The organism is Agromyces sp. NSFZ, assembly GCF_056156205.1.
In genome coordinates, this window is the sequence record NZ_CM149585.1 from 1,740,717 (window position 1) to 1,798,387 (window position 57,671).

General features: G+C 70.1%; 46 protein-coding genes and 3 rRNA genes (2 of these 49 cut by a window edge). 42 read left to right on the plus strand and 7 right to left on the minus strand.

Annotated elements, in window-relative coordinates:
* From ACVFI9_RS08230 to ACVFI9_RS08240, 3 genes are all read right to left on the minus strand, one after another.
* On the minus strand, nt 1–210 hold the 5' end (the start) of the coding sequence (locus ACVFI9_RS08230; protein ID WP_474765680.1) for an IniB N-terminal domain-containing protein. Its footprint begins 879 nt before the window's first position; 210 of the gene's 1,089 nt are visible here — the first part of the coding sequence; its start codon is at nt 208–210; its stop codon lies off the left edge, out of view.
* A gap of 186 nt (nt 211–396) precedes the next feature.
* A complete protein-coding gene (locus ACVFI9_RS08235) occupies nt 397–2,958 on the minus strand; it encodes a LuxR C-terminal-related transcriptional regulator (RefSeq protein ID WP_474765681.1) in 2,562 nt (853 codons plus the stop codon).
* Nucleotides 2,955–4,814, minus strand: a complete 1,860-nt coding sequence (locus ACVFI9_RS08240) for an Hsp70 family protein (RefSeq protein WP_474765682.1) — start codon at nt 4,812–4,814, stop codon at nt 2,955–2,957. The genes ACVFI9_RS08235 and ACVFI9_RS08240 overlap by 4 nt, the downstream gene beginning before the upstream one ends.
* Nucleotides 4,815–4,991: 177 nt before the next feature.
* On the opposite strand from ACVFI9_RS08240, the gene ACVFI9_RS08245 reads away from it, so the two are divergent.
* From ACVFI9_RS08245 to ACVFI9_RS08265, 5 genes are all read left to right on the plus strand, one after another.
* The gene (locus ACVFI9_RS08245; protein ID WP_474765683.1) at nt 4,992–6,521 is read left to right on the plus strand and encodes an alpha/beta hydrolase; all 1,530 of its coding nucleotides are present in this window, start codon (nt 4,992–4,994) and stop codon (nt 6,519–6,521) included.
* An 82-nt stretch (nt 6,522–6,603) separates the two neighbouring features.
* Nucleotides 6,604–8,007 carry a pyridoxal phosphate-dependent decarboxylase family protein gene (locus ACVFI9_RS08250; RefSeq protein ID WP_474765684.1) on the plus strand — a complete coding sequence of 468 codons (1,404 nt, stop codon included), beginning with the start codon at nt 6,604–6,606 and terminating at the stop codon, nt 8,005–8,007.
* Between the two features lie 46 nt (nt 8,008–8,053).
* Nucleotides 8,054–12,598 carry an ATP-dependent helicase gene (locus ACVFI9_RS08255; protein WP_474765685.1) on the plus strand — a complete coding sequence of 1,515 codons (4,545 nt, stop codon included), beginning with the start codon at nt 8,054–8,056 and terminating at the stop codon, nt 12,596–12,598.
* Nucleotides 12,585–13,361 carry a DNA-formamidopyrimidine glycosylase family protein gene (locus ACVFI9_RS08260; protein WP_474765687.1) on the plus strand — a complete coding sequence of 259 codons (777 nt, stop codon included), beginning with the start codon at nt 12,585–12,587 and terminating at the stop codon, nt 13,359–13,361. The genes ACVFI9_RS08255 and ACVFI9_RS08260 overlap by 14 nt, the downstream gene beginning before the upstream one ends.
* Before the next feature lie 42 nt (nt 13,362–13,403).
* A complete protein-coding gene (locus ACVFI9_RS08265) occupies nt 13,404–14,144 on the plus strand; it encodes a glycosyltransferase family 2 protein (RefSeq protein ID WP_474765688.1) in 741 nt (246 codons plus the stop codon).
* On the opposite strand, the gene ACVFI9_RS08270 is transcribed toward ACVFI9_RS08265, so the two are convergent.
* Nucleotides 14,137–14,487 carry a DUF1844 domain-containing protein gene (locus ACVFI9_RS08270; protein WP_474765690.1) on the minus strand — a complete coding sequence of 117 codons (351 nt, stop codon included), beginning with the start codon at nt 14,485–14,487 and terminating at the stop codon, nt 14,137–14,139. The two genes, ACVFI9_RS08265 and ACVFI9_RS08270, sit on opposite strands and share 8 nt — an antisense overlap.
* Nucleotides 14,488–14,760: 273 nt before the next feature.
* Here ACVFI9_RS08270 and infC point away from each other — a divergent pair, with 273 nt between their 5' ends.
* The 10 genes from infC (at nt 14,761) to pheT (ending at nt 24,004) form a co-directional block, all read left to right on the plus strand.
* Nucleotides 14,761–15,381 carry a translation initiation factor IF-3 gene (infC, locus tag ACVFI9_RS08275; RefSeq protein ID WP_474766209.1) on the plus strand — a complete coding sequence of 207 codons (621 nt, stop codon included), beginning with the start codon at nt 14,761–14,763 and terminating at the stop codon, nt 15,379–15,381.
* A 54-nt stretch (nt 15,382–15,435) separates the two neighbouring features.
* Nucleotides 15,436–15,630, plus strand: coding sequence for a 50S ribosomal protein L35 (rpmI, locus tag ACVFI9_RS08280; protein WP_360515429.1), 195 nt, complete (start codon nt 15,436–15,438; stop codon nt 15,628–15,630).
* Between the two features lie 32 nt (nt 15,631–15,662).
* Nucleotides 15,663–16,049, plus strand: a complete 387-nt coding sequence (gene rplT / locus ACVFI9_RS08285; RefSeq protein ID WP_136709855.1) for a 50S ribosomal protein L20 — start codon at nt 15,663–15,665, stop codon at nt 16,047–16,049.
* Between the two features lie 86 nt (nt 16,050–16,135).
* Nucleotides 16,136–16,948, plus strand: a complete 813-nt coding sequence (locus ACVFI9_RS08290) for a TrmH family RNA methyltransferase (protein WP_474765692.1) — start codon at nt 16,136–16,138, stop codon at nt 16,946–16,948.
* A gap of 56 nt (nt 16,949–17,004) precedes the next feature.
* A complete protein-coding gene (locus tag ACVFI9_RS08295) occupies nt 17,005–17,793 on the plus strand; it encodes an amino acid ABC transporter ATP-binding protein (RefSeq protein ID WP_474765694.1) in 789 nt (262 codons plus the stop codon).
* Between the two features lie 52 nt (nt 17,794–17,845).
* On the plus strand, nt 17,846–18,712 hold the full coding sequence (locus ACVFI9_RS08300; RefSeq protein ID WP_474765695.1) for a glutamate ABC transporter substrate-binding protein: 867 nt from the start codon (nt 17,846–17,848) through the stop codon (nt 18,710–18,712).
* Nucleotides 18,713–18,778: 66 nt separating this feature from the next.
* On the plus strand, nt 18,779–19,426 hold the full coding sequence (locus ACVFI9_RS08305) for an amino acid ABC transporter permease (protein ID WP_474765696.1): 648 nt from the start codon (nt 18,779–18,781) through the stop codon (nt 19,424–19,426).
* Nucleotides 19,423–20,355 (plus strand): amino acid ABC transporter permease, encoded by a 933-nt coding sequence (locus ACVFI9_RS08310; protein WP_474765697.1) that lies wholly within the window; start codon nt 19,423–19,425, stop codon nt 20,353–20,355. Before ACVFI9_RS08305 ends, ACVFI9_RS08310 begins: the two co-directional genes overlap by 4 nt.
* A gap of 57 nt (nt 20,356–20,412) precedes the next feature.
* Entirely contained in the window at nt 20,413–21,453 is a 1,041-nt protein-coding gene (gene pheS / locus ACVFI9_RS08315) for a phenylalanine--tRNA ligase subunit alpha (RefSeq protein ID WP_474765699.1), read from the plus strand.
* Between the two features lie 4 nt (nt 21,454–21,457).
* Nucleotides 21,458–24,004, plus strand: coding sequence for a phenylalanine--tRNA ligase subunit beta (gene pheT, locus ACVFI9_RS08320; protein ID WP_474765700.1), 2,547 nt, complete (start codon nt 21,458–21,460; stop codon nt 24,002–24,004).
* 90 nt (nt 24,005–24,094) lie between these two features.
* Here pheT and ACVFI9_RS08325 read toward each other — a convergent pair whose 3' ends face one another.
* Nucleotides 24,095–25,081: an NAD-dependent epimerase/dehydratase family protein gene (locus ACVFI9_RS08325; protein WP_474765702.1), complete on the minus strand. Its 987-nt coding sequence runs from the start codon at nt 25,079–25,081 to the stop codon at nt 24,095–24,097.
* Nucleotides 25,082–25,351: 270 nt separating this feature from the next.
* Between ACVFI9_RS08325 and argC the strand changes: the two genes are divergently transcribed.
* From argC to ACVFI9_RS08360, 7 genes are all read left to right on the plus strand, one after another.
* Nucleotides 25,352–26,395: an N-acetyl-gamma-glutamyl-phosphate reductase gene (gene argC, locus ACVFI9_RS08330; protein ID WP_474765704.1), complete on the plus strand. Its 1,044-nt coding sequence runs from the start codon at nt 25,352–25,354 to the stop codon at nt 26,393–26,395.
* Nucleotides 26,392–27,543, plus strand: coding sequence for a bifunctional glutamate N-acetyltransferase/amino-acid acetyltransferase ArgJ (argJ, locus tag ACVFI9_RS08335; RefSeq protein WP_474765705.1), 1,152 nt, complete (start codon nt 26,392–26,394; stop codon nt 27,541–27,543). The genes argC and argJ overlap by 4 nt, the downstream gene beginning before the upstream one ends.
* A gap of 1 nt (nt 27,544) precedes the next feature.
* Entirely contained in the window at nt 27,545–28,516 is a 972-nt protein-coding gene (gene argB / locus ACVFI9_RS08340) for an acetylglutamate kinase (protein WP_474765706.1), read from the plus strand.
* On the plus strand, nt 28,513–29,730 hold the full coding sequence (locus ACVFI9_RS08345) for an acetylornithine transaminase (protein WP_474765708.1): 1,218 nt from the start codon (nt 28,513–28,515) through the stop codon (nt 29,728–29,730). Before argB ends, ACVFI9_RS08345 begins: the two co-directional genes overlap by 4 nt.
* Nucleotides 29,731–29,760: 30 nt before the next feature.
* Nucleotides 29,761–30,690: an ornithine carbamoyltransferase gene (gene argF, locus ACVFI9_RS08350; protein WP_474765709.1), complete on the plus strand. Its 930-nt coding sequence runs from the start codon at nt 29,761–29,763 to the stop codon at nt 30,688–30,690.
* Nucleotides 30,690–32,123 carry an argininosuccinate lyase gene (argH, locus tag ACVFI9_RS08355; protein ID WP_474765711.1) on the plus strand — a complete coding sequence of 478 codons (1,434 nt, stop codon included), beginning with the start codon at nt 30,690–30,692 and terminating at the stop codon, nt 32,121–32,123. Before argF ends, argH begins: the two co-directional genes overlap by 1 nt.
* Before the next feature lie 101 nt (nt 32,124–32,224).
* A complete protein-coding gene (locus tag ACVFI9_RS08360) occupies nt 32,225–32,764 on the plus strand; it encodes a DNA-3-methyladenine glycosylase (RefSeq protein WP_474765712.1) in 540 nt (179 codons plus the stop codon).
* Nucleotides 32,765–32,895: 131 nt separating this feature from the next.
* Here ACVFI9_RS08360 and ACVFI9_RS08365 read toward each other — a convergent pair whose 3' ends face one another.
* Both ACVFI9_RS08365 and ACVFI9_RS08370 read right to left on the minus strand, forming a co-directional pair.
* On the minus strand, nt 32,896–33,495 hold the full coding sequence (locus tag ACVFI9_RS08365; protein ID WP_474765713.1) for a hypothetical protein: 600 nt from the start codon (nt 33,493–33,495) through the stop codon (nt 32,896–32,898).
* Between the two features lie 73 nt (nt 33,496–33,568).
* Nucleotides 33,569–34,192, minus strand: coding sequence for a DNA-binding protein (locus tag ACVFI9_RS08370; RefSeq protein ID WP_474765715.1), 624 nt, complete (start codon nt 34,190–34,192; stop codon nt 33,569–33,571).
* A gap of 142 nt (nt 34,193–34,334) precedes the next feature.
* Between ACVFI9_RS08370 and tyrS the strand changes: the two genes are divergently transcribed.
* From tyrS to der, 20 genes are all read left to right on the plus strand, one after another.
* Complete coding sequence (gene tyrS, locus ACVFI9_RS08375) at nt 34,335–35,636, plus strand: tyrosine--tRNA ligase (RefSeq protein WP_474765717.1); 1,302 nt, start codon at nt 34,335–34,337, stop codon at nt 35,634–35,636.
* 479 nt (nt 35,637–36,115) lie between these two features.
* Nucleotides 36,116–37,647: ribosomal RNA gene (locus ACVFI9_RS08380) — 16S ribosomal RNA — on the plus strand.
* Between the two features lie 481 nt (nt 37,648–38,128).
* Nucleotides 38,129–41,232 (plus strand): 23S ribosomal RNA (locus ACVFI9_RS08385).
* Nucleotides 41,233–41,434: 202 nt separating this feature from the next.
* A 5S ribosomal RNA gene (rrf, locus tag ACVFI9_RS08390) occupies nt 41,435–41,551 on the plus strand.
* The 16S, 23S and 5S rRNA genes sit together here, the layout of an rRNA operon.
* 135 nt (nt 41,552–41,686) lie before the next feature.
* Nucleotides 41,687–43,252 (plus strand): tetratricopeptide repeat protein, encoded by a 1,566-nt coding sequence (locus tag ACVFI9_RS08395; RefSeq protein WP_474765718.1) that lies wholly within the window; start codon nt 41,687–41,689, stop codon nt 43,250–43,252.
* Nucleotides 43,227–44,261 (plus strand): HAD-IIA family hydrolase, encoded by a 1,035-nt coding sequence (locus ACVFI9_RS08400; RefSeq protein WP_474765719.1) that lies wholly within the window; start codon nt 43,227–43,229, stop codon nt 44,259–44,261. Before ACVFI9_RS08395 ends, ACVFI9_RS08400 begins: the two co-directional genes overlap by 26 nt.
* Before the next feature lie 70 nt (nt 44,262–44,331).
* Nucleotides 44,332–44,496: a hypothetical protein gene (locus ACVFI9_RS08405; RefSeq protein ID WP_474765720.1), complete on the plus strand. Its 165-nt coding sequence runs from the start codon at nt 44,332–44,334 to the stop codon at nt 44,494–44,496.
* A 2-nt stretch (nt 44,497–44,498) separates the two neighbouring features.
* Entirely contained in the window at nt 44,499–45,308 is an 810-nt protein-coding gene (locus ACVFI9_RS08410; protein WP_474765722.1) for a TlyA family RNA methyltransferase, read from the plus strand.
* Nucleotides 45,305–46,219: an NAD kinase gene (locus ACVFI9_RS08415; protein WP_474765723.1), complete on the plus strand. Its 915-nt coding sequence runs from the start codon at nt 45,305–45,307 to the stop codon at nt 46,217–46,219. Before ACVFI9_RS08410 ends, ACVFI9_RS08415 begins: the two co-directional genes overlap by 4 nt.
* Nucleotides 46,220–46,258: 39 nt before the next feature.
* The gene (gene recN, locus ACVFI9_RS08420; RefSeq protein WP_474765725.1) at nt 46,259–47,959 is read left to right on the plus strand and encodes a DNA repair protein RecN; all 1,701 of its coding nucleotides are present in this window, start codon (nt 46,259–46,261) and stop codon (nt 47,957–47,959) included.
* Between the two features lie 199 nt (nt 47,960–48,158).
* Nucleotides 48,159–49,799, plus strand: coding sequence for a CTP synthase (locus ACVFI9_RS08425; protein ID WP_474765726.1), 1,641 nt, complete (start codon nt 48,159–48,161; stop codon nt 49,797–49,799).
* The gene (locus tag ACVFI9_RS08430) at nt 49,792–50,484 is read left to right on the plus strand and encodes an NUDIX domain-containing protein (protein WP_474765727.1); all 693 of its coding nucleotides are present in this window, start codon (nt 49,792–49,794) and stop codon (nt 50,482–50,484) included. Before ACVFI9_RS08425 ends, ACVFI9_RS08430 begins: the two co-directional genes overlap by 8 nt.
* Nucleotides 50,481–51,386, plus strand: coding sequence for a site-specific tyrosine recombinase XerD (gene xerD, locus ACVFI9_RS08435; RefSeq protein WP_474765728.1), 906 nt, complete (start codon nt 50,481–50,483; stop codon nt 51,384–51,386). The genes ACVFI9_RS08430 and xerD overlap by 4 nt, the downstream gene beginning before the upstream one ends.
* A 57-nt stretch (nt 51,387–51,443) precedes the next feature.
* The gene (locus ACVFI9_RS08440; protein ID WP_474765730.1) at nt 51,444–52,331 is read left to right on the plus strand and encodes a ParA family protein; all 888 of its coding nucleotides are present in this window, start codon (nt 51,444–51,446) and stop codon (nt 52,329–52,331) included.
* Between the two features lie 40 nt (nt 52,332–52,371).
* Nucleotides 52,372–53,199 carry a segregation and condensation protein A gene (locus ACVFI9_RS08445; RefSeq protein WP_474766210.1) on the plus strand — a complete coding sequence of 276 codons (828 nt, stop codon included), beginning with the start codon at nt 52,372–52,374 and terminating at the stop codon, nt 53,197–53,199.
* Entirely contained in the window at nt 53,189–53,932 is a 744-nt protein-coding gene (gene scpB, locus ACVFI9_RS08450; protein WP_474765732.1) for an SMC-Scp complex subunit ScpB, read from the plus strand. The genes ACVFI9_RS08445 and scpB overlap by 11 nt, the downstream gene beginning before the upstream one ends.
* Nucleotides 53,925–54,737 (plus strand): pseudouridine synthase, encoded by an 813-nt coding sequence (locus ACVFI9_RS08455; protein ID WP_474765734.1) that lies wholly within the window; start codon nt 53,925–53,927, stop codon nt 54,735–54,737. Before scpB ends, ACVFI9_RS08455 begins: the two co-directional genes overlap by 8 nt.
* Nucleotides 54,734–55,816, plus strand: coding sequence for a prephenate dehydrogenase (locus ACVFI9_RS08460; RefSeq protein WP_474765736.1), 1,083 nt, complete (start codon nt 54,734–54,736; stop codon nt 55,814–55,816). Before ACVFI9_RS08455 ends, ACVFI9_RS08460 begins: the two co-directional genes overlap by 4 nt.
* Before the next feature lie 4 nt (nt 55,817–55,820).
* Complete coding sequence (gene cmk, locus ACVFI9_RS08465) at nt 55,821–56,522, plus strand: (d)CMP kinase (RefSeq protein ID WP_474765738.1); 702 nt, start codon at nt 55,821–55,823, stop codon at nt 56,520–56,522.
* A gap of 49 nt (nt 56,523–56,571) precedes the next feature.
* A protein-coding gene (der, locus tag ACVFI9_RS08470) for a ribosome biogenesis GTPase Der (protein ID WP_474765740.1) crosses the window boundary here: on the plus strand, nt 56,572–57,671 show its 5' portion. It continues 418 nt past the right edge of the window; 1,100 of the gene's 1,518 nt are visible here — the first part of the coding sequence; the start codon lies at nt 56,572–56,574; its stop codon lies off the right edge, out of view.

Below are 57,671 nucleotides of genomic sequence, written 5' to 3' on the forward strand. Positions count from 1 at the left end.
GGTGTTCCCACCGGTGTCGTACTCGCGGTTTCCGACCGGCGAGAAGTCGAGCGCGACCGGCAGGACCGCGTCGACATCGGCCGCGCAGATGCCGTTGAGACCCGCGTTGTGCAGTGCGGTGTCAGGGTCGGCGGCGAATTCCGCGCCGGCTTCCGGGCTCTTCAACAGGCCCATCAGGAAGTCGAGCAGCGCCGTGGTGATGTTCGTCATGATCAGTCCCCCTCAGTGAGGTGTGCGTTCGTCGGCCGGCGTCTGTGCCGGCCCCCCACGAGGAAGCCTGTCCGTTCGCGCCCAGGCGGTCATCGGGGAGCATCCCCGTGCGTCCGGGCCGGGTGCGGGGTTCCCGCTCGGGGGGCGTATAGGGGGATAGGGGATCGGCCCGATCCGAGACGCCGATCAGCTCGCCGAGCGCCCCTCGTCCTCGTCGTCGAGCACGAGGCGGAGGCGGGCGAGCAGCTCCGATCGCGTCGTGACGCCCAGGCGGCGCCGGATTCGCGCGATGTGGTGCTCCGCGGTGCGCGGCGAGATGAAGATCGCGCTGCCGATCTCCGCGTACGTCTTGCCGTCGAGCACCAGCCTCGCGACCTCGCGCTCACGGGCCGTGAGACCGGCATCGTCCGACCGCTCGCCCGCCGCCGCCGCCTCGGCGTCACTGGAGGCGCCGCCCTGGTGAGGGTCGGTGTGGAGGCTCCGGGCCAGGGCGAGCAGCTGCAACGTGTCGGCGTGCTCGGGCGCGCGGCCGGCGGCGTGACCCGCGAGTCGGCCCGCATCCCAGCGGTACCCGGCCGCCGCGAGGTCGTGCACGGCACCCTCGACGGCCGGCACGTCGACCCGGCCCGCGAGGGCGGCGGCCCAGACGCGGCCCGCCTCGGCGAGCGTGCTCGCGACCCGGTTCGCGGATGCCGCGCTCACGAGGGCCTCCGAGTGATGCTCGAGTTGCGCACGGTCCTCGGAGAGGATCGCCGACTGGATGCCCGCCCAGTGCAGGTTCATCGACCACGACGCGGGTCGGCCGGCGCGCTCGAGCAGGTCCCACGCGGCGGCGAGCGGCTCCTCGACGAGGTGCGACTCGTGGAGGCGCGCCGCGGCGATGACGAGTTCGGCCAGTGCCGGCAGCCCGAGGAGATCGACGGGCATGCGCGCGATCGTCTGCCGCGCGGCTCCCCACGACCGCACGAGGTTCGGGAGGTCGTCGGTGCGTCGGGCGAGGCCGATGCGCACGGCGTGTGCGAGGACCTCGGAACGCAGTCCGAGGGGGTGCTGGGACTCCTCGACGCCGGCCAGCAGTGCCCGCGCGCGGGCCGGCCGATCGGCTCGCAGCTCGATCAGCGCCTCGGTGAGGCGCAGTCGGTGGCGGAAGGCCGGCCCGCCCTGCACGGCCTCGCCTGCGGCGCGGAGCACCTCGGCTGCGATCCCGAGTTCCCCGGCGTTCATGGCGACATGCGCGGCGATGACCGCCGGGACCGCCGGCAGCGGAATCGTCTCTCCGGACTCGTTCATGAGGCTCGAGGCCTGGAGCAGCGCCGACAGTCCGCCATCCGCCGTTCCCTCGAGCGCGGCGATGGTCCCCTCGGCCATCAGCGAGACGGCCACCTGCGACGAGCTGGGGTACTCGAGCTCGGGTGCGGCGGCGAGCGTCTCGCGAGCCCGGCCCAGCTCTCCGAGCGCCGCCAGGCAGACCGCCGCGAGGGGCGCTCCGTTCCAAGGTTCGCCGGAGACGCCGGAATAGGCGTCCGCGGCACGTCCGAGCATCCCCTTGCGCGCCCACGCTGCGGCCGCGACGCACACCGCCCGGGGAAGGTCGGGATGCTCGGGTCCGGCCAGGAGTCCGTCGACGAGTCGCTCCGCGGTACGGATGTCGCCGGCCGACCACGCGGCCTGAGCGCGACGTCCGGCGAGCGACGCGGCGTCCGCCCCGGCGTCGATGGCCGCTGCGTACTGGCGCCACGCACCCACGGGATCGGTGAGGAGGAGACCGTTCCCCCGCTCGACGAGTGCCTCCGCCACGCGTGGGTCGCGGAACCCGCCGCGGGCGAGTTCGAGGGCCGAGTCGCCGAGGGGGAGACTCGCGGCATCCAGCGCGTCGACGAGTTCGCGACGCACGGACCAGAGCTCGTGCGCCGGGGTGCTCTGCAGGATGCCCGACCGAACGAGCGGCAGCGGGCCGCCGTCGGGCCCGAGGAGTCCTGATGCCCGGCCCTCGGACATGAGCGCCCGCAGGTCCGATCCGCTGAACCGAGGAGCGGTGGCGAGGACCGGGCCGGACGCCGAGTACCCGACCGCGAGGGCCAGCAGGAGGTCGGCCAGCTCGGGGTCGACACGGTCCAGGCGGAGTCGGAGCCGCTCGAGGAGCGTACCGGGCAACGACGTCGATTCCCGCGGATCCCACCCCTCGTCACGCACTGCCGCGACGGCCATGTCCACCAAACGCGGATTGCCGCCGGCGAGTTCGGTGATCCGATCGACCTGCACCTGGGGCGGCGCCGCCCCCAGGAGTTCGGCGGCGCGTGCACGGACCTGGGCCGCGGACAACGGCCGGAGGATCAGGTGCGGCCGTTGCCGGCCGAGTCGATCGACGAGATCGGCGGCGGGCTCGGATCGCGGCCAGGCCCGGAACGCGGCGATGAGGTGCGGGCCATCGTCGGAGGCGAGGGCCGACACGAGTGCGACGTCGCCGTCGTGGAGGCCCTCGAGGTCGTCCACCAAGAGGGTGATGCGCCGGCCGTCGGAGTCGAGTCGCTCGAGTCCATCGAGACCCTCGACGACCCGCACCCCCTCGTCCCGGAGCGCGGTCGCGAGCTCGCCGAGCAGCGTGGACTTGCCGGATCCGCCGGGGCCGGTGATGCCGGCGTGCACCGGCGGGCCGTCGGAGAGGATGCTCCGCCTGATCTCGGCGGTCTCTTCCCATCCGACGAGTCCCGGGTTCCGCCGCACTGCCGACGCGCGCGGCTCGGTCATGGCGTCGGTGCGGGCGGCTCGGTTGCGTCGGGCGAGGGTGCGGGCTCCGTCGTCGGTTCGGGTGCCGGCTCCGTCGTCGGTTCGGGTGCCGGCTCAGGGGCGGGTTCCGGTGCCGGCTCAGGGGCGGGCTCGGTGGTCGGTTCGGGGGACGGCTCGGGCGCCGGCTCGGGGGTGGGTTCGGGCGATGGCTCCGGTGCCGGTGCCGGTTCGGGTGCGGGTTCCGGCGCAGGCGAGGGAGCGGGGTCGTCGGTCGGAGCCACCGAGGTGGCCGGATCGGTCGCGGAGGTGTCGGGTGCATCCGTGGTCCCGGACGAATCGCCCGGTGCCGCCGCCGTCGCACCGTCGGCCGTCGCGTCGCCCGCGGGCCCGTCGGCCGCCGTGTCGTCCCGCGTGAAGGGGTCGAGCGTGCCGTCGAACGGCGGCTCGAAGGGTGGTTCGAACGGCGGGGCGAGGCCATCGCCCTCCGTGAGGGGCGCGGTGCCGGCGGCGTACCGGCCGAGGAGGTCGCCGGCCGCCAGCGGGGTCCCCCCATCGCGGTCGCCGGGTTGCTCCTGCGTGCCGATGGCGAGCGGCGTGATCGGGATGAGGATGGCCAGCACGGCGGCCACGACCCCGGCCAGCACGGTCGCACGGAGTCCCACCGACATGCGATTCCACTCGAGGATCCGCGGCGGTGCGCCCGTCGGTGCGGTGTCCGCCGTGGGCGCCGGGGAATCCTCCGCGCGGACGTCGCCGGGCTCCGTCGCGGCCACGGCGGCGACGGGGAGCGGGTCGAGCCTCCGGGACGCGGCCACGGCCGCGCCGAGGCTGATCGACGCCTTCGGATCCGCGTCCACGGCGACCGGCAGCTCGAGCTCGGCAGAGACGAGCTGGGCGACCGCGGGGATGCGCGAGGACCCGCCGATGAGCAGTACCGTGGCGACGTCCGCCAGGTCCAGGCCGGCACGGTCGATCGCGCGGCGCAGCGTCTCGATGGTGCTCCGCAGCTCGCCATCGATCATCTGCTCGAACTCGGGACGCACGAGGCGGACGCGCGTGTGCCCGCTCGGGAGCAGGAGCGGCACGGCCGTCTCGGCGTCGAACGAGAGCGCCTCCTTCGCGTCGGTGCATTCGCGTCGCACCCTGGCCAGTGCGAGCGCCGACTCCGGCTCGGCCTCGTCGAGGCCGTCGAACGCGGCGGGCACCAGTGACTTCACGTGCTCGAAGATCCGCTGGTCGAAATCGGCGCCGCCGAGGCGCTCGATGCCGGCCGGTGCGCCGATCACGTGGAAGGCGTCGTCCTCCTGCTTCCGGAGCAGGGCGACGTCGAACGTTCCGCCGCCCAGGTCGTAGACCGCGATGGTGTCGCCGCATGCGGCCTTCTCGCGGTCCAGGTAGTGCAGGCCCGCGGCCTCCGGCTCGCTCACGAGCTCGACGTTCGCGAGCCCGACGCCGGCGAGGGCGGTGCGGATGCGTCCGAGCCGATGCTCGCCCCATGACGCGGGGTGCGAGACGGCGATGACGGCTGGGGCACGGCCCTCGTGCGCCTCGGCGCGTTCGACCACCCATTGGGCGACGACGGCGAACACGTCCTCCGCCGAAACGCCGAGGTCGCCGACGATGATCGGCGTCTCATCGCCGATCCGGCGCTTGAACTCGCGGACGACGCGGTCCGGTTCATCCATGACTCGTCGCTCGGCCATCTCGCCGACGACCACGCCGCCGTCCTTGGCGAGGTGCACGACACTGGGCACGGCGGCCCGGCGGGTGCCGAGCTCGAGCGGCTCGTGGGCCATGGATCCGTCGCCGCGCCGCCGTCCGATCGCGGCGGCGGTGAAGCTCGTGCCGATATCGATGCCCAGCACGTACGACGTCACAGCAATTCCCCCTCGTGATCGCACGCCGGCCCCATCGCCCCCCAGCGCGCACCGATCACGTGAGAGTATTCCCCGGCACCCCGGGCGCGGCAACCCCTTGTGTCACCCTCCTTCGGGGTACAAGTGCCCAGTTCGGGGTACAGCCCCGAGACATCCGCGCGCCATACTGGGTGCATCATGGAGCGCGCACCGAGGGGGGTGGTCGCGGCCGTGGTCGGCTCCGTGCTGACCACGCTCGCGCTGAGCGGCTGCGGCATGTCGCTGTTCTTCCCCGTCGTCGAGGAATCGACGCCCTTCCCGCAGGACGTCGACGCGTCCATCGCGCCCTACTACACGCAGGTGCTGAGATGGGACGCCTGCGGGGAGTTCCAGTGCGCCACTGCGGCGGCACCGCTCGACTGGGACGACCCGTCGGCGGGCGACATCGAGCTGGCACTCATCCGCCAGCCCGCCGAGGAGGATCGCATCGGCGCGCTCCTGGTGAATCCGGGCGGCCCCGGCGTCTCGGGCTACGACTTCGTGGCGGAGTCGCTCGACACCGCCGTCACGGAGTCACTGCAGGATCGCTACGACATCGTGGGGTTCGACCCCAGGGGGGTCGGCCGGTCGACGGCGGTGACCTGCCTCGAGGACGATGACCTCGACCGGCTGCTCTACGGCAGTCCGTCGGGCTCCCGCGGCAGCGATACGTGGCTCACCGCCCAGAACGAGCGCACCCACGCGTTCGGACAGGCCTGCCTGACGAACACCGGTGCCCTGCTCGCGAACGTCGACACGGTCAGCGCCGCGCGGGACCTCGACATGCTGCGCGCAGCCCTCGGCGAGGAGCACCTCGACTACCTCGGCTTCTCGTACGGGGCGTACCTCGGCACGGTGTACGCGGGCACCTTCCCAGATCGAGTGGGCCGCCTCGTGCTGGATGGCGCGATCGACCCCGCCCTCGGCGACGCGCAGCTCACGCTCGGGCAGGCCCAGGGCCTCGAGTCGGCACTCCGGGCGTACCTCTCCGCGTGCATCCCCGCGGCGACCTGTCCGTTCCAGGGGTCGGTCGACGACGCGATGACGACCATCCGGGGCATCATCGACGCCGTCTCCAAGAATCCCGTTCCGTCGACCGACGGACGACTGCTCAACGCCGACACGCTGCTCATCGCCATCGCGGCACCGCTCTACGACGCCGCGACCTGGCCGGCCCTCGACACGCTGTTCAGCACCGTGGTCGCGGGCCAGGCGGAGTTCGCGCTGACCATCGCCGACGGTTACTTCGGACGCACGCCGGATGGCGAGTACGAGGGCAACCTGATGGAGGCCCTGCGCGCCGTCAAGTGCCTCGACTACCCGGCCCAGAACAGCGTGGCGGTGATGAAGGAGCAGGGCAGGGCGCTCACCGAGGCGGCGCCCTACCTCGGACCGTACCTCGCCTACGGCGACCTCGCGTGCCTGTCGTGGCCGTTCCGTTCCGAGCGCGTGCCGGCGCCGGTGACCGCGCCGGGTGCCGCCCCGATCCTCGTGCTCGGCACGACGAACGACCCGGCGACGCCGTATGCATGGGCCGTGGCCGTGGCATCCCAGTTGGAGAGCGGAGTGCTCGTGACCCTGCAGGGCGAGGGACACACGGCATTCAACGCGGGCAACGACTGCGTCGATGCGACGGTCGAGCAGTACCTCGTCGACGGCGTCGTGCCGCCGGCGGATGTCGTCTGCTGACCCGCGTTCGGGTCGTTGACCGGTTCGGTCGCCCGGGCGCATGATCGGAGAGCGCATCCCTCGCGCAGGATCCAGGTGTGTCATGGTCGACCGGCAGCGGAACCCCCGACCCTACGACGACGTGCTCGCGACCGCGGAGCGGTACGCCATGGAGTGGCTCTCCGGCATCCGTGAGCGGCCGATCCCGCCCCGACTCGGCGCCGATGAGATCAAGGACCGGCTCGGCCGCGCGCTTCCCGAAGCGGGCGAGCCGCCCGTCGACGTGATCGAGCGGCTCGCCGAGGGCGCCGAGCCCGGCCTGATGGCGATGGGGTCGCCGCGCTTCTACGGCTGGGTCATCGGCGGCGCGCAGCCCGTCGCGCTCGCCACCGACTGGCTGGTCTCGGCATGGGACCAGAACACGAGCATGCGCACGGTCACCCCCGCCGTCGTCGCCGCCGAGGAACTCGCCGAGGAGTGGCTCGTCGACCTGCTCGGCCTCCCCGCCGGCAGCCAGGTCGGATTCGTGACCGGCGCCACCATGGCGCAGTTCACGTGCATGGCCGCTGCCCGCGACGAGGTGCTGTCCCGCGCCGGCTGGGACGTCGAGACGCAGGGCATGGCGGGCGGGCCCGCCGTGCGATTCATCGTGGGCGAGGAACGGCACGGCACCGTCGATCTCGCCGGGCGCTACCTCGGACTCGGCTCGCCCATCGTGGTGCCCGCCGATTCCGAGGGGCGCATCCGCGTCGACGCGCTGCGCGCCACGCTCGCGGCCGGCGATGGCCCCGCGATCGTGCTGTTGCAGGCCGGCAACATCCACTCCGGCGCATTCGACGACTTCGGCCCGGCGATCGAGGCCGCACACGAGGCCGGTGCGTGGGTGCACGTCGACGGGGCGTTCGGACTCTGGGCGGGCGCCGCGCCGGGCCTTCGGCACCTCGTGGACGGCATGGACGCCGCCGACTCCTGGTCGACCGACGCGCACAAGACGCTCAGCGTGCCGTACGACTGCGGGCTCGCGATCGTGCGCGATCCCAGGCCGATGCAGCGTGCCCTCAGCATGCACGCGAGCTACCTCCAGGCCACCGACGTCGGCGCCGATCCGCACGAGAAGGCACCCGAGCTGTCGCGAAGGGCCCGTGGCCTGCCCACCTGGGCGGTGCTGCGCTCGCTCGGCCGCGAGGGCGTCGCTGCGCTCGTGCAGGGTCTCGCGGATGCCGCTGGCGGCATCGCCACGGGTGTCGCCCGGTTGCCCGGGGTCGAGGTGCTCAACGAGGTCGTGTTCACGCAGGTGTGCATCGCGCTCGGCGACGATGCCGCCACCGAGGCCCTGAGCCGCCGGCTCTGGGACGAGGGGGAGGTGCTCGCCATGACGTCGCGGTGGCACGACCGCGCCGTCGTGCGCTTCTCGGTGAGCAACTGGCAGACGGATGCCGCGGAGGTGCGCCGCACCGTCGACGCGGTCGAGCGGGCGCTCGTCGAGGTGCGCGTGCGCACCCGCTGACGCCGCCCGCGGCACCGACGTCGGCGGCATCGGCTTGAATGGAGTGATGGCGGAGGCGTTGGACGCGTTCTCGCCCGCGACCCGGGCGTGGTTCACCGAGTCCTTCACCGCGCCCACCGCGGTGCAGCAGGAGGCATGGCAGGCGATCTCGCGGGGCGAGCACGCGCTCGTCGTGGCGCCGACCGGTTCGGGCAAGACGCTGGCGGCGTTCCTCTGGGCCATCGACCGCCTGCACGCGTCCGGGGCGGATGCCGCGACCACCGGCACGAAGGTCGTCTACCTCTCCCCGCTCAAGGCGCTCGGCGTCGACGTCGAGCGCAACCTGCGGGCGCCGCTCGTGGGCATCGGGCGCACCGCCGCGGCGCACGGTCTCGAGGTGCCCGAGGTCAGCGTCGGCGTGCGCTCGGGCGACACGCTGCCCGCCGAGCGCCGGTCGCTCGTGACGCATCCGCCCGAGATCCTCATCACGACGCCCGAGTCGCTGTTCCTCATGCTCACCTCGGCCGCGCGCGAGACGCTGCGCGGTGTCGAGACGGTCATCGTCGACGAGATCCACGCGCTCGCGGGCACCAAGCGGGGCGCGCACCTCGCGCTCTCGCTCGAGCGCCTCGACGCGCTGACCGCGGCGCCCGCGCAGCGCATCGGGCTGTCGGCGACCGTGCGCCCGCACGAGGAGGTCGCGCGCTTCCTCGCCGGCTCAAGGCCGGTGAGCGTCGTCGCGCCGCCCTCGGGCAAGCGCTTCGACATCCGCGTCACGGTGCCCGTCGAGGACCTCTCCGACCTGGCCACCGAGTCGGGCTCGGGATCCATCTGGCCGCACGTCGAGGCGGCGATCCTCGACGAGGTGCTCGCGCACCGGTCCACCATCGTGTTCGCGAACTCCAGACGGCTCGCCGAGCGGCTCACGGCGCGGCTCAACGAGCTGTGGGTCGAGCGCACTGCCGAGCCCGCGGCCGAGCCCGTGCCCGTCGGGGTGGGCGACGCGCTGCTTGCGCCCGCGCCCGGCCGCTCGCCCGCGGAGCTGCCCGGCGCCTCCGGCATCACCGCGGGCGCCGAGCCCGTGCTCGCCCGCTCCCACCACGGGTCGGTCAGCAAGGAGGAACGCGCGCTCGTCGAGGCCGACCTGAAGGCCGGGCGGCTGCGCTGCGTCGTCGCCACCTCGAGCCTCGAGCTCGGCATCGACATGGGCGCGGTCGACCTCGTCATGCAGGTCGAGTCGCCGCCGTCGGTGGCGAGCGGCCTGCAGCGCATCGGACGCGCCGGCCACCAGGTCGGCGAGATCTCGAAGGGCCTCGTGTTCCCGAAGCACCGGGCCGACCTGCTCCACTCGGCCGTCGTCGCCGAGCGCATGGTCGCGGGCGCCATCGAGGCGCTGCGCGTGCCGACGAACCCGCTCGACGTGCTCGCCCAGCAGACCATCGCCGCCGCCGCGGTCGACGAGTGGGACGTCGAGCACTGGTTCGAGCTCGTCCGCCGTGCGGCACCGTTCGCCGGCCTGCCCCGCTCGGCGTTCGACGCGACCCTCGACATGCTCGCGGGCCGCTACCCGTCCGATCGGTTCGGCGAGCTGCGCCCACGCCTCGTGTGGGATCGCGACGCCGGCACGATCGTCGGTCGCCGCGGCGCCCAGCGGCTCGCGGTCACGAGCGGCGGCACCATCCCCGACCGCGGCCTGTTCGGCGTGTTCATGATCGGCGAGGCCGGGCCGGGTCGCCGCGTCGGCGAGCTCGACGAGGAGATGGTCTACGAATCGCGCGTCGGCGACGTGTTCGCGCTCGGTGCCACGAGCTGGCGCATCCAGGAGATCACGCACGACCGCGTGCTCGTGGCACCCGCGATCGGCGAGCCCGGTCGCCTGCCGTTCTGGAAGGGCGACGGCATCGGGCGTCCGGCGGAGCTCGGCGAGGCCATCGGCGGATTCATCGCCGAGATCGCGGGTTCACCACCGGACGCGGCCGTCGCCCGCGCGCGAACCGCCGGGCTCGACGAGTTCGCGGCATCCAACCTCGTCGCCTTCGTGACCGACCAGCGCACCGCGACCCGTGTCGTGCCCGACGCGACGAACCTCGTGGTCGAGCGCTTCCGCGATGAGCTCGGCGACTGGCGCATCGTGCTGCACTCGCCGTACGGCATGCGCGTGCACGCGCCCTGGGCGCTCGCCGCCGGCGCACGCGTGCAGGAGCGGTTCGGCGTCGACGCCAACGCCGTGGCGAGCGACGACGGCATCGTGTTGCGCATGCCCGACACCGCCGACGAGCCGCCCGGCGCCGAGCTCTTCACGTTCGAGGCCGCCGAGCTCGCCGAGCTCGTGACCCAGCGCGTCGGCGACTCCGCCCTGTTCGCCTCGCGCTTCCGCGAGTGCGCGGCACGCGCACTGCTGCTGCCGCGGCTCAATCCGGGGCGTCGTTCGCCGCTCTGGCAGCAGCGGCAGCGCGCGTCGCAGCTGCTCGAGGTGGCGCGCGACTACCCCGACTTCCCGATCATCCTCGAGGCCGTGCGCGAGTGCCTGCAGGACGTGTACGACCTGCCGGCGCTCACGGCGCTCACCGAACGCATCGCCTCTCGCCGGGTGCGTTTCATCGAGGTGACCACCGAGACGGCGAGCCCGTTCGCGTCGAGCCTCCTGTTCGGCTACGTCGGGGCGTTCATGTACGAGGGCGACGCGCCGCTCGCCGAGCGCCGCGCGGCCGCGCTGTCGCTCGATCCCGGACTCCTCGCCGAACTCCTCGGCACGGTGGAGCTGCGCGAGCTCCTCGATCCCGAGGTCGTCGAGGAGACCGAGCGGATGCTCCAGCGGCTCGTGCCCGAACGCGCCGCCCGCGGTGAGGAGGGCATCGCCGACCTCCTCCGCGAACTCGGGCCGCTCACCGCCGCCGAGGTCGCCGAGCGCACCGAGGAGGCGACGGATGCCGCGGCCGCGCTCTCCTCGCTCGTCGCCGCCCGGCGCATCGCCGAGGTGCGCTTCGCGGGCGACAGGTGGTTCGCGGTCGTCGAAGACCTCAGTCGCCTTCGTGATGCGCTCGGCGTGCCGATCCCGCCCGGACTGCCCGAGGTGTTCGGGGAGCCCGTGCGCGAGCCGCTCGGCGACCTCGTGAGCCGCTACGCACGCACGCACGGTCCGTTCACGGCGGCCGCCGTCGCGGGGCGCTTCGGCATCGGGCAGGCGGTGGCGGGGTCGGCGCTCGCGCGGCTCGCCGGGGAGCGTCGCGTGGTCGAGGGGGAGTTCCTCCCGCACGGTTCGGGCGCCGAGTGGTGCGACAACGAGGTGCTCCGGCGCATCCGGCGCCGTTCCCTCGCGGCGCTCCGCAACGAGATCGAGCCCGTGCCCCCGCGCGAGTTCGCCCGGTTCCTGCCCGAGTGGCAGCACGTGGGCGCGCGCCTCCGCGGCGTCGACGGGGTCGCCGCGGTGATCGAGCAGCTCGAGGGCGCCCGCATCCCGGCGTCCGCGTGGGAGTCGTTCGTGCTGCCCGCACGCGTCGGCGACTACCGGCCCGACATGCTCGACGAGCTCACCGCGTCAGGGGAGGTGCTCTGGGCGGGCGCGGGCTCCCTCGCCGGCGACGACGGCTGGGTGAGCCTGCACCTGGCCGACACGGCCGAGCTCACCCTGCCGGTGCCCGCGGCCGCGCCCCTCGATCCCCTCGAGACCGAGCTCCTCGCGACGCTCGGCGGTGGTGGCGGCTACTTCTTCCGCCAGCTCGTCGAGGCGATCGGGGCCGCCGACGAACAGCCCGTCATCGACGCCCTGTGGCGGCTCGTCTGGGCGGGCCTCGTGACGAACGACACGTTCGCGCCCGTGCGGGGTCTCGTCGCCGGCCGCGGCGCGCACAAGACGGCGCCCGCGACGCCGCGGGCCCGGCTTCGGGGGCGTTCGCTCACGAGGCGCGCGCTCGCCGTCGACATCCAGTCGTCGCGGGCGGCGGCCGCGCGCGCGAACCCTCCTCGGGTCGCCGGCCGATGGGCGATCCTGCCGCTCGCGAGCACGCAGGCCACGCCACGCGCCCATGCACTGGGCGAGACGCTCCTCGAGCGCTACGGCGTCGTGACCCGGGGTTCGGTGATGGCCGAGGGCGTGCTCGGCGGCTTCGCGCTCGCCTACCGCGCGCTGTCGACCTTCGAGGAGTCCGGCCGCGTGCGGCGCGGCTACTTCATCGACGGCCAGGGCGGCGCGCAGTTCGCCTCCACCGCGGCCGTCGACCGGCTGCGCAGCGCCCCGCGCGGTGCCGCGGTCGCCCTCGCCGCGACCGATCCCGCGAACCCGTTCGGGGCGGCGCTCGACTGGCCCGAGACCACCGACGGCGGGCACCGACCGGCGCGCAAGGCCGGCGCGTTCGTCGCCATCGTCGACGGCGAGGCGACGTTCTACCTCGAGCGCGGTGGCCGCACGACGCTCGTGTTCACCGACGACGATGGCGCGCTCGCGGCCGCGGCATCCGCGCTCGCCGATGCGCTTGCCCGTGCTGGCGCGCCGAAGCTCCGCATCGAGACCGTCAACGGCGGCGGTGTCTACGGCTCGGTGCTCGACGCGCCGTTGCGCGCGGCGGGCTTCCGCGAGACGCCGAGGGGACTGCGCTTCGATGCCCGAAGGTGACACCGTGCACCAGGCGGCGCGGCGGCTCGAGGGCGCGCTCGCCGGCCAGGTCGTGACGAGGACCGACTTCCGGGTACCCGCCTACGCCACGGTCGATCTCTCCGGGGAGACCGTCCACTCCGTGGCGGCAAGAGGCAAGCACCTGCTCATGCGCATCGGCGATGTGGTCGTGCACTCGCACCTCAAGATGGAGGGCGAATGGCGCGTGCACCGGCCGGGGGAGCGGTGGCGACGGCCGGCGCACCAGGCGCGGGTCGTCATCGAGACGCCCGCGGCGACCGCGGTGGGATTCGACCTCGGGATCGTCGAGGTGTTCCCCGCCGAGGAGGAGGCCGAGCGCATGGCCTACCTCGGGCCCGACCTCCTCGGGCCCGACTGGGACGCCGAGGAAGCGGTGCGGCGCATCGCCGCGTCGCCCGACGCGCCGATCGCGGTCGCGCTGGGGGAGCAGCGCAACCTCGCCGGGCTCGGCAACGTGTACGTCAACGAACTCTGCTTCCTGCGGGGGCTGCTGCCCACGCGACCCGTGTCGACGGTCGACCTGCCTCCGCTCGTCGACCTCGCCGGCCGCGTCATCCGCGCCAACCGCGAGCGCATCTCGCGCACCACCACGGGCGTCGACCGCCGCGGCGAACGACTCTGGGTCTACGGCCGCGGCGGCGAGCCGTGCCGGCGGTGCGGAACCCGCATCGAGCACGGGCCTCTCGGCCGCAACGACCTCGAGTTGCGCGAGACGTACTGGTGCCCGAACTGCCAGCGGTGAGCCGCGGGCCATGAAGGGGTGACCCGCCGTATCCTTGGCCCGATGCCCCTCACGATCTCGGTCGTCGTGCCCTCGTACAACGACGCCGCCATGCTCGAGCAGTGCCTCGACGCGCTCGCGAAGCAGACCCGGCCCGCCGACGAGATCGTCGTCGTCGACAACTGCTCGACCGATGCCACCGCCGACGTCGCGCGCGCGGCCGGTGCGCGCGTCGTGAGCGAGCCCGTACAGGGGATTCCGGGGGCCACCGCCGCGGGCTTCGACGCCGCGGTGGGCGACGTGCTCGGCCGTCTCGACGCCGATTCGATCCCGCCGACCGACTGGGTCGAGCGCGTCGAGCACGCCTTCACCGATGACGCGGGCCTCGATGCGCTCTCGGGGCCCGGCCGGTTCTACGGCGGAGGCGCGTTCGCCCGGTGGTACGCGGAACGCGTGCACATGCCGATGTACTACCGCTTCGCCGCGTGGCTGCTCGGGCACGGCGTGCTCTACGGCTCGAACCTCGCGATCCGCGCGTCCGCCTGGCGCGTCCTCCGCGAGGTCGTGCACCGCGATCGAGCGGACGTGGCCGACGATCTCGACCTCACGATCAACCTCCAGCCCGGCATGGGCGTGCGCTTCGATCCGACGCTCGTCGTGGGGGTTTCGGCACGGCCGTTCCGGAGCGTGGCCCGGAACAACGCGGCCGTGCGGATGGCACGCGACACCGCCCTCGTCAACCACCGCGAGCGGTCGTTCCTCGCCCGCAGGAGGGACTGGGTCGCGAGCCGTCGGGCTAGGTGACCGGGCCGGTCCACTTCTCGCCGGGGCCCTTCCCTACGGGATCGGCGATGACGGATGCCTCGCGGAACGCGAGCTGCAGCGAACGCAGGCCGTCGCGGAGCGAGCGCGCATGCACGTCGCTGATCTCGGGAGCCCCGGCCGTGATGAGCCCGGCGAGCGCGTTGATGAGCTTGCGCGCCTCGTCGAGGTCGAGCTGCTCCTCGGGATCGTCGGCGAGGCCGACCTTCACGGCCGCGGCGCTCATGAGGTGCACGGCGGCGGTCGTGATGATCTCGACGGCCGGGACCTCGGCGATGTCGCGGGTTGCGCCCGCGACGGTGGACTCGTCTGAACTGTTGCTCACAGACATCCTCTGTTAGACTACTGCGGGCCCGGGGCCAGTCCCCGGTACGAAAGTGGAGTTCCTCCCACCCGCGCATACCGCTTCATCAAGGTTACCGGGTCGATCGCCCTCCGCTTCCACGTCGCTGAGCAGCCAGCACAGTGCGGGAAGTAGACAGGGGGCCGTAGTGCCGCACGGTGTGAGTCCGTGCGAGCCTGCGTGGATCTTCCGCTCTCGTCGACGGGCGGCATCCGCCTCCCGTTCGAGCAACAGCTTGAGTAGAGGAGTACACGCATCAGCGATCCCCGTACCAATGACCGTATCCGCGTTCCCGAGGTCCGCCTCGTGGGTCCTGGCGGAGAGCAGGTCGGCGTCGTGAAGATCGAGGTGGCCCTGCGGCTCGCGCAGGAGGCCGATCTCGACCTCGTCGAGGTCGCGCCCAACTCGAAGCCGCCGGTCGCCAAGATCATGGACTACGGCAAGTACAAGTACGAGGCTGCGCAGAAGGCGAAAGAGGCCCGGCGCAACCAGGCGAACACGATCCTCAAGGAGGTTCGGTTCCGCCTCAAGATCGACAAGCACGACTACGAGACCAAGATGAAGCGCGCCGTCGGCTTCCTGAAGTCCGGCGACAAGGTGAAGGCGATGATCCTCTTCCGCGGGCGCGAGCAGTCGCGCCCCGAGATGGGCGTCCGCCTCCTGCAGCGCTTCGCGGAGGACGTGGCGGAGTTCGGCACGGTCGAGCACAACCCCACGATCGACGGCCGCAACATGGTCATGGTCATCGCGCCCCTCAAGAACAAGTCCGAGGCCAAGGCCGAGGCGAATGCACAGCGTGCTGCGGCGAAGGCCCGGCCGGCGGCGGATGCCGCGGGCGAGGCCCAGGCGCAGACGGCCGAAGCCACCGAGGCCTAGGCCAAGCACCCCCGTCCGCCACCCCGTGGCGGCAGAACCAAGGAGATACACGAGATGCCGAAGCAGAAGACCCACTCCGGGTCCAAGAAGCGCTTCAAGATCACCGGCAGCGGCAAGATCCGGAAGCAGCAGGCCGGTATGCGCCACAACCTCGAGGGCAAGTCCTCGGTGCGCACCCGCCGCCTGAACCAGGACAAGGTGCTGTCGGCTCCCGACGCCAAGGTCGTCAAGAAGCTTCTCGGCCGCTGAGCCGCGAGACCCGTTAAGGAAGAAACAGAGTCATGGCAAGAGTGAAGAGGGCGGTCAACGCCCACAAGAAGCGCCGGGTGATCCTCGAGCGCGCCGAGGGCTACCGCGGCCAGCGTTCGCGTCTCTACCGCAAGGCGAAGGAGCAGGTCACCCACTCCCTCGTCTACGCGTACCGCGACCGTCGTCAGAAGAAGGGCGACTTCCGTCGCCTCTGGATCCAGCGCATCAACGCGGCATCCCGCCAGAACGGCCTCACCTACAACCGCTTCATCCAGGGCCTCGGCCTCGCGGGCATCGAGGTCGACCGTCGCATCCTCGCCGAGCTCGCCGTGAACGAGCCCGCGACGTTCGCCGCCCTCGTCGAGACCGCCAAGCAGGCGCTCCCCGCCGACACGTCGGCCCCGAAGAGCGCGGCGTAGACACCCAGCCCTGAACGGCCCGGCACCCGCTGTCTGAACGCAGCAGCGTGCCGGGCCGTTCGCCGTCCCGCCCATAGACTGGCCGCATGCTCGAGAACCCGAGGTCCCCGCGCGTCCGGGCGGTCGCGAAGCTGGCCAAGAAGGCGGCGCGCAGCGAGAGCGGGCTCTTCCTGCTCGAGGGCCCGCAAGCCGTCGCCGAGGCGCTCACGTTCCGGCCGCAGCTCGTGATCGAGCTCTACGCCACGCCGACGGCGCTCGATCGGTACACCGACATCGCGCAGACCGCCGTGGATGCGGGCGTCGATGTCGAGTTCGTCAGCGAGGGCGTGCTCGATGCCATGGCCGACACGGTCACCCCGCAGGGCTTCGTCGCCGTGTGCCACCAGTTCCCCACGGCGGTGAAGGATGTCTTCGCCGCCGCCCCGAAGCTCGTCGCCATCCTCGAGGAGGTCCGCGATCCCGGGAACGCCGGCACCATCATCAGGGCAGCGGATGCCGCGGGCGCCGATGCGGTGATCTTCTCGGGACGCACCGTCGACCTCTACAACCCGAAGGTCGTGCGCTCGTCGACCGGCTCGATCTTCCATCTCCCCGTCGCCGTCGGAGCAAGCCTCGAGGACGTGCTCGAGCGCGCCCGCGCGGCAGGCCTCACGGTGCTCGCCGCCGACGTCAAGGGCGAGGACCTGCTGACCGCGCGGAACGACGGGGGGCTCGCGCGTCCGACGGCCTGGCTGTTCGGCAACGAGGCGAGGGGGCTCCCCGACGAGCAGCTCGCGCTCGCCGATCGCGTCGTCACCGTGCCGATCTACGGACACGCCGAATCGATGAACCTCGCGACCGCGGCATCCGTCTGCCTGTACGAGAGCGCCTTCGCGCAGCGCAGTGCGGGTCACGAATAGGTAACCCACCGCGGCGCGCCTTGGCGCGCGGCCTCGTTGCGCCCTAGTTTTGGGGTATGGAGCCAACCCAGCCGGCGGCCGCGACGTCGAACATCTCAGTGCGCCGCGGCGAACCCCTCGTGGTCATCGACCACGTCGACAAGCACTTCGGCGATCTGCACGTGCTGAACGACATCAACACCGTCGTCAATCGCGGCGAGGTGGTCGTGGTGATCGGGCCGAGCGGTTCCGGCAAGTCGACCCTGTGCCGTGCGATCAACCGCCTCGAGACGATCGACTCGGGCACCATCAGCATCGACGGGCAGCGGCTTCCCGAAGAGGGTGCCGCGCTCGCGAAGCTCCGCGCCGACGTCGGCATGGTGTTCCAGTCGTTCAACCTGTTCGCCCACAAGACCGTGCTGGAGAACGTCACGCTCGCCCCGATCCGGGTGAAGCGGATGTCGCGCAAGGACGCCGATGCGAAGGCGATGGAGCTCCTCGAGCGCGTGGGTGTCGCGAACCAGGCCAAGAAGATGCCGGCCCAGCTCTCGGGCGGTCAGCAACAACGTGTCGCCATCGCCCGCTCGCTCGCCATGAACCCGAAGCTCATCCTCATGGACGAGCCCACCAGCGCCCTCGATCCCGAGATGATCAACGAGGTGCTCGACGTCATGGTCGGCCTCGCCGAACAGGGCATGACCATGATCGTCGTCACCCACGAGATGGGCTTCGCCCGCAAGGCCGCAGACCGGGTGCTGTTCATGGCCGACGGGAAGATCGTCGAGGAGGCGACGCCCGCCGACTTCTTCGACCACCCGAAGTCCGACCGTGCGAAGGACTTCCTCTCGAAGATCCTCGAGCACTAGACCTGCGCTGCCACGAGCGGCGAGGAATCACCCAACAGGAAGAGGCAGAGACATGACACGCATGAGAATCGCACTCGCCGCGGCCGCGGCGGCGTCGGCGCTCGTCCTCGCCGGCTGTGCCGGCGGAGGCGGCGATGAGGCGGAGGAGCCGACCGAGGAGGCGGCCCCCACGTTCGAGGCCGGCACCACGATGGCCGAGCTCTCCGAAGCCGGCAAGATCACGGTCGGCACGAAGTTCGACCAGCCCCTGTTCGGTCTCGTCGGCCCGTCGGGCGTGCCCGAGGGCTTCGACGTCGAGATCGCGAAGATCATCGTCAGCGAGCTCGGCATCTCCGAGGACAACATCGAGTGGGTCGAGACCGTCTCGGCCAACCGCGAGCCGTTCATCGAGAACGGCCAGGTCGACATCGTCGTGGCGACGTACACGATCAACGACAAGCGCAAGGAGGTCGTCTCCTTCGCGGGTCCGTACTACATGGCGGGCCAGTCGATCCTCGTGCTCGCCGACAACGACGACATCGAGAGCGAAGACGACCTCGTCGGCCAGCCGGTCTGCTCGGTCACGGGCTCCACGCCGGCCGCCAAGCTGGCCGAGATCGGCGCTGAGCCGGTGCTCACCGACACCTACACGAACTGCCTCGAGCCGCTGCGCAGCGGTCAGGTGGTCGCGGTGTCGACCGACAACGTGATCCTCGCGGGCCTCGCCGCCCAGAACGAGGGAGAGTTCAAGGTCGTCGGCGAGCCGTTCACCGAGGAGCCCTACGGCATCGGCCTCGCGAAGGACGACACCGACTTCCGCATGTGGATCAACGACGTGCTCGAGGCGGCCTACGAGGACGGCCGCTACGAGGAGGCATGGAACTCGACGGCCGGCGAGATCCTGCCGTTCGTCGAACCGCCGACGCCCGACCGTTACTGATCGGCTCCCGGGCCCGGGCGGTGCAGCACCGCCCGGGCCCAACCCCCTCTGACCGGAAGGACGTGCGTGGACGCCGTCATCGAGAACCTGCCGACGTATTGGCGCGGCTTCAGCATGACGCTGCTGCTGCTCGGCGTGAGCGGCGTCTCGGCCCTCGTGCTCGGCACGATCATCGCCTCCATGCGCATCTCGCCGGTGGCTTCGCTGCGCGGGTTCGCCACCGTCTACACCGAGCTCGTGCGCAACACGCCGCTCACCCTCGTGCTGTTCTTCTGCGCGATCATCCTGCCCTACCTGGGTTCCCGCCTCGAGTACTCCGTCGCCGCGATGATCGGTCTCTCGGTCTACACCTCGCCGTTCGTGGCCGAGGCGCTCCGGTCGGGCATCAACGGCGTGCCCGTCGGGCAGGCCGAGGCCGCACGGAGCGTGGGGCTCGGATTCGGCCAGACCGTCAGCCTGATCGTGCTGCCGCAGGCGTTCCGCATGACGATCCCGCCCCTGATCAACGTGTTCATCGCGCTCACGAAGAACACCTCGGTCGCCGGCGGCTTCTTCGTCTTCGAGCTGTTCGCCGCCACCCGCGAGCTCGCGAACGCGAACGGCGACGCCGTCATCGCCATCCTCCTCGGCGCGGCGACCCTCTATCTCGTCATCACGATTCCCCTGGGCCTGATCGCCGGCCGACTCGAGCGAAAGTGGGTGGTGCAGCGATGAGCGGCTCGAGCGTCCTGTTCGACGTCCCCGGACCGAAGGCGCGACGCGTCTCCCTGATCTCGTCGGTCATCGCCGGCGTGCTGATCCTCGCGGGACTCGCGTGGATCGCGCTCACGCTCGCCGCCCCGCGCGAGAGCGGCGGCATCACGCTGCCGGGCTACTTCGACCCGAGCCGGTGGGACATCTTCGCCGATCCCGAGGTCTGGTCGTTCATCATCTTCCAGGGAGTCTGGGGAACCCTCAGCGCCGCGCTCACCGCGTCGGTCCTGGCGATCGCACTCGGCATCGTGCTCTCACTGCTGCGCAGCTCGGAGGTCGCCTGGATCCGGGTGCCCACGACGGTCGTCCTGGAGTTCCTGCGCGGCATGCCCGTGCTGCTCATGATGCTGTTCATCCTCCTCGTGGCGTCGACGGGCGCGTTCTGGGCGGTCGTCCTCGCGCTCACGCTCTACAACGGTGCGCTCATCGGCGAGGCGCTGCGGGCCGGTCTGGCCGCGCTGCCGAGGGGCCAGCGCGAGGCGGGCCTCAGCCTCGGCATGCGCCCCATGCAGTCGAAGATGCTCGTCGAGTTCCCGCAGGCCTTCCGGCAGATGCTGCCGATCATCGTCGCCCAACTCGTGGTGCTGCTGAAGGACACCTCGCTCGGCTACATCGTCGGCTACGCCGAGCTGCTGCGGATCAACATGAACAACCTCGCGAGCTTCTACGGCAACCGGTACCTGTTCTCGCTGTTCGTGGTCACCCTCGCGCTGTACCTCATCATGAACCTCTCCCTCTCCTGGTTCGCGCGGTGGCTGTCGCGGCGCACCGCGTCGAAGTCGTCGGGGCGGCAGCTGCCACCCGACGACGCGACGCAGGCGATCCTCGTGGCCCAGGCGTCCGCTGCGGCAAGCCAGTCGGATGCCGCGACCGGCGGCCCGCTCCGCTGACCGACCCGCGACGCAGGCACGAAACGAGCACCCCGGGCAGCGCTAGACTCGTTGTTCGTGTCCGAGCCCCTCGAAATCACCGAGCATGCCGTCGAAGCGGCCGTCGCTGCCGCCCTCGCGGCGATCGCCTCGGCCGCCGACTCCGCCGCCCTGAAGACCGTCCGCACCGAGCACACCGGTGAGAAGTCGGCCCTCGCGCAGCTGAACGCGCAGCTGCGCAACGTCCCGAACGACCAGAAGGCCGCGCTCGGCAAGCTCGTGGGCGGAGCCCGCGGGCGCGTCAACCAGGCGTTCGCCGCGCGCGAGGCCGAGATCGTCGAGGCCGAGGCCGCGGCGCAGCTCGAGGCCGAGACGGTGGATGTCACGGCGGTACCCTCGCGGTACCGGGCCGGCTCGCGGCATCCGCTCACCCTCCTGCAAGACCGCGTCAGCGACGTGTTCACCGGCATGGGCTGGGAGATCGCCGAGGGGCCCGAGGTCGAGAGCGAGTGGTTCAACTTCGACGCGCTGAACTTCGACGCCGATCACCCGGCGCGCGCGATGCAGGACACGTTCTTCGTCGACCCGCCCGAGTCCCACCTCGTGCTGCGCACACACACGAGCCCGGTGCAGATCCGCTCGATGCTCGAGCGCGACCTGCCGCTCTACGTGCTCGCGCCGGGCCGCGTGTACCGCACCGACGAGTTCGATGCCACGCACCTGCCCGTGTTCATGCAGTTCGAGGGCGTCGCCGTCGACAAGGGCCTCACGATGGCCCACCTCAAGGGCACGCTCGACCACTTCGTGAAGTCGATCTTCGGCGACGAGGCGAAGATCCGCCTGCGTCCGAGCTTCTTCCCGTTCACCGAGCCGAGCGCCGAGCTCGACTTCTGGCACCCGACCTTCAAGGGCGGCGCGCGTTGGATCGAGTGGGGCGGCTGCGGCATGATGCACCCCAACGTGCTGAAGGCCGCCGGAATCGACCCCGAGGTCTACACGGGCTTCGCCTTCGGCATGGGCATCGAGCGCGGGCTGATGCTCCGCAACGACGTGCAGGACATGCGCGAGATGGTCGAGGGAGACATCCGGTTCTCCCAGCAGTTCGGAATGGTGGTCTAGGGATATGCGAGTGCCACTGAGCTGGCTCGCCGAGTACGTCGAACTCGTGCCCGGCACGACCCCTGAGGAGGTGCACGCCTCGCTCGTCGAGGTGGGCCTCGAAGAGGAGGACGTGCACACCTTCGAGCTGCAGGGCCCCATCGTCGTCGGCGAGGTGCTCGAATTCGTCGAGGAGCCGCAGTCCAACGGCAAGACCATCCGCTGGTGCCAGGTGCGCGTCGCCCCCGAGGGTGAGACCGCCGCCGATGGCGGACCGGCCGTGCACGGCATCGTGTGCGGCGCCCGCAACTTCTTCCCGGGCGACAAGGTCGTCGTGACCCTGCCGGGCGCCGTGCTGCCTGGACCCTTCCCCATCGCGGCGCGCAAGACGTACGGGCACGTGTCCGACGGCATGATCGCCTCGGCGCGCGAGCTCGGCCTCGGCGACGACCACGAGGGCATCCTGCGTCTGGCGACTCTCGGCATCGACGCGCCGGTCGGCACCGACGCGATCACGCTCCTCGGGCTCGACGACGCCGCCGTCGAGATCAACGTCACGCCCGACCGCGGCTACGCGTTCTCGATCCGCGGCGTCGCGCGCGAGTACGCGCATGCCACCGGCGGGCGCTTCCGCGACCCGGTCGAGCAGTCGAGCCTCGCGGCGGTCCCTGAGCCTGTCGAAGGGGTCGCAGCCGACGCGTTCCCCGTCGAGGTTCGTGACGAGGCGCCCATCCGCGGTCGCATCGGCTCCTCGGTGTTCGCGACCCGCATCGTTCGCGGCGTCGACCCCAAGCAGCCCACCCCGCCGTGGATGGTCGCGCGGCTCAAGCTCGCAGGCATCCGCTCGATCTCGGTGCTCGTCGACATCACGAACTACGTCATGCTCGAGCTCGGCCAGCCGATCCACGGCTACGACCTCGACCGCCTGCGCGGCGGCATCGTGGTGCGTCGCGCGACGCCCGGCGAGACGATGACGACCCTCGACGGCAAGGTGCGCACGCTCCACCCCGAGGACCTCCTCATCACCGACGACCGCGGGCCGATCGGCCTGGCCGGCGTCATGGGCGGCGCCGAGACCGAGATGTCGGATGCCACGACGAACGTGCTCATCGAGGCCGCGAACTTCGACCCGGTCTCGATCGCGCGCACTGCCCGCCGGCACAAGCTCCCGAGCGAGGCGTCGAAGCGGTACGAGCGCGGCGTGGACCCGCAGATCGCCGCGGCGGCCGCGACCCGGGTCGCGCAGCTGATGGTCGACCTCGCGGGCGGCACGGCCGACCTCGGCGGCTCGCTCATCCACGAGGCGCCCGGCCGCGAGCCGATCGAGCTGCCCACCGGGTACGTCTCGGAGCTGATCGGTGTCGAGTACACCGACGACGAGGTGCACGACGCCCTGGCCGAGATCGGCGGCACCATCACCGCGACCGACACGGGCTTCGAGGTCGTGCCGCCGTCGTGGCGACCCGACCTCACGGGCAAGGCCGACCTGGCCGAGGAGGTGGCCCGCATCGCGGGGTACCACCGCATCCCGTCGGTGCTGCCCGTCGCACCCCCCGGACGTGGTCTCACGCGTTCGCAGCGCGTGCGGCGCCGGGTGGCCGACACACTCGCGGCCGCGGGTGCCACCGAGGTGCTCTCGTTCCCGTTCGCGACCGAGGCCGAGAACAGCACGTGCGGCAGCGTCGACGGCGAGCCCGTGGCATCCGTGCGCCTCGCCAACGCCCTCGACGCGAGCGCCGCCCTCATGCGCCGCTCGCTGCTGCCGGGGCTCATCGGCGCGGCGAAGCGCAACCGGTCGCGCGGTCTCAACGACCTCTCGCTGTTCGAGGTCGGACTCGTGTTCCTGCCCGAGCCGGGCCGGACCTACGGCACGCCGGGCCTGCCGATCGGCGACGCGAAGCCCAGCGACGACGAGCTCGCCGAGCTGCAGGCCGGCATCCCGCCGCAGCCGCGCCACGTGGGCATGCTGCTCGTCGGCGACGTCGTCACGAAGCAGCCGGGTCAGCCGGCCGTCGCCGCGGGGATCGTCGACGCGCTCGATGCCGTGCGCCAGATCGGGCTCGCGACGGGCGCCGAGTTCGAGTTCGTGCAGGGCTCGCACCAGGCGCTCCACCCCGGGCGCACCGCCGAGCTGCGCGTCGCGGGTCGCACGGTCGGGTATGCCGGCGAACTGCTGCCCGCGCTCGCCGAGGAGGCCGACCTGCCGCGGGTCGTCGCCGTCGTGGAGCTCGACCTCGACGCGGTCATCGAGCTCACCGACCCGGCGCTCGAGGCGCGACCCATCGGCACGTACCCTGCGGCGACGCAGGACCTTTCGCTCATGGTCGATGCGGCCGTGCCGGCCGCGTCGGTCGCCGCCGCGGTGCGCGAGGGTGCCGGAGCGCTCCTCGAAGACCTGTACCTCGTCGACGACTACCGTGGCCAGGGCATCGCCGAGGGCTCGAAGAGCCTGACATTCGCGCTCCGCTTCCGCGCGCCCGACCGCACGCTGACCGCGGCCGAGGCGAGCGAGGCGAAGCTCGCGGGCGCGGGCGTCGCGGCCGAGCGGTACGGCGCGAAGATCCGCGACTAGCCCCGGCCGTCCTTCGGCTCGTGCCGGAGAATCGGCCCTCTCACCCCTGCTCGCGAGGGATGGGGCCCATTCTCCTGCACGAGCTGGGGGTCAGCCGCCGTATCGCTCGACGAGGCGATCGAACGCGGCATCCAGCTGGGGGTCGACGACGCGGCGCGACGCGTGCTCGTCGTGCCATTCGACGATCTCGTGGGCGCCGCGCCAGAACGGGATGATCGGCCGGTACTCGGGCACGAGCGCCTTCACCTTGCGGTTGTCGAAGATCACCGAGTGCGCCTTGTCGCCGACGAGGCCGGGTCCATGCTCGGCAAGCTCCCGCGCGACCGCGTCGCTCGCCACGTGCACGGGCCGGAACTCGGCGTCGGCGGCTCGGGCGAGCTGCTCGGTGATGCGATCCCACGTGAGCACCTCGTCGCCCGTGATGTGGAAGGCCTCGCCGACGGCGCGGTCGTTGCCGAGGAGGCCCACGAACGCCACCGCGAAGTCGCGCGTGTGGGTGAGGGTCCAGAGGCTGGTGCCGTCGCCGTGCACGACGACGGGCTTGCCACGTCGCATCCGGTCGACCGCGGTCCACCCGCCGAGGATCGGCACGCTCGTGCGGTCGTACGTGTGCGAGGGGCGCACGATCGTCGCCGGGAACCCGCGCTCGCGGTAGGCGGCGACGAGCAGGTCCTCACCCGCGATCTTGTCGCGCGAGTACGCCCAGAACGGGTTCCGCAGCGGCGTCGATTCGGTGATCGGGAGTTGCGCGACGGGCTTCTGGTAGGCCGAGGCCGACGAGATGAACACGTACTGACGGCACCGTCCCTCGAAGAGCCGGATGTCGCGGGCGACCTGCGCGGGCGTGAAGGCGCGGAAGTCGACGACGACGTCGAACTCCAGATCGCCGACCGCAGCGGCGACGGATGCCGCGTCGTCGGCGTCGCCCACGAGGTGTCGTACCCCCTCGAACGGCGGTCGAGTGGTGCTGCGACCCCGGTTCAGCAGGGTGAGCTCGTACCCGCGCTGGATGGCGAGCGCGCTCGAGGCGGAGCTGATGATGCCGTTGCCGCCGATGAACAGGACGCGCAGGGCCATGGGTCGTCTCCTCGGTCGATGCCGGTGGGTGTGTCACGCCGAGCCTATGCCCGTCGGCCCCACCGGATTTTGCCGAGCGGGATCGGCTCGCTATGGTCGATGACATGTCCGCTCGGTTCGCCTCCTCCGCACGCGTCTCGCGTGTCGTCGAGCTCGGCAACCGACGTCGTGGCGCGCGCCGAATCTCGGCGACCCCTGTCGCGGTCTAGACGGGCCGGTGCGGGCGTCGCCGGAACTTCGCCTCGACCGCACAGACCCTAAGGTGGATTCATGACGTACTCCGTCGCCGTCTCCGGCGCGTCCGGCTATGCCGGAGGGGAGATCCTGCGCCTCCTCGCCGATCATCCCGACTTCGAGGTGCGCACGGTCACCGCACACCAGAACGCCGGCCAACCGCTCGTCGCCGTGCAGCCGCACCTGCGCACGTACACGCATCTCACGCTCCAGGAGACCACCGCGGCGACGCTCGCCGGCCACGACGTGGTCTTCCTCGCACTGCCGCACGGGGCATCCGGAGCCATCGCGGCCGAGCTCGACCCCGACACGCTCGTCATCGACTGCGGCGCCGACCACCGCCTCGAGGGTGCCGCCGACTGGACCGCGTTCTACGGCGGCGACCACCACGGCGCGTGGGCGTACGGCGTGCCCGAGCTGCCCCGGCTGCAGGGCACGCAGCGCGAGCGGCTCACGGGTGCGCGCCGGGTGGCCGCTCCCGGATGCAACGCCTCGACCGTGGCCCTCTCGCTCGCGCCGGGCATCCGCGCCGGCGTCATCGAGAGCCGCGACCTCGTCTCGGTGCTCGCCGTCGGCCCGTCGGGCGCCGGCAAGAGCCTCAAGGCCCACCTGCTCGGCAGCGAGATCCTCGGCTCCGCGAACCCCTACTCGGTGGGCGGCGTGCACCGGCACATCCCCGAGATCACGCAGGCCCTGCGGTGGGCCGGCGCGGCCGAACCCACGATCTCGTTCACGCCCGTCATCGTGCCGATGTCTCGGGGCATCCTTGCGACCTCGAGCGCCCGCATCGTGCCGGGCACGGATGCCGCAGCCGTCCGGGCGGCGTGGGAGGACGCGTACGCGGGGGAGCGGTTCGTGCAGCTCCTGCCCGCAGGCCAGTTCCCGCGCACCGCCGACGTGCTCGGTGCGAACACCGCGCTCATGGGGCTCGCCGTCGATGAGGCCGCGGGCCGTGTCGTCGTGGTCACCGCGGTCGACAACCTCGTGAAGGGCACCGCGGGTGCCGCCATCCAGTCCGCCAACATCGCGCTCGGCCTCGCCGAGTCCACCGGTCTTCCCGTGAACGGAGTCGCCCCGTGACCGTTACCGTCCCCGCCGGATTCGAGGCTGCGGGCATCGCCGCCGGGCTCAAGCGGTCGGGGGCGCTCGACCTCGCCGTCGTCGTGAACCGCGGCCCGTCGCACGCTGCGGCCGCCGTGTTCACCTCGAATCGCGCCAAGGCGAACCCGGTCATCTGGTCGCAGCAGGTCATCCAGGACGGCGTCGCGTCCGCGGTCGTGCTGAACTCGGGCGGCGCGAACTGCTTCACCGGCCCCGAGGGCTTCCAGGTCACGCACCGCACGGCCGAGACCGCCGCGTCGGCGCTCGGCGTCTCGGCGGGTGACGTGCTCGTCTGCTCCACCGGGCTCATCGGCGACCAGCTCGACGGCGAGATCGTCGAGGAGGGCGTGCTCTCGGCCGTCGACCGGCTCGGCGTCGACGGCGGCGAAGATGCCGCCCGCGCCATCATGACGACCGACACCAGGCCGAAGACCGTGTCGGTGCAGGTCGACGGATGGCGCATCGGCGGCATGGCCAAAGGCGCCGGGATGCTCGCGCCGGGCCTCGCCACGATGCTCGTGGTGCTCACGACCGACGCCGACCTGCCGGCGGCCGAGCTCGACGCGGCCTTGCGGCAGGCGACGCGCGTGACGTTCGATCGGCTCGACTCCGACGGCTGCATGTCGACGAACGACCAGGTCACGCTCATGGCCTCCGGCGCGTCGGGCGTGGTGCCCGATGCCGCCACGTTCACCGAGGCGCTCACGACCGCCTGCCGCGACCTCGCGCTGCAGCTGCAGGCCGACGCCGAGGGTGCGAGCCACGACATCGCCATCGAGGTGCTCGGCGCGGTCACCGAGGACGACGCCGTCGAGGTCGGCCGGTCGGTGGCCCGGAACAACCTCTTCAAGGCCGCGATCTTCGGCAACGACCCCAACTGGGGCCGCGTGCTCGCGGCGATCGGCACCACGACGGCGCCGTTCGACCCCTACCTCGTCGACGTGTCGATGAACGGGGTGCGCGTGTGCCACGCGGGCCGGCCCGACCAGCCGCGCGAACTCGTCGACCTCACGCCACGCGCGACGCACGTGCTCATCGAGCTGCATGCGGGCGAGGCATCCGCCACCATCTTCACGAACGACCTCACGCACGATTACGTGCACGAGAACAGCGCCTACGCGAGCTGAGATGACCGATCCTTCGACCCCTTCGACCCCTTCGACAAGCTCAGGGGCCGACGCCCCGACGAATCCGACTCCCGACGAGGATGCCGCCGCGATCGACGCGGCCACCGCGTCGGCCAAGGCGCAGGTGCTCATCGACTCGCTGCCGTGGCTGAAGCGCTTCCACGGCGAGACCATCGTGGTGAAGTTCGGCGGCAACGCCATGGTGAGCCCAGACCTGCAGCGCGCGTTCGCTGAAGACATGGTGTACCTCCGCTACGCCGGCATCAGGCCGGTCGTCGTGCACGGCGGTGGGCCGCAGATCTCGTCGATGCTCACCCGGCTCGGCATCGAGAGCGAGTTCCGCGGCGGCTACCGGGTGACGACGCCCGAGGCGATGGACGTCGTGCGCATGGTGCTCTCGGGACAGGTGAGCCGCGAGCTGGTGTCCCTCATCAACCAGCACGGACCGCTCGCCTCGGGCGTTTCCGGCGAGGATGCGGGCCTGTTCACCGGGCGGCGCCGCGGCGCCGTGGTCGACGGCGAGGAGGTCGACCTCGGACTCGTCGGCGACGTGGTGGCGGTGGACCCGGCCGCGGTGCTCGCCGAGGTCGAGGCCGGACGCATCCCGGTGGTCTCCTCGATCGCCCCCGACGCGGATGCCCCGGGGCAGTCGCTCAACGTCAACGCCGACTCCGCGGCGGCCGCCCTCGCGATCGCGCTCGGCGCCGCCAAGCTCGTGATCCTCACGGACGTCGCGGGCCTCTACCGCGACTGGCCGAACCGGGATTCGCTCGTCTCGGTCATCGACGTGCGCGAGCTCATCGAGCTGCTCCCGCGGCTGGAGTCGGGCATGATCCCCAAGATGACGGCGTGCCTCGAGGCGGTCGAAGGCGGCGTCGCCAAGGCCGCGATCATCGACGGCCGCATCCCGCACTCCATCCTCCTCGAGGTGTTCACGCAATCCGGCATCGGAACGGAGGTCGTTCCCGCATGACCGGGGCAACCAGTCCGACCAGCACCACCGAGTGGCAGCAGCGGTTCGACCGCCGCTTCATGCGGTCGCTCGCGATGCCGCTCGCCATGCTCGACCACGGCCGCGGAGCCCGCGTCTGGGATGCCGACGGCAACGAGTACCTCGACTTCCTCGCCGGCATCGCCGTCAACTCGCTCGGCCACGCGCATCCCGTCTTCGTCGAGGCGGTCTCGGCGCAGGCGGCACGCCTGGCGCACGTCTCCAACTACTTCACGTCGGAGCCCGCGCTCGAGCTGGCCGAGCGCGTGACGCGGCTCGCCGGAGCGGGCGACGAGGGACGTGCGTGGTTCGGCAACTCCGGCGCCGAGGCGAACGAAGCCGCCTTCAAGCTCGCTCGCCTCAACAACTCGGGCGGCGCGCGCTCGCGCGTGCTCGCCCTCGTCGACGCCTTCCACGGCCGCACCATGGGCTCGCTCGCGCTCACCGGCAAGCCGCAGATGCGCGAGGCGTTCGAGCCGCTGCCCGGCGGCGTCGAGCACATCGAGGCCACGGTCTCCGCGCTCGAGGCCGCCATCGACGACGGGGTGGCCGCCCTCTTCGTCGAGCCCATCCAGGGCGAGGCCGGAGTCGTCGAACTGCCTGCCGGTTTCCTCACCGCGGCCCGCGATCTCACACGCCGTCACGGCGCGCTGCTGATCGTCGACGAGGTCCAGACCGGCGCGGGCCGCACCGGCGACTGGTTCGGCTTCCAGCACGAGGGCATCACGCCCGACGCCATCACCATCGCGAAGGGCATCGGCGGCGGCTTCCCGATCGGCGGCCTCGTCACGTTCGGGCGCGCCTCCGCGCTGTTCTCGAAGGGCCAGCACGGCTCGACGTTCGGCGGCAACCCGCTCGCCACGTGCGTCGCGAATGCGGTCCTCGGCGAGATCGAGCGGGCTGGGCTCGTCGAGAACGCCGCCCTGCGCGGTCGGCAGCTGCGCGGCCGGGTCGAGGGGCTCGACTCGCCGCTCGTCGCCGGCATCCGCGGCCGCGGCCTGCTCCAGGGCGTCGCGCTCACCGAGCCCGTGGCCCACCAGGTGTCGGCCGCAGCCCTGCAGGCGGGGCTCATCGTCAACGCCGCCAACGACTCGACGATCCGCCTCGCCCCGCCGCTGATCATCGACGACGCCGACGTCGACGAGTTCGCCGAGCGCTTCACGCGCGCGCTCGACGCCGTCGCCGCCACGCTCTGACCTCGCACCGATCCCCATGAATGGAATCGCATGACCCGCCACTTCCTCCGTGACGATGACATCACGCCCGCCGAGCAGGCCGAGATCCTCGACCTCGCCGAACGTCTGAAGCGGGACCGCTGGGCCGTGAAGCCGCTCGCCGGGCCGCAGACGGTCGCGGTGATCTTCGACAAGTCGTCGACGCGCACCCGCGTGTCGTTCGCGGTCGGCATCGCCGACCTCGGCGGTTCACCGCTCATCATCTCCACCGCGTCGAGCCAGCTCGGCGGCAAGGAGACGCCGAGCGACACGGCGCGGGTGCTCGAGCGCATGGTCTCCGCGATCGTGTGGCGCACCTACGGGCAGGCGGGCCTCGAGGAGATGGCGGCGGGCACGACGGTACCCGTCGTGAACGCGCTGTCCGACGACTTCCACCCGTGCCAGCTGCTCGCCGACCTCCTGACCATCCGCGAGCACAAGGGCCGGCTCGCCGGGCTCACCGTCACCTTCCTCGGCGACGGCGCCTCGAACATGGCGCAGTCCTACGTGCTCGCCGGCGCGACCGCCGGCATGCACGTACGGGTCGCCTCGCCCGAGGAGTTCGCGCCCGCGGCATCCGTCGTCGACGACGCCGACCGCATCGCCGCTACCACCGGCGGTTCGGTGACGCTCTACACGGATGCGGCGGAGGCCACCGCGGGCGCCGACGTCGTGGTCACCGACACGTGGGTGTCGATGGGCAAGGAGGACGAGAAGGCGCACCGCGTGGCGACCTTCGGCGCCTACCGTGTGGATCGCGAACTCATGTCGCTCGCGGCATCCGACGCCGTGTTCATGCACTGCCTGCCCGCCGACCGCGGCTACGAGGTCACGGCCGACGTCATCGACGGCGAGCAGTCGATCATCTGGGACGAGGCCGAGAACCGGCTTCACGCGCAGAAGGCGCTGCTCGTCTGGCTGCTCGAACGGAAGGACGCGTGATGTCCGACGAGCACGGCACCAACGAGGGTGCGCTCTGGGGCGCCCGGTTCGCCAGCGGCCCGTCGCCCGAGCTCGCCCGTCTCTCGAAGTCGACGCACTTCGACTGGCAGCTCGCGCCGTACGATCTCGCGGGTTCACGGGCGCACGCCAGAGCGCTGGCCGCGGCGGGCTACCTCGACGACCGCGAGCTCGTCGCGATGCTGGAAGGCCTCGAGGTGCTCGAGACGCGCGTGGACGCGGGCGACGTCACCGCGTCGGAGTCCGACGAGGACGTCCACGGGGCGCTCGAGGCGGCCCTCATCACCATCGTCGGCCCCGAGCTCGGCGGCAAGCTCCGGGCCGGCCGCAGCCGCAACGACCAGATCGCGACGCTCGTGCGGCTCTACCTGAAGGATCATGCCGCCACCATCGGCCAGCAGCTCGTGCACCTCATCGACGCGCTCGCAGCCCAGGCCGACGACCACCGGACCGCCGTGATGCCGGGGCGCACCCATCTGCAGCACGCGCAGCCGGTGCTGCTCGCGCATCACCTCCTCGCACACGCGTGGGCGCTCTCGCGTGATCTCGAGCGGCTCGTCGACTGGACGAAGCGAGCGGATGTCTCGCCGTACGGCGGGGGAGCCCTCGCGGGATCCACGCTCGGCCTCGACGCGGCATCCGTCGCTCGCGACCTCGGTCTCGCCGCGCCGGCCGAGAACTCCATCGACGGCACGGCCAGCCGCGACGTCGTCGCGGAGTTCGCGTTCGTGGCGGCCATGATCGGCATCGACCTCTCGCGCATCGCCGAGGAGGTCATCCTGTGGAACACACGCGAGTTCGGCTTCGTCACGCTCGACGACGGCTACTCGACGGGCTCGTCGATCATGCCGCAGAAGAAGAACCCCGACATCGCCGAGCTCGCACGCGGCAAGTCGGGCCGGCTCATCGGCAATCTCACCGGCCTGCTCGCCACGCTGAAGGCGCTCCCGCTCGCGTACAACCGCGACCTGCAGGAGGACAAGGAACCGGTCTTCGACTCCGTCGAGACGCTCGAGGTGCTGCTGCCGGCGTTCACGGGCATGATCGCGACGCTCACCTTCCACACCGAGCGCATGGCCGAGCTCGCGCCGGCCGGGTTCTCGCTGGCGACGGATGTCGCGGAGTGGCTCGTGAAGCGCCGGGTGCCGTTCCGCGATGCCCACGAGATCACGGGTGCGCTCGTGCGCTACGCCGAGGAACACGGACTCGAGCTCGACCAGGTCGGCGATGCGGCGCTCGCCGCCGTCTCGCCGCACCTCACACCCGACGTGCGCGAGGTGCTCACGGTCGAGGGTTCGGTCGCGAGCCGCGACGGCATCGGCGGAACGGCTCCCGTGCGCGTCGACGAGCAGTTCGCCCGGCTCACCGACCGGGTGCGGCACCTCGTCAAGGGACTGCCGGGGGCGAAGCCCTGACCGGGTCCGGTTCGAAGTCCGGATCCGACCGGCTCATCACGGTCGGGCGCGACTACTTCGCGCGCGACCCCGTCGAGCTCGGCCCGCTGCTGCTCGGCGCCGTGCTCTCGTACGAGAACCACGAGGGACGCGTCGCCGTGCGGCTCTCCGAGGTCGAGGCGTACCGGGGCGCCGGCGAAGACCCCGGCTCGCACTCGTTCCGCGGCAAGACGCGGCGCAACGCGGTCATGTGGGGCGAGGCCGCGCACCTCTACGCGTATTTCACCTACGGCATGCACACCTGCCTCAACATCGTGGCGGGGCATCCGGGCTCCTCGGCCGGAGTGCTGCTGCGCGGCGGCACCATCGTGGAGGGCATCGAGCTCGCCCGGGTGCGTCGGGCCGGGGCATCCGATCGCGATCTCGCACGCGGACCGGCCCGGCTCGCGGTGGCCATGGGGGTGCCGCTCTCGGCCGGCGGGTCGGACCTGCTCGCGCACCCGTTCTCACTGTCGGTCGCCGCCCGACCCGTGCCGTTCGAGCAGGGGCCGCGCACCGGCATCAGCGGGCCGGGCGGGGGAGCGGCCTTCCCGTGGCGGTTCTGGATCCCGGGCGATCCCGGGGTCTCGCCGTACCGGCGTCACGCGCGGTCGCACGACTGAGGGCGGCCCCTTTTCCCGGTGGCGGCCCGAATTCGGGATGTCGCATTTCGCGGCGGCCCCTTGTCGTGTTGGCGGCCCGAACTCGGGCCGCCACCCCGACCGTCGGCCGCCACCGCGGGCCACCGGCCGCGTCAGCGCAGCGCGAGGTGCACGACGAGCGCCGCGGCGCACGCCCAGATCAGGCTCGCGAACGTGCCGATGATGAACCGCTCGCGTGCCTCGGGCGCCTCGAGTTCGGTGAACCGTCCGACGCCCTTGACGGCGACGACGATGGCGAGTGCCTCGGGGAAGCCGGCGATGATGGCGCCGGCCGACGCGATGCGCTCGAGCACGCCGATCGTGAGCCCGCCGCGCAGCACCTCGCGTCGGGTGCCCGTGGTCACGCCCTTGCGCTGTTCGTCTGCAGTCGGGCGCTCGGTCACGATGATGCCGCCGTGCAGGCCGGGTGCGACGCTGCCCATCGCGAGCCGGAGGGCGGTGGCCGCGGCGGGACTCCCGCCGAAGACGGCGGCGATGAACGCGAGCACCGTCACGAGCGGCGCGAACCCCATGCGCGCCGGCGCGTCGAGCGTCGCCGCGGCCATGAGCGCGATCACCATCGCGCCCGCGGCGAACCAGAGGTAGGCGGCGCGGGGTCGCAGGAACGCCAGCACCGAGAGGGTGGCCGTCGCGACGAGCGAGATCAGCAATGCCGACCAGGAGAGGGCTTCGGCGACGGCGGCGAGGTTCACGGGGCTCCTTCCGGGCACGGCCTGCGCGGCCGAGGCTTCGAGCAGTGTAGCGAGCGAGTCCCGGGCGGCGCGATCAGTCGTGTGCGGCGCGTTCGGAATCCGCGTCGAGCCGCTCCAGCACTCGCACGAGCGCCGGACGGGCGTCCTCCTCGGCACGCCACATGGCCGCCTTGAGCCGGGCGCTCACCGCCGCCGCGCTCACGTCGAGGAGCGCCGCCGCCTCCTTCTGCTGGTGGCCCGCGCGCATGAGCTCGACGACCTCCCAGCCGTGGTCGGTGCGCCGGTCGCGGAGGAGCACGAGCAGGCGCAGGAGCGCCTCGGCGTCGGCGGCGCCCGTTGCGAGTTCGGGTGAGCCCGAGCGGAGTGCGAAGCGCCCGTCTGCGCGCTTGGCCGCGTCGACCGCCTCGCGTGCCGCGATGAAGGCGGGACCGGTGGCCTTTCGAACGGCATCAGGAAGGGGCATCCGGATGCCGCCGACCCCGAGGCCGACACTCCACGACCCCGTGCGGGTGGTGTCGAGCACGATTCCCAGCGCGGCTTCGGCTGAGGCCGTGAGGAGCTGGATCTCGTCGCCGGCCGTCTGGTCGGCCGGCAGGGCGAGCGACGTGCCGTGTGCCGTGGTGAGTTGCTCGACGAGGTCCCCGGTGCGGTCGGCGTCGCGACGGCTGCCCACCTGGTCGGCCGTGATGACGAACATCGGATGCCTCCTGACACGAGCCCTGCTCCTACATCAAGGCTACGCATTGAATCTGAGTAGATCAATGGTGCAGGCTTCATACCCGAGACTCAAGGTTGCAGCGTAAACGATCGAGCCGGGCTCCGCTGGTACCCTTGCTGGCGTGTCAGACCCAGTGATCCTCGCATCCCAGCACAACGACGCCTCCTTCGAGGACGTCTGGGAGGAGCTCGTCTGGCGCGGCCTCGTGCACGTGTCGACCGACCAGGCTGCGCTGAAGGAGCTCCTCGCGGGCGAGCCGATCACGTATTACTGCGGATTCGACCCGACCGCACCGAGCCTGCACCTCGGGAACCTCGTGCAGATCCTGACGTTGCGCCGCATCCAGCTGGCCGGCCACAAGCCCCTCGGACTCGTCGGCGGCTCGACCGGCCTCATCGGCGATCCGCGTCCCACCGCCGAGCGCACGCTCAACACCAAGGAGACGGTGGCCGAATGGGTCGGCTACCTGCGCGAGCAGGTGAGCCGATTCCTCTCGAGCGAGGGTGACAACGCGGTTCGCATGGTCAACAACCTCGACTGGACGGCGGGTCTCTCGGCCATCGACTTCCTCCGCGACATCGGCAAGCACTACCGCATCGGCACGATGTTGAAGAAGGACGCCGTCGCATCGCGCCTCAACTCCGAGGCGGGCATCAGCTACACCGAGTTCAGCTACCAGATCCTGCAGGGGTTCGACTACCTCGAGCTGTTCCGCCAGTACGACTGCGTGCTGCAGACCGGCGGCAGCGACCAGTGGGGCAACCTCACGAGCGGCACCGACCTCATCCACAAGGTCGAGGGCAGGCATGTGCACGCGATCGGCACGCCGCTCATCACGAACTCCGACGGCACGAAGTTCGGCAAGAGCGAGGGCAACGCCATCTGGCTGGATGCCTCGATGTGCAGCCCCTACCGCTTCTACCAGTTCTGGCTCAACACCGACGACGCCGACGTCGTGTCGCGACTCAAGGTGTTCACGTTCCTCAGCCGAGCCCGCATCGAAGAGCTCGAGGCGCTCGTCGAACGCGAGCCGTTCCGGCGTGAGGCACAACGCGTGCTCGCCCACGAGGTGACGACGCTCGTGCACGGCGAGGAGGCCACTGCCAAGGTGGTGGCCGCGTCCGAGGCGCTCTTCGGTCGGGGGGATCTCTCGACCCTCGATCCCGACACGCTCGAGGCGGCCCTTCGCGAGCTGCCGAACACGACCACGTCACCGGATGCCCCGATCGCGCAGCTCCTCGCGGATACCGGCCTCGTCTCGAGCCAGAGCGAGGGCCGGCGCGCCATAGCCCAGGGCGGAGTCTCCCTCGACAACGTCAAGGTCGACGATGAGACGGCGACCATCGAGGGACGCGTCCCTCGCGGTGGAATGGCGGTCCTGCGGCGCGGCAAGAAGACCCTGGCGGGGGTCTTCGTGGAGTAGGTCGTGGTCGCGCCTCGGCCGCCTGGAATCGGTGGATTGGGGCGCGACACGCCCGGGATACAGGGCCGACTTGCACGGCCCCGGGGATGGACGTAAAGTAATCACTCGTTGCCCCAAAGGCGCGAAAGAGCGAGAGAGTTCGAACTCCTCCTCATCGCCCTCAAGCGGAACGATTCCAAGCCTCGAACAGACAACTGGTCGGTGAGCTTGAAGCATGCGGACTCGTCCTACGGGATGACCGAATGGAAACACAACGAAACCGGCCTCGGACGAGGTGCCTCATGGCGCCGAACCGAGGGCGTCCGTTTCTTGAGAACTCAACAGCGTGCACTATGTTCAATGCCAATTTTTTGAACCCTGTCCTGCCTCTTCGGGGGTGGGTGGGATTCCTTTGATTGATGGACAATTTGATTTTTTGAGTCAGTTGTTTCTCTGTCGGAGATCGAACTTGACTGGCCTTCGGGTTGGTTGAACCAGTTTTTTTGGAGAGTTTGATCCTGGCTCAGGACGAACGCTGGCGGCGTGCTTAACACATGCAAGTCGAACGATGAACTCCAGCTTGCTGGGGGGATTAGTGGCGAACGGGTGAGTAACACGTGAGTAACCTGCCCTGGACTCTGGGATAACCCCGAGAAATCGGAGCTAATACCGGATAGGACCCTGGACCGCATGGTTCGGGGTGGAAAGTTTTTTCGGTTTGGGATGGACTCGCGGCCTATCAGCTTGTTGGTGAGGTAATGGCTCACCAAGGCGTCGACGGGTAGCCGGCCTGAGAGGGTGACCGGCCACACTGGGACTGAGACACGGCCCAGACTCCTACGGGAGGCAGCAGTGGGGAATATTGCACAATGGGCGCAAGCCTGATGCAGCAACGCCGCGTGCGGGATGACGGCCTTCGGGTTGTAAACCGCTTTTAGTAAGGAAGAAGGGGCCTTCGGGCTTTGACGGTACTTGCAGAAAAAGGACCGGCTAACTACGTGCCAGCAGCCGCGGTAATACGTAGGGTCCGAGCGTTGTCCGGAATTATTGGGCGTAAAGAGCTCGTAGGCGGTTTGTCGCGTCTGCTGTGAAATCCCGAGGCTCAACCTCGGGCCTGCAGTGGGTACGGGCAGACTGGAGTGCGGTAGGGGAGAATGGAATTCCTGGTGTAGCGGTGGAATGCGCAGATATCAGGAGGAACACCGATGGCGAAGGCAGTTCTCTGGGCCGTAACTGACGCTGAGGAGCGAAAGCGTGGGGAGCGAACAGGATTAGATACCCTGGTAGTCCACGCCGTAAACGTTGGGCGCTAGATGTGGGGACCTTTCCACGGTTTCCGTGTCGTAGCTAACGCATTAAGCGCCCCGCCTGGGGAGTACGGCCGCAAGGCTAAAACTCAAAGGAATTGACGGGGGCCCGCACAAGCGGCGGAGCATGCGGATTAATTCGATGCAACGCGAAGAACCTTACCAAGGCTTGACATAACCGAGAACGCCGCAGAAATGTGGAACTCTTTGGACACTCGGTTACAGGTGGTGCATGGTTGTCGTCAGCTCGTGTCGTGAGATGTTGGGTTAAGTCCCGCAACGAGCGCAACCCTCGTCGCATGTTGCCAGCACGTCATGGTGGGAACTCATGTGAGACTGCCGGGGTCAACTCGGAGGAAGGTGGGGATGACGTCAAATCATCATGCCCCTTATGTCTTGGGCTTCACGCATGCTACAATGGCCGGTACAAAGGGCTGCGATGTCGTAAGGCGGAGCGAATCCCAAAAAGCCGGTCTCAGTTCGGATTGAGGTCTGCAACTCGACCTCATGAAGTCGGAGTCGCTAGTAATCGCAGATCAGCAACGCTGCGGTGAATACGTTCCCGGGCCTTGTACACACCGCCCGTCAAGTCATGAAAGTCGGTAACACCCGAAGCCGGTGGCCTAACCCCTTGTGGGAGGGAGCCGTCGAAGGTGGGATCGGTGATTAGGACTAAGTCGTAACAAGGTAGCCGTACCGGAAGGTGCGGCTGGATCACCTCCTTTCTAAGGAGCAACTCGGAGTCTTTCGGGGCTTCGCAGTGCATGCCGGATCAGACCGAACGTGTCTGCCGGCTGCTCATGGGTGGAACATTGACATAGGCATCAGCTGAGTCGTCCTGGTTCTAGTACGCCGTCTCTTTCGGGGGGTGGTTGGAACGGGTCGGGGTGAGGGGGTTGGTGCGTGCACGCTGTTGGGTCCTGAGGGACCGGGCGCATCCCCTGACCTGTGGGTCGGGGGTGGTTTGGACTCTTCAGGCCTTCACCGAGACCGACCTGTGTGGTTGGTGGGTGTGGGGGTTCTGGCCGTCTGTTGAGAACTACATAGTGGACGCGAGCATCTTAGATTGATGCCCCTTCGGGGGTGTTGATCACAATAGGTGAAACGCTGAAGAGCATCCTTTCGGGGGTGTTGTTCGGTGTTCACTGGTCAATTTCGCATCTGTGCCCTTTCGGGGGTGTGGGTGTGCGATTCGAACTCATGTGATTTCAAGTTTCTAAGAGCAAACGGTGGATGCCTTGGCATCTGGAGCCGAAGAAGGACGTCGTAATCTGCGATAAGCCTCGGGGAGCTGATAAACGAGCTGTGATCCGAGGATTTCCGAATGGGGAAACCCCGCCGGGCCCTTTGGGTGACCTGGTGACTCCCGCCTGAATGTATAGGGCGGGTAGAGGGAACGTGGGGAAGTGAAACATCTCAGTACCCACAGGAAGAGAAAACAACCGTGATTCCGTGAGTAGTGGCGAGCGAAAGCGGAAGAGGCTAAACCGGTCATGTGTGATACCCGGCAGGGGTTGCATGGTCGGGGTTGTGGGACCTCTCGGACTGTACTGCCGTGCAGTCGCGGTGACGCGTCAGGTATAGACGAACCGGATTGAAAGCCGGACCGGAGTGGGTGTGAGTCCCGTAGTCGAAATGCCTGGCCGGCCGGAGAGGGATCCCAAGTAGCACGGGGCCCGAGAAATCCCGTGTGAATCTGTCAGGACCACCTGATAAGCCTAAATACTCCCAGATGACCGATAGCGGACAAGTACCGTGAGGGAAAGGTGAAAAGTACCCCGGGAGGGGAGTGAAATAGTACCTGAAACCGTTTGCTTACAAACCGTCGGAGCCTCCTTGTTGGGGTGACGGCGTGCCTTTTGAAGAATGAGCCTGCGAGTTAGTGATCTGTGGCGAGGTTAACCCGTGTGGGGTAGCCGTAGCGAAAGCGAGTCTGAATAGGGCGTTTCAGTCGCAGGTCCTAGACCCGAAGCGAAGTGATCTATCCATGGCCAGGTTGAAGCGACGGTAAGACGTCGTGGAGGACCGAACCCACTTCAGTTGAAAATGGAGGGGATGAGCTGTGGATAGGGGTGAAAGGCCAATCAAACTTCGTGATAGCTGGTTCTCTCCGAAATGCATTTAGGTGCAGCGTTGCGTGTTTCTTGCCGGAGGTAGAGCTACTGGATGGCCGATGGGCCCCAAAAGGTTACTGACGTCAGCCAAACTCCGAATGCCGGTAAGTGAGAGCGCAGCAGTGAGACGGTGGGGGATAAGCTTCATCGTCGAGAGGGAAACAACCCAGACCACCGACTAAGGTCCCTAAGCGCGTGCTAAGTGGGAAAGGATGTGGAGTTGCACAGACAACCAGGAGGTTGGCTTAGAAGCAGCCACCCTTGAAAGAGTGCGTAATAGCTCACTGGTCAAGTGATTCCGCGCCGACAATGTAACGGGGCTCAAGCACGCCACCGAAGTCGTGGCATTACCGCATTCGATAGGCCTTCGTGGTCCAGTCGTGGTGATGGGTAGGAGAGCGTCGTGTGGCGAGTGAAGCGGCGGTGTGAACCAGCCGTGGACGCCACACGAGTGAGAATGCAGGCATGAGTAGCGAAAGACGGGTGAGAAACCCGTCCTCCGGAAGACCAAGGGTTCCAGGGTCAAGCTAATCTGCCCTGGGTAAGTCGGGACCTAAGGCGAGGCCGACAGGCGTAGTCGATGGACAACGGGTTGATATTCCCGTACCGGCGAAGAACCGCCCACACGAGACCAGGAGTGCTAAGCATCCTAATCCATGCACGATCCCTTCGGGGTGACGCGTGGGGCGGCATGCGACCCCGTCTGGTGGAGTGAGCGTATTAACAGGTGTGACGCAGGAAGGTAGCCGAACCCGGGCGATGGTTGACCCGGGGCAAGCGTGTAGGCCGAACCGTAGGCAAATCCGCGGTTCACGAGGCTGAGACGCGATGCGGATGAAAAGTTGGTGATCCTATGCTGCCGAGAAAAGCATCGACGCGAGGTTCCAGCCGCCCGTACCCCAAACCGACTCAGGTGGTCAGGTAGAGAATACCGAGGAGATCGAGAGAATCGTGGTTAAGGAACTCGGCAAAATGCCCCCGTAACTTCGGGAGAAGGGGGGCCCGAAGCGTGAACCCACTTGCTGGGGGAAGCGTGGAGTGGCCGCAGAGACCAGTGGGAAGCGACTGTTTACTAAAAACACAGGTCCGTGCCAAGTCGCAAGACGATGTATACGGACTGACGCCTGCCCGGTGCTGGAAGGTTAAGAGGACCGGTTAGCCGCAAGGCGAAGCTGAGAATTTAAGCCCCAGTAAACGGCGGTGGTAACTATAACCATCCTAAGGTAGCGAAATTCCTTGTCGGGTAAGTTCCGACCTGCACGAATGGCGTAACGACTTCCCAGCTGTCTCAACCGCGAACTCGGCGAAATTGCATTACGAGTAAAGATGCTCGTTACGCGCAGCAGGACGGAAAGACCCCGTGACCTTTACTACAGCTTGGTATTGGTGTTCGGTGTGGCTTGTGTAGGATAGGTGGGAGACTTTGAAGCGGGCACGCCAGTGTTCGTGGAGTCATTGTTGAAATACCACTCTGGTCACTCTGGATATCTAACTTCGAACCGTGATCCGGTTCAGGGACAGTGCCTGGTGGGTAGTTTAACTGGGGCGGTTGCCTCCCAAAAAGTAACGGAGGCGCCCAAAGGTTCCCTCAACCTGGTTGGCAATCAGGTGGCGAGTGTAAGTGCACAAGGGAGCTTGACTGTGAGACTGACAGGTCGAGCAGGGACGAAAGTCGGGACTAGTGATCCGGCAGTGGCTTGTGGAAGCGCTGTCGCTCAACGGATAAAAGGTACCTCGGGGATAACAGGCTGATCTTGCCCAAGAGTCCATATCGACGGCATGGTTTGGCACCTCGATGTCGGCTCGTCGCATCCTGGGGCTGGAGTAGGTCCCAAGGGTTGGGCTGTTCGCCCATTAAAGCGGTACGCGAGCTGGGTTTAGAACGTCGTGAGACAGTTCGGTCCCTATCCGCTGCGCGCGTAGGAAATTTGAGAGGATCTGACCCTAGTACGAGAGGACCGGGTTGGACGAACCTCTGGTGTGCCAGTTGTTCCGCCAGGAGCACCGCTGGTTAGCTACGTTCGGGATGGATAACCGCTGAAAGCATCTAAGCGGGAAGCCGGCCTCGAGATGAGATTTCCATCCCTTCGGGGGAGAGGCTCCCAGCCAGACGACTGGGTTGATAGGCCGGATGTGGAAGACAGGACTAACGACTGTCGCAGCTGACCGGTACTAATACGCCGATAACTTGACAATCACTACACACAACCATGTTTGCAAAGGCTGGGTTGTGTGGCCGACAAGATTGCTCGCGTCCACTCTGTGGTTCCCAACAGACGGAAACCCGACAACACCACACAGACAACACCCCAACCCCCGACCACCCGCGGTCAGGGCGAACGGGGTGCCGAGACCACCAACACCACACCCAAGAGTGTGCCCCTGTTGGTTCTAGAGTTTCGGCGGCCATAGCGCGAGGGAAACGCCCGGACACATTCCGAACCCGGAAGCTAAGACTCGCAGCGCCGATGGTACTGCAGGGGCGACCCTGTGGGAGAGTAGGACACCGCCGGACATCCATTCGAAGAGTGGCCACCCACCGCGATCAATTGCGATCGCCGGCGGGTGGCCATTTCTCGTTAACGGGCCGAAGCATCGCCGGCCGCAGTACCGTTGAGTCCCAAGCGGACTCCACACCCGAAGGACACTCGTGAGCGACTCCAAGGACGAATCCGACGGCAGGGAACGGCCCCGCCGCGGCGACGAACGGCCCGGCCGGCGGCCGCAGGGCGGTGCCCGCGGCGCCACCGGAGGCCGGCCGACCGGAGACCGGCCCTCGAAGCGCCCGTACTCAGGTGGGGGCGAGAAGCGTCCGTACGGTGACCGCGATGCGAAGCGCCCCTATGGTGACCGCGATGCGAAGCGTCCGTACTCCGGTGGCGGCGAGAAGCGTCCGTATGGTGACCGGGACGCGAAGCGTCCGTACTCCGGTGGCGGCGAGAAGCGTCCGTATGGTGACCGGGACGCGAAGCGCCCGTACTCCGGTGGCGGCGAGAAGCGCCCGTATGGTGACCGCGATGCGAAGCGCCCGTACTCCGGTGGCGGCGAGAAGCGCCCGTACTCCGGTGGCGGCGAGAAGCGCCCGTACTCCGGTGGCGGCGAGAAGCGCCCCTACTCTGGTGGCGGCGACAAGCGCCCCTACGGCGACCGCGACGCGAAACGCCCGTACTCCGGCGGCGAGAAGCGTCCCTACAGTGGCGCGCGGAGCGACGACCGGCGCGGTGGCCGGCCCGACACGCGCGGCGGCCGAGGCGAGCAGCGTCCTCCCCGCGAGACCTTCGGTGCGGCCGAGCTCGCGGTGCGCCCCCGGCACGACGATCCCGAGATTCCCGATTCGATCGAGGCGCGCGACCTCGAGAAGAGCGCCCGCGCCGAATTGAAGACGCTGAGCAAGGAGAACGCCGACTGGGTCGCGCGGCACCTGGTCGCGGCATCCATGTACCTCGACGTCGATCCCGAGCTGGCGCACCGGCATGCGATGTCGGCCGGACGACGTGCCGGCCGCATCGCCGTGGTGCGCGAGACGCTCGCGATCACCGCGTACGCGACCGGCGACTTCGCCCTGGCCCTGCGCGAGCTGCGCACGTATCGCCGCATCTCCGGCCGCAATGACCAGCTCCCGCTCATGGTGGACAGCGAACGCGGTGTCGGGCGCCCCGACCGCGCGCTCGAGGTCGGCCGTTCCGTCGACCGCACGACGCTCCCCGCGGCCGTGCAGGTCGGACTCGCGATCGCGATGTCGGGCGCGCGCCTCGACCTGAACCAGCCCGAGTTGGCACTCGCCGAGCTGGAGATCCCGCAGCTCGACCCCGACCGCGCGTTCTCGTACAGCCCGGCACTGTTCGCGGCGTACGCGGAGGTGCTCGAGGAACTCGGCCGCACGGCGGAGGCCGCGAACTGGCGGGCCCGCGCGGATCGCGCCGAGGAGGCGCTCCGCGGTCCGGCCGAGTCCGAGGTCGTCGAGATCTTCGAGGTCGAGCTCGATGAGGGCGAGGATGACGCGGAGCGGCCGGCGCCGGCGACATCCGTCGCGGAAGAGGCATCCGACGCCCCGGCCGAGCCCGACGTGATCGGCGATCCGGGCGCCGTGCTCGAGGACGACGTGGCCGCGGTGCTCGCCGAGGGCGAGCTCCTGGAGCGCGAGTCCGGTGCCGGGCCGGATGCCGGCGACAGCGACGAGGACGCGCCCGATGGGCCTGTTCCGCACGCGGGCTGAGGCGTCGACGCCGCTCGACGGGATCGACGCGGTGTTCGCCGACCTCGACGGCGTCGTCTACGCCGGTCACGGCGCGATTCCGCACGCCGTCGAGAGCCTGAACCGCACCAAGGCGTCGCACGCCGTCGGGTACATCACGAACAACGCGTCGCGAAGCGATGCATCCGTCGCCCGTCACCTCGCAGAGCTCGGACTCCAGGTCGTTCCCGACGACGTGGTGACCTCGCCGCAGGCGGCCATGCGGCTGCTCGAGCAACACGTCGAACCGGGTGCGCTCGTCTTCGTCGTCGGTGGCGAGGGCATCGTCGCCGAGCTCGAGAAGCGCGGCTACCGGGTCACGCGATCCGCGGATGACGCGCCCGCGGCCGTCGTGCAGGGGTTCGCGCCCGAGGTGGGCTGGCGCGAGCTCGCCGAGGCGTCGTTCGCCCTGAACGCGCACGGCGGGCCGGACGCCGCGACCCCGGGCATCCCGTGGATCGCCACGAACATGGACTGGACGATCCCGGTCGCTCGGGGCATCGCGCCCGGCAACGGCACGCTCGTCTCCGCGGTGCACACGGCCGTCGGTCGCCTTCCGGTCGTCGCCGGCAAGCCCGAGACGCCGATCTTCGAGGAGGCGATGCGCCGATTCGGCGCCGAGCGGCCGCTCGTCGTCGGCGACCGGCTCGACACCGACATCCTCGGTGCGAATCGCGCCGGCATGAGGAGCGCCCTCGTGCTCACCGGCATCGACCGCGCGAAGCAGGTGCTCGCCGCGGACGCCAAGAGCCGCCCCGACTTCATCCTCGGCGACCTGCGGGAGCTCCATGAACCGTACCCGGCCGTCGAGACCGCGCGCGACGGTGGCGTGCGGGTGCGGGGTGCGCGCGTCCGCGTCGACGGCAATCGTGTGGCCGTGGTGGCCGACGGCGACGGCTCGCTCGACCTGCTCCGTGCCGCCTGCGCGGCGATCTGGTCGTCGGGCACCGCGATCCATGCGCTCGAGGTGCCGTCCCGGCTGTACTCCTGAGCGCCGTGCTCCTCGGCGCAATGCCGCGGCATGGGGCCGCACCGACGGCGGGGCGAGGTAGCGTGGTCGGGTGAGCACTGACGACGAGCCCGCCGCGGCAGCCGACCAGACCGTCGCGGAACTCCGCGACATCGAGTCGAAGCCGCTCGGCGAGCGCGCTCGGGGCTACCAGGAGATCGCCGACCGGCTGCGCACGGAACTCGAGCACTCCGATCCCTCGCGCGGCCCGAGTTGACGATGCCCGAGCAGCGGCTCGATGCCGCCCTCGCGGCACGGGGTCTCGCGCGCTCGCGCACGCACGCGGCCGCACTCATCGCCGGAGGCGTGGTGACCGTCGACGGACGGCCGGCCGTGAAGCCGGCGATGAAGGTCTCCGAGCACGCAGACCTCGTGGTCGCGGCATCCGACCACTACGTGAGCCGGGCCGCCCACAAGCTCATCGCCGCGCTCGACGGATTCGGCGTCGACCCCGCGGGTCGCGTGGTGCTCGACGCCGGTGCGTCGACCGGCGGCTTCACCCAGGTGCTGCTCGAGCGCGGCGCGCGGGTCGTGCTCGCGGTCGACGTGGGCCACGGCCAGCTCGCGCCCGTGCTGCACGACGCACCGGGCCTCGTGCTCGTCGAGGGCTGCAACGTGCGAAGCCTCGACCGGCCGCGGCTCGCGGCGTTGACCGGCGTGACCGAGCCTCCGTCCCTCGTGACCGCCGACCTGTCGTTCATCTCGCTCACCACCGTGCTGCCTGCGCTGCACTCGACTGCCGCCGCGGACGCCGACTTCGTGCTGCTCGTGAAGCCGCAGTTCGAGGTCGGCCGCGGCGGGGTGCGCGAGGGGGTGGTGCGGGATGCCGCGCTCCGATCCGAGGCCGTCGCGAACGTGCTGTGGGCGGCCTTCGACCTCGGGCTCGGAACGGTCGGCGTCTTGTCCTCCCCAATCGCGGGCAGCCACGGCAATCACGAATACCTCGTGCACCTCAGCGCCTCACGCGGGGTGAATCCGACAGAATGGATGCGTCGGGTGGAGCAGCTGACTGGAGGCACGAACGCGTGAACGACGCACGGCACTTCCTCGTGGTCTCCCACACCGGCAGGCAGTCCGCCCTCGAGGCGACGGGCGAAGTGTGCTCGCAGCTGCTCGCCGAAGGTGCGGTCCCCGTGATCGCCGCCGAGCACTGGGAAGAGGTGCACGCCTTCGTTCCCGAGCTCAACGGCCGGGTCAAGCGCTTCGAGGAGGTCGACCCGAACCTCGTCGAGCTCGTCATCGTGCTGGGTGGCGACGGCACGATCCTGCGTGCCGCCGAACTCATGCGCGACCACAACGTCGCGCTCCTCGGGGTGAACCTCGGACATGTCGGGTTCCTCGCCGAGAGCGAGCGCGACGACCTCGGGTACACCGTCGCCCGCGCCCTGGCCCGTGACTACACCGTTGAGGAGCGCATGACGCTCTCGGTACGTGCGAAGGTCGGCAACGAGGTCGTCTACGAGAGCTGGGCGCTCAACGAGGCGACCGTCGAGAAGGCCGAGCGCGAGCGCATGCTCGAGGTCGTGGTCGAGGTCGACCGAAGGCCGCTGTCCTCGTTCGGATGCGACGGCATCGTGATGTCGACACCCACGGGTTCGACCGCGTACTCCTTCTCCGCCGGCGGCCCGGTGGTGTGGCCGAGCCTCGAAGCGCTGCTGCTCGTGCCGCTCAGCGCGCACGCCCTGTTCGCCCGCCCGCTGGTCGTGGGTCCCGAATCCTCGCTCGCGGTCGAGATCCTGCAGCGAACCGAGGCGGCCGCCGTCATCTGGTGCGACGGCCGTCGCACGTTCGACCTGCCGCCCGGCGCTCGCGTCATCGTGCGCCGGTCGCCGGTGCCGGTGCGCCTCGCTCGCCTGCACGAGGCGCCCTTCACCGACCGGCTGGTCAACAAGTTCCAGTTGCCGGTCACGGGCTGGCGAGGCCCGGGCAGACGCGAATGAGGGCTGCGATGAGCGAGGTCGGCAGAGGTGAGGTCCGCCGTGATTGAGGAACTCGGCATCCGCGACCTCGGCGTGATCGCCGAGGCCACACTTCCGCTCGGCGCGGGATTCACCGCCGTCACGGGTGAGACCGGAGCCGGCAAGACCATGGTCGTCACCGCGCTCGGCCTCCTGCTCGGCGCTCGCGCCGACGCCGGCGCCGTGCGCGCCGGCGCGAAGCAGGCGTGGGTCGAGGGCCGCTGGCTCGTTCCCGACGACGGCGCCATCGCCGAACGCGTGGCCGAGACGGGCGGCGAGATCGACGACGGTGAGTTGCTCCTCGGCCGGTCGGTGTCCTCCGAGGGGCGCAGCCGCGCCGTCGTGGGCGGCCGCAGCGCCCCCGTCGGCGTGCTCGGCGATCTCGGCGACGAGCTCGTGGTGGTGCACGGCCAGGCGGACCAGCAACGCCTGCGCTCCGCGGTGGCCCAGCGCGACGCGCTCGACCGCTTCGCGGGCACCCCGCTGGCGGCTGCGCTGGCCGAGTACCGCGAGGCCTTCACGGCGTGGCGCGCCGACGCCGCCGAGCTCGAACGGCTGCGCGACGCTCACGATGCCAGGGCTCGTGAGGCCGAGGACCTGCGCGAGGCCCTCGAGGAGGTCGAGGCCACCGACCCGCAGCCCGGCGAAGACGCCGAGCTCGCCGAGCGCGCCGACCGCCTCTCGAACCTCGAGGAGCTCCGCCTCGCCGCCGCGCAGGCGCGAGCCCTCGTGTCGGCCGAGGACCTCACCGACGGCGCGCCCGACGCCATCGCCCTCGTCGACAGCGCGAAGCGCCACCTCGAGCACGTCGTCGAGCACGATTCGACGCTCGTGCCCATCGCCGAAGCCCTGCAGAGCGCCGGATTCCTGCTCGCCGACGCCGCGACCGAGCTCGCCGGCTACCTCGCCGGGCTCGACGCCGACAGCGCCCGTGAGCTCGAGATCGTGCAGGAGCGGCGTGCGCTCATCACGGCGCTCATCCGACGACACGGAGGCTCCCTCGACGAGGTGCTCGAGTTCCGGCGCACCGGTGGACTGCGTCTCGTCGAGCTCGACGGCGACGACGATCGCATCGCGCTGCTCGAGGCATCCGTCGCCGAGCTGGCCGACGAGGTCGACCGGCTGGCAGCGAGGCTCACCGAGCTGCGCGGCCAGGCGGCCGAGCGGCTCGCGGCAGCCGTCACCGACGAACTCGCGGCGCTCGCGATGCCCGACGCGCGCCTCAGCATCACCGTCGACGCCGATCATGAGCCGGCAGCCCACGGTCGCGACCAGGTGGCGATCCTGCTGCAGCCGCACCCGGGCGCCGAGCCGCGCCCCGTGTCGCGGGGCGCGTCGGGTGGCGAGCTCTCGCGCGTCATGCTCGCGATCGAGGTGGTCATCGCCGGCACCGACCCAGTGCCCACGTTCGTCTTCGACGAGGTCGACGCGGGCGTCGGCGGCGCGGCGGCCATCGAGATCGGCCGGCGACTCGCGCGGCTCGCCGAACGGTCGCAGGTGATCGTGGTCACCCACCTCGCCCAAGTGGCCGCCTTCGCCACGAACCACCTGAGCGTCGTGAAGGGCACCGACGGGCAGGTGACGTCGTCGAGCGTCCGGCAACTGGCCGGTGCCGAACGCGAGGCCGAGATGGCACGGTTGCTGTCGGGCCTCGCCGATTCCGAGAGCGGCCTCGCGCATGCGCGCGAGTTGCTGGAGATCGCCGCGGATCGGGCGGCATGAACATCGCGGCACCGCGTCGCGTGAACGCGGCGTCGAGTTGACGCCATCGGAGAAGGGGGAGCGCGTGGGGCATGTCGGCCGGGCTGGCGACGATCGTGGGTTAGACTATAAGCCCGTGGTGGATGAACGCGGCAGAGCTCTTTCGAGCACAGACAATTCGAACCTCGACTCTTCGAACGACACGACCAAGCACATCTTCGTGACCGGTGGTGTCGTTTCTTCGTTGGGCAAGGGACTCACGGCGGCGAGCCTCGGCAACCTCCTGACGGCCAGGGGCCTCCGGGTGGTCATGCAGAAGCTGGATCCGTACCTCAACGTCGACCCGGGCACCATGAACCCGTTCCAGCACGGTGAGGTCTTCGTCACCGACGACGGCGCCGAGACCGACCTCGACATCGGGCACTACGAGCGATTCCTCGACATCAACCTGTCGCAGGCCGCCAACGTGACGACCGGCCAGATCTATTCGACGGTGATCGCCAAGGAGCGTCGCGGCGAGTACCTCGGCGACACGGTGCAGGTGATCCCGCACATCACCGACGAGATCAAGCGCCGCATGCGCCTGCAGGCCACCGAGAGCCCGAAGCCCGACGTGATCATCACCGAGATCGGCGGCACCGTGGGCGACATCGAGTCGCAGCCGTTCATCGAGTCGGCGAGGCAGGTGCGGCATGAGCTCGGCCGCAAGAACGTGTTCTTCGTGCACGTGTCGCTCGTGCCCTACATGGGCGCCTCGGGCGAGCAGAAGACGAAGCCGACGCAGCACTCCGTTGCGGCGCTGCGCTCCATCGGCATCCAGCCCGACGCGCTCGTGCTCCGCAGCGATCGCCCCGTCACCGAGGGGAACAAGCGCAAGATCGCGCTCATGTGCGACGTCGACGAGGCAGCCGTCGTGAACGCGGTCGACGTTCCGTCGATCTACGACATCCCCACGATGCTGCACGACCAGGGCCTCGACGCGTACATCATCGACGCGCTCGGTCTCGACGGCAGGGCCGCCGACGTCGACTGGTCGGGCTGGAGCGAGCTCCTCGAGGTCGTGCACGACCCGAAGCACGAGGTCACCATCGGACTCGTCGGCAAGTACATCGACCTGCCCGACGCGTACCTCTCGGTCACCGAGGCGCTGCGCGCCGGCGGCTTCGCGAACGACACCAAGGTCAACATCGAGTGGATCCCCTCCGACGAGTGCCGCACGCCCGAGGGCGCGCAGAAGCACCTCGCACATCTCGACGGCATCTGCGTGCCGGGCGGATTCGGGGTTCGCGGCATCGAGGGCAAGCTCGGCGCGCTGCGGTTCGCCCGTGAGAACGCGCTTCCGGCACTGGGCCTCTGTCTCGGCCTGCAGTGCATGGTCATCGAGTACTCGCGCAACGTCGTCGGCCTGCCCGGCGCCTCGTCGAGCGAGTTCGACCCCGACACCGAGTTCCCGGTCATCGCGACCATGGAGGAGCAGGTGGAGATCATCGCGGGCGGCGACCTCGGCGGCACGATGCGCCTCGGCCTGTATCCCGCCAAGCTCGCCGACGGCTCCATCGCGGCCGAGCTCTACGGGTCGACCGAGGTCTCCGAGCGGCACCGGCACCGTTACGAGGTGAACAACGCCTACCGCGACCGCATCGCGCAGGCGGGCATGGTGTTCTCGGGCATGTCGCCCGACCGGCACCTCGTCGAGTTCGTCGAGCTTCCGCGCGAGGTCCACCCGTTCTACGTCGGCACGCAGGCGCACCCCGAGCTCCGCAGCCGCCCGAACAACGCGCACCCGCTGTTCCGCGGGCTCGTGGGCGCGGCGCTCGAGCGGCAGCAGGCGAGCCTGCTCTTCGACGTCGCCAATGGCTGAGCCGTCGCCGGAGCCGCCCGCAGCGGCCGTCGGCCCGCGCGACGGGGTCGTCAGCCTCGCCGACGAGCGGGTCGACCTGCCGCTCGTCGCGAGCCGACGGGTGTTCGAAGGACGCATCTGGGATGTGCGCCGCGACACGTTCGAGTACGGCGGGGAGCACCTCGTGCGCGAGTACGTCGACCATCCCGGCGCGGTCGCCGTGGTCGCCATCGACGATGGCGGCCGGATCTTCCTGATCCGCCAGTACCGGCATGCGGTGCGCACCCGCGAGTGGGAGATCCCCGCCGGGCTCCTCGACGTGCACGGCGAGGACCCGCTCGCCACGGCCAAGCGGGAGCTCGCCGAGGAGGGCGACCTCGAGGCATCCGAGTGGGCCGTGCTCATCGACGTCTACACGTCACCCGGCGGCAGCGACGAGGCGATCCGCATCTACCTCGCCCGCGGGCTCCGCCCGGCCGACCAGGTGTTCGAGCGCGAGGCCGAAGAGGCCGACATGCAGACGCACTGGGCCGACCTCGACGACTGCGTCGATGCGGTGCTCGCGCGCCGCGTGCAGAATTCGTCGCTCGTCTACGGCACCCTCGCCGCCTTCGCGGCGCGCGCCCGGGGCTGGCAGGGCCTCGCGCCCGCGGACGCCCCCTGGCCCGGTCGCTCGACTCCGCGCCCGGAGACGGCAGGGCCATGACCGTGGCCGCGTCCGTCGAGGGGTACCTGCGGCACCTCACGGTGGAACGCGGTCTCGCGCGCAACACGGTGACGTCGTATCGCCGTGACCTCGGCATCTACGGCGACTGGCTTGCGGCCCGCGGGTTCGACGGTCCTGGCACCGTGGGGGAGCAGGACATCGCCGACTTCGTGCGCTTCCTCGGTTCCGAGCGCCGGCCGACGCTCGCGACCTCGTCGATCGCCCGAGTGCTGTCGGCGGTGCGCGGCCTGCACCGCTTCCTCGCCGAGGAAGGACTGATCGAGGCGGATGTCTCGCGCGAGCTGCGTCCGCCGAAGCTGCCCATGCGGCTGCCGAAGGCCATTCCCGTCGAGGACGTGGAGGCGCTCATCGCGGCGGCCGGCGGGGAGGAGGTGCACGAACTGCGCGACGCGGCACTGCTCGAGCTGCTCTACGCGACGGGCGCCCGGGTGTCGGAGGCGGTGTCGCTGAACGTCGACGACCTCGTCGACGACGAGGTCGTGCGCCTGTTCGGCAAAGGCGGCAAGCAGCGCATCGTGCCGCTCGGCTCCTATGCGCGGCGTGCGATCGACGCGTACCTCGTGCGCGCACGTCCGACCCTGTCGGCGCGCGGCACCGCGACTCCGGCGCTCTTCCTCGGACTCCGCGGGCGGCGGATGTCGCGGCAGGCCGCATGGGACGTCATCCATCGGGCCGCCGAACGGGCCGGGCTCGGGGCATCCGTCTCGCCGCACACCCTGCGCCACTCGTTCGCCACCCACCTGCTCGAGGGCGGCGCCGACGTGCGCGTGGTGCAGGAGCTGCTCGGGCACTCGTCGGTCGCGACCACCCAGATCTACACGCTGGTCACAGCCGATACACTCCGGGAGATGTACACGGCAGCCCACCCACGTGCTCGCTAGAATCGACCAAGCGCGCACACGGATGCAGGCTCTGACGACGCGGGAGAGAGACCACACGTGACCCACCAGACACAGGACCCGGCAGACGGAATCGCGTCGCTGGAGTCCGAGGTCGGTCCGACCGGTCGCCCGCACCGCGACTTCCCCGAGCCCACGGCCCTGCGGTCGCACGGGCCCGCCCGCATCATCGCGCTCTGCAACCAGAAGGGCGGCGTCGGCAAGACCACGACGACGATCAACCTCGGTGCGACCCTCGCCGAGTACGGCAGGCGCGTGCTCGCCGTCGACTTCGACCCGCAGGGCGCGCTGTCGGCGGGGCTCGGCGTGCAGACGCACGACGCGCCCACGATCTACGACCTGCTGCTCTCTCGCGGTCTCGACCCGGCCGACGCCATTCAGCACACCATGGTCGACGGGCTCGACGTGATCCCCGCGAACATCGACCTGTCTGCCGCCGAGGTGCACCTCGTCACCGAGGTCGCTCGAGAGCAGATCCTCGCCGGCGTGCTGCGGCGCGTCTCAAGCGACTACGACGTCATCCTCATCGACTGCCAGCCGTCGCTCGGCCTGCTCACCGTCAACGCGCTCACGGCCAGCCACGGCGTGGTCATCCCGCTCGAATGCGAGTACTTCGCACTGCGCGGCGTCGCGCTGCTCATCGAGACCATCGACAAGGTGCGCGACCGCCTGAACCCCGCGATCGAGCTCGACGGCATCCTCGCGACCATGTACGACGCGCGCACGCTGCACTCGCGCGAGGTGCTCGAGCGGGTGGTCGACGCATTCGGCGAGAAGGTGCTCGAGACGGTCATCACGCGCACGGTGAAGTTCCCCGACGCGACGGTCGCCGCGACCCCCATCACCGAGTTCGCGCCGGAGCACCAGGCGTCGAGGTCGTACCGGCAGCTCGCGAGGGAGCTGATCTTCCGTGGCGCGGTCGCCTGAGCGCGTTCCGGTTGCCGACGACGGCGTGCCCGCCGAGCGCCTGACGGTCGACGGCGTGCCCGGCGATGCGGCAGCCGATGAGACCACGACCGGCTTCCGGGTCGCCCTCTCGAACTTCGAGGGCCCGTTCGACCTGCTGCTCTCGCTCATCGCCAAGCACGAACTCGACATCACCGAGGTGTCGCTCTCGGCGGTCACCGACGAGTTCATCTCGTACCTGAAGGGCCTCGACTCCGAGGAGGAGCTCGATCGCGCGTCGGAGTTCCTCGTGGTCGCGGCGACGCTGCTCGACCTCAAGGTCGCCGGGCTCCTGCCGCAGGGCGAGCTCGTCGACGCCGAGGACGTCGCGCTCCTCGAGGCGCGCGACCTGCTCTTCGCCCGGCTGCTGCAGTACCGCGCCTTCAAGGAGGCGTCGCGCTGGTTCGCGTCGCGCCTCGAGACCGAATCGCGGCGGCATCCGCGCAGCGTGCGCCTGGAGGACCGTTTCCGCCAGCGCGAGCCCGAGCTGCGATGGACGCTGAGCCTCGAGGACTTCGCCGCGCTCGCGGTGCTCGCGCTCACGCCGCGTGAGATCCCCGTCGTCGGCCTCGACCACCTGCACGCGCCGCTCGTGTCGATCCGCGAGCAGGCCGCGCACGTCGTCGCCGTGCTCCGGCGGGGCGATCCCGTGACGTTCCGCGAGCTCATCGCGGGCATCACCCAGTCCGGAGTGGTGGTCGCCCGCTTCCTCGCGGTGCTCGAGCTGTACCGGCACGCGGCGATCGGGTTCGAGCAGCTCGAGCCGCTCGGCGAGCTCACGCTGCGCTGGGCCGCCGACAGCTGGTCGGATGACAACCTCGAGAGCCTGGGGGCTGACTATGACGAGTGAGACGGATGCCGCGGAGTTGACGGAGGATGCCGCGGAAGAGGGTTTCGAGACGGCTCCTTCGTCGCCTCCTCAACCCGCGGAGGAGCACGGGCCCGAGCTGTCGATCGTCACGCCGCTCGACGTGCCCGGCCAGCCCAGGCTCGACCTCGACCGCGCGCTCGAGGCGATCCTGTTCATCGCCGACGAGCCGCAGAGCATCGTGCAGCTCGCCGCGGCGGTCGCGCGTCCGGTCGCCGAGGTGCGCGCCGCCATCGCCCGACTCGTCGCCGACTACGACGGCACGGGTACGTCGGGCGAGCCCCGCACCGACGTCGCCGACGAGGCGGCGGCGGCACGTGGCATCCGGCGCGGCTTCGAGCTCCGCGAGGTCGGCGGCGGCTGGCGCTTCTACGTGCGCGCCGAGTACGACACGCTCGTGACCGATTTCGTGCTCACGCAGTCCACATCGAAGCTGTCGCAGGCGGCGCTCGAGACGCTCGCCGTGATCGCGTACAAGCAGCCGATCTCACGCTCGTCGATCGCCTCGATCCGCGCGGTCAACGTCGACTCCGTGGTGCGCACCCTGCTCGGCCGGGGGCTCATCACCGAGGTCGACACGGATGCCGAGACCGGGGCGATCCTCTACGGCACCACCGACCTGCTGCTCACGAACCTCGGCGTCAACTCGATCGAGGAGCTGCCGCACATCTCGCCGCTGCTCGACGACGGCCAGGGGGGATTCGACCGTGACTGACCAGCAGGACCGCAGTGGGCAACGGCTCCAGAAGGTGCTCGCCGCGGCGGGCGTGGCGAGCCGCCGGGTGTCGGAGCAGCTCATCGTCGAGGGCCGGGTCGAGGTCAACGGCCAGGTGGTCACGGAGCTCGGCAGCCGGGTCGACCCCGCGACCGACCTGGTCGCGGTCGACGGCGTCGCCGTGCAGCTCGACCCCGCGAAGCGCTACTACATGCTGAACAAGCCCCGCGGCGTGGTGTCGTCGATGCGCGACGAACAGGGCCGCCCCGACCTCCGACGCTTCACCGACGGGCTCGAGGAGCGCGTCTTCAACGTGGGCCGCCTCGACGCGGAGACGAGCGGCCTGCTGCTGCTCACGAACGACGGCGAGCTGGCGCACGTGCTCGCGCACCCGTCGTTCGGCGTGGAGAAGACATACATCGCCAAGGTGCGCGGCCGGATGACCCCGCAGACCGTCCAGCGACTCAAGCAGGGGATCGAACTCGACGACGGGCCCATCGCGATCGATCGCGGACGCATCCTGCAGCAGCAGGGCGACGACCGGCACACCATGGTCGAGGTGACCCTGCACTCGGGGCGGAACCGCATCGTGCGGCGGATGCTCGACGCGGTGGGGCATCCGGTCACCGACCTCGTGCGTCGCAGCTTCGGCCCGCTGCATCTCGGCACCCTGAAGTCGGGCGCCATGCGCGAGTTGACTAAGGTGGAACTCGGCCGACTGCTCACGATCTCCCGCGCTGCCGACACCGCGCGCGACGACACGCGATCGGATGACGGGGCCGTATCGAACGAAGGGGACTCGTGACCGAATCACGCCTGATCGGCCCGGTGCGCGTCGTCGGCGTCGGTCTCCTCGGTGCGAGCATCGGCCTCGGCCTCAAAGCGAAGGGCATCGACGTCATCCTCGCCGACGCGTCACCCACGCACCTCGCGATCGCCGTCGACTACGGTGCCGGCCGGCCCGCCGAGCCGGGCGACCGGCCTCAGCTCATCGTGGTGTGCGTGCCGCCCGATGTCACCGCCGACGTCGTCGCCGCCGAGCTCGAGGCGTACCCCGAGGCCCTCGTGACGGATGTCGCGAGCGTCAAGCTCGCCGTCTACGACGACCTCAAGGCACGCGGCGCCGACCTCTCCCGCTACATCGGCACCCACCCGATGGCGGGCCGCGAGCGGGGCGGACCGATGTCGGGCCGCGCGGACCTCTTCGTCGGACGCCCATGGGTCGTCGTCGACCACGGCAACGTCTCGTACCAGAATGCCGCCGCCATCGACGACCTGATCCTCGACCTCGGGGCGACCCTCGTCGAGCTCACCCCTGAGCAGCACGACCAGGCGGTCGCGCTCGTGTCGCACGTGCCCCAGGTCGTGTCGAGCCTCCTGGCGCGCCGACTCATCGAGGCGCCGCACGCCTCCCTGAACCTCGCCGGACAGGGGCTGCGCGATGTCACGCGCATCGCGGCGAGCGATCCCGAGTTGTGGGTGCAGATCCTCGGGCAGAACGCGCGGCCGGTCGCCGAGATCCTCCGCGCCTACCGCGACGACCTCGACCGGTTCATCGCCGCCCTCGAGGACTTCGAGGCGCCCGGCGCCCGCCGCCGCATCGCCGAGGAGCTGTTCGGCGGCAACACCGGCGTCGAGCGACTCCCCGGCAAGCACGGTGTCGACCGCCGGTACGCGAGCCTCATCGTGATGGTCGACGACCGCCCGGGGCAGCTCGCCCGGCTCTTCAACGATGTCGGCGACGCCGGCGTGAACCTCGAGGACTTCCGCCTCGAGCACTCGCCGGGCGCCCAGGTGGGCCTCGCCGAGGTCTTCGTGCTTCCCGAGGTCGTGGAGCGACTCACCGACGAGCTGGCCGCACGCGGCTGGCGGATCGCAGGCTGAACAGGTGAACGTGAACGCATCCGCCCCCGTGTACCCGATCGTCGTCGCCATCGACGGCCCCGCCGGCAGCGGCAAGTCGAGCGTGTCGAAGGAGGTCGCCCGCCGGCTGGGCTACGGCTTCCTCGACACGGGCGCCGCGTACCGCGCGCTCGCCTGGCACGCCGAGGCGTGCGGGGTCGACACGGATGACGCGGCATCCGTCGTCTCGTGCCTCTCGAGCTTCGAGTACCGCATCGGCACCGACCCGGCCGGCTATGCCGTGCACGTCGGCGACGTCGACGTCACGACGGCGATCCGCGACCCCGACATCTCGGCGGTCGTGAGCCGGGTCGCGCGGGTTCCCGAGGTGCGCACGCATCTCATCGAACTGTTCCGGAGCATCATGGCCGACGAGCGCCGTGCCGGCATCGTGGTCGAGGGCCGCGACATCACGACCGTGGTCGCCCCCGATGCGCCCGTGCGGATCCTGCTCACCGCGTCCGAGGAGGCTAGAATAGCCAGGCGCTCCGCCGAACTGGTCGACGTCACGCCAGAGCACACGGGGGAGCAGTTGCGCCGGCGCGACGAAGCCGACGCCAAGGTCGTCGACTTCATGACCGCCGCCGAGGGCGTGACGACCGTCGACTCGACCGAGCTCGACTTCGACCAGACCGTCGAGGCCGTCGTCGGCGTGATCCGGGCCGCGCAGCCCGAGGCGGTGCGCTAGCACCGCGACGGGCACGTGCCCGGAGCGCACGGACTTCAGAGGAGACAGCATGACCGACCAGCCGAGCGAGTACGACGACGAGGCCGTCGTCGACGACGACCTGGCCGAGCGCCTCGCCGACGTCGACGAGGACCTCGCCGAGCAGCGGGCGGCCGCCCTGCGATCGGGGCTCTCCGACTACGAGCTCGACGACGACGACCTCGAGGTGCTCGAGCTCTCGGAGGAGGGCGAGGAGGCCATCCGCTACCTCCCGGCCCTTCCGGTCATCGCGATCGTCGGCCGACCGAACGTCGGCAAGTCCGCGCTCGTCAACCGCATCCTCGGCCGACGCGAAGCCGTCGTCGAGGACACGCCGGGCGTCACCCGCGACCGCGTGTCGTACAAGGGCGAGTACCTCGACCGCCGCTTCACGCTCGTCGACACGGGCGGCTGGGAGCCCGACGCGAGGGGCATCGACGCCTCAGTCGCCGCGCAGGCGGAGGTCGCGATCGACCTCTCCGACGTGGTGCTCTTCGTCGTCGACGCCATGGTCGGCGCGACCTCGACCGACGAGCACGTGGTGCGCCTGCTCCGCAAGGCGAAGAAGCCCGTGTTCCTCGTGGCGAACAAGGTCGACGATGCGCGCCAGGAGCCCGAGGCGGCCGCACTCTGGAACCTCGGCCTCGGCGAGCCGTATCCGGTCTCGGCGCTGCACGGACGCGGCGTCGCCGACCTCCTCGAAGAGGTCTTCAAGGTCCTGCCGCAGGTGTCGGCCGTCGCGAAGGACGAGTTCGGCGGACCCCGCCGGGTCGCGATCCTCGGCCGACCGAACGTGGGAAAGTCGAGCCTGCTGAACAAGGCGGCGCGCGAGGAGCGCGTCGTGGTCAACGAGCTCGCGGGCACGACCCGCGACCCGGTCGACGAGCAGATCGAGCTCGGCGGCAAGATCTGGCGCTTCGTCGACACCGCCGGCATCCGCCGTCGCGTGCACCTGCAGCAGGGCGCCGACTTCTACGCGTCGCTGCGCACCCAGGCGGCCCTCGAGAAGGCCGAGGTCGCGGTCGTGATGCTGGATGTCTCGCAGCCGATCTCCGAGCAGGACGTGCGCATCATCGACCTCGTGCTCGAGTCGGGCCGAGCGCTCGTGCTCGCGTACAACAAGTGGGACCT

Bases quoted from the DNA above. Each gene is read 5' to 3' on its own strand.
- ACVFI9_RS08235 (WP_474765681.1), bottom strand. From the start codon at position 2,958: ATGACCGAGCCGCGCGCGTCGGCAGTGCGGCGGAACCCGGGACTCGTC.
- ACVFI9_RS08245 (WP_474765683.1), top strand. From the start codon at position 4,992: ATGGAGCGCGCACCGAGGGGGGTGGTCGCGGCCGTGGTCGGCTCCGTG.
- ACVFI9_RS08250 (WP_474765684.1), top strand. From the start codon at position 6,604: ATGGTCGACCGGCAGCGGAACCCCCGACCCTACGACGACGTGCTCGCG.
- ACVFI9_RS08255 (WP_474765685.1), top strand. From the start codon at position 8,054: ATGGCGGAGGCGTTGGACGCGTTCTCGCCCGCGACCCGGGCGTGGTTC.
- ACVFI9_RS08260 (WP_474765687.1), top strand. From the start codon at position 12,585: ATGCCCGAAGGTGACACCGTGCACCAGGCGGCGCGGCGGCTCGAGGGC.
- ACVFI9_RS08265 (WP_474765688.1), top strand. From the start codon at position 13,404: ATGCCCCTCACGATCTCGGTCGTCGTGCCCTCGTACAACGACGCCGCC.
- rpmI (WP_360515429.1), top strand. From the start codon at position 15,436: ATGCCGAAGCAGAAGACCCACTCCGGGTCCAAGAAGCGCTTCAAGATC.
- rplT (WP_136709855.1), top strand. From the start codon at position 15,663: ATGGCAAGAGTGAAGAGGGCGGTCAACGCCCACAAGAAGCGCCGGGTG.
- ACVFI9_RS08290 (WP_474765692.1), top strand. From the start codon at position 16,136: ATGCTCGAGAACCCGAGGTCCCCGCGCGTCCGGGCGGTCGCGAAGCTG.
- ACVFI9_RS08295 (WP_474765694.1), top strand. From the start codon at position 17,005: ATGGAGCCAACCCAGCCGGCGGCCGCGACGTCGAACATCTCAGTGCGC.
- ACVFI9_RS08300 (WP_474765695.1), top strand. From the start codon at position 17,846: ATGACACGCATGAGAATCGCACTCGCCGCGGCCGCGGCGGCGTCGGCG.
- ACVFI9_RS08310 (WP_474765697.1), top strand. From the start codon at position 19,423: ATGAGCGGCTCGAGCGTCCTGTTCGACGTCCCCGGACCGAAGGCGCGA.
- pheT (WP_474765700.1), top strand. From the start codon at position 21,458: ATGCGAGTGCCACTGAGCTGGCTCGCCGAGTACGTCGAACTCGTGCCC.
- ACVFI9_RS08325 (WP_474765702.1), bottom strand. From the start codon at position 25,081: ATGGCCCTGCGCGTCCTGTTCATCGGCGGCAACGGCATCATCAGCTCC.
- argC (WP_474765704.1), top strand. From the start codon at position 25,352: ATGACGTACTCCGTCGCCGTCTCCGGCGCGTCCGGCTATGCCGGAGGG.
- argB (WP_474765706.1), top strand. From the start codon at position 27,545: ATGACCGATCCTTCGACCCCTTCGACCCCTTCGACAAGCTCAGGGGCC.
- ACVFI9_RS08345 (WP_474765708.1), top strand. From the start codon at position 28,513: ATGACCGGGGCAACCAGTCCGACCAGCACCACCGAGTGGCAGCAGCGG.
- argF (WP_474765709.1), top strand. From the start codon at position 29,761: ATGACCCGCCACTTCCTCCGTGACGATGACATCACGCCCGCCGAGCAG.
- argH (WP_474765711.1), top strand. From the start codon at position 30,690: ATGTCCGACGAGCACGGCACCAACGAGGGTGCGCTCTGGGGCGCCCGG.
- ACVFI9_RS08370 (WP_474765715.1), bottom strand. From the start codon at position 34,192: ATGTTCGTCATCACGGCCGACCAGGTGGGCAGCCGTCGCGACGCCGAC.
- ACVFI9_RS08400 (WP_474765719.1), top strand. From the start codon at position 43,227: ATGGGCCTGTTCCGCACGCGGGCTGAGGCGTCGACGCCGCTCGACGGG.
- ACVFI9_RS08410 (WP_474765722.1), top strand. From the start codon at position 44,499: ATGCCCGAGCAGCGGCTCGATGCCGCCCTCGCGGCACGGGGTCTCGCG.
- ACVFI9_RS08430 (WP_474765727.1), top strand. From the start codon at position 49,792: ATGGCTGAGCCGTCGCCGGAGCCGCCCGCAGCGGCCGTCGGCCCGCGC.
- xerD (WP_474765728.1), top strand. From the start codon at position 50,481: ATGACCGTGGCCGCGTCCGTCGAGGGGTACCTGCGGCACCTCACGGTG.
- scpB (WP_474765732.1), top strand. From the start codon at position 53,189: ATGACGAGTGAGACGGATGCCGCGGAGTTGACGGAGGATGCCGCGGAA.